Origin of the sequence: Actinomadura luteofluorescens (assembly GCF_013409365.1) — a bacterium.
GTDB lineage: Bacteria > Actinomycetota > Actinomycetes > Streptosporangiales > Streptosporangiaceae > Spirillospora > Spirillospora luteofluorescens.
The window spans coordinates 1,316,602-1,373,785 of record NZ_JACCBA010000001.1; the positions used below are offsets into that span (position 1 = coordinate 1,316,602).

Here is a 57,184-nt window from a genome sequence, read left to right on the forward strand (position 1 = left end):
CGTCGGCCGGGGTCCCCTGCTGGACGAGCCGGCCGCCCTCGACGACGACGAGGCGGTCGGCGAGCACCATGGCGTCCAGCGGGTCGTGCGTGACGAGCACGGCGGCGCCCTCGAACCCGGCGAGGTGGCGGCGCAGCGCGGCCCTGATCTCCATCCGGGTGTGCGCGTCCAGCGCCGCGAGCGGCTCGTCCAGCAGCAGCAGGCCCGGATCGACGGCCAGCGCGCGGGCCAGGGCCACCCGCTGCGCCTGCCCGCCCGACAGGGCCCGCGGGCGCGCGGACGCGTGCTCGGCGAGCCCCACCCGCTCCAGCCAGCCCGCGGCGATCCGCCGGGCGGCACGGCGCCCGGCGCCCCGGCAGCGCGGCCCGAACGCGACGTTGTCGAGCGCCGTGAGGTGCGGGAACAGCAGGTAGTCCTGGAACACCATGCCGATGCCGCGGCGGTCGGGCGGCAGCGCGCGCAGGTCGGCGCCGTCCACCCGCAGGTGCCCGCCCGCCATCGGCACGAGCCCGGCCAGGGCGCGCAGCGCGGTGCTCTTGCCCGCCCCGTTCGGGCCGAGCAGCGCCACGACCTCGCCCGGCCCGGCGGTGAGCGCGAGATCGAGGTCGAACGCGGCGCGGCGGACGACGAGCCGCGCGTCCAGCCCCCGGGGTCCGCTCATCGCGCGCCGCCCACCCAGCGGTCCCGGAGCACGGCGAGGACGGCGACCGAGACGGCGAGCAGGACGAGGCTGAGCACGATCGCCGCCTGCGGGTCGGTCTCCAGCGCCAGGTACACCGCGAGCGGCATCGTCTGCGTCCGGCCGGGGAAGTTGCCCGCGAAGGTGATCGTCGCCCCGAACTCGCCGAGCGCCCGCGCCCAGCACAGGATCGACCCGGCCGCGACGCCCGGCGCGACCAGCGGCAGCGTGACCCGCCGGAAGATCGTCCAGCGGCCGGCGCCGAGGGTGGCGGCGGCCTCCTCGTAGCGCAGGTCGGCGGCGCGCAGCGCGCCCTCCACGCTGATCACCAGGAACGGCATCGCGACGAACGCCTCGGCGAGCACGACGCCGGCGGTGGTGAACGGGAACGTGAGGCCGAAGGCGCGGTCCAGCCAGCCGCCGACCAGCCCGCGCCGTCCGAGCACCAGCAGCAGGGCGACGCCGCCGACCACCGGCGGCAGCACCAGCGGAACGGTCACCAGGGCCCGGACGAGCCGGGCGGCGGGGAACCGGACCCGGGCGAGCGTCCAGGCGAGGGGGACGCCGAGCAGCAGGCACAGGCCGGTGGCGAGGGTGGCGGTGAGCAGCGAGAGCCGGAGCGCCTCCAGGACCTGCGCCTGCAGGAGGCGGGTGCCGAGCGTCGACCACGGCGCCCTGACGAGCAGGCCGAGCAGCGGCAGCACCAGGAAGGCGAGCCCGAGCAGCGCGGGCGCGAGCAGCACCCACGGCGGCCGGCCCGGCAGCCGGTCCGCCTCCCGCGCCTCCCGGGACGCCCTCCGCGGTCGCGTCACGGCCCCTCGAAGCCCGCCCGGCTCAGCACCGCCCTGCCCTGCTCACCGACCACCAGGCGGATGAACTCCCCGGCGAGCGCGCCCTGCGGCGCCTTGGCGACCTCGACGATCGGGTAGTCGTTGATCGCCTTCGCGGCCTCCGGGAACTCGATGCCCGTGACCTCGCCGCCGGCCGCCTTCACGTCGGTGCGGTAGACGAGCCCCGCGTCGGCCTCCCCCAGGCCCACCTTCGTCAGGACGGCCTTGACGTCCTTCTCCCGCGACACCGGCTCGACCTCGACCCCGGCGACGGCCAGAGCGGTCTCGGCCGCGGCGCCGCACGGCACCTGCACCGCGCACAGCACGACCTTCAAACCCCGCCGGCCCAGGTCGCCCACCTTCGCGACCTTGCCCGGGTCCCCCTTCGGGACGGCGATGACCAGGCGGTTGCGGGTGAAGGTCTGCGGCCGCCCCGACGCGTCCCCGGCGTCGGTCACCGTCTTCATCGTGGCGGGGCTCGCGGCCGCGAACACGTCCGCCGGGGCGCCCTGCGTGATCTGCTGCGCCAGCGTCGAACTGCCGCCGAACTGGAACCTGACCTTCACGCCGGGATGCGCGCCCTCGAACGTCCTGCCGAGCTCGGTGAAGGCCTCGGTGAGCGAGGCCGCCGCGAACACCGTGAGGGTCTTGCCGCCGCCCGGCTCTCCCGAACCGGAGGAGTCGCCGGCGTCGCCGCAGCCCGCCAGGACGGCGAGCGACAGCGCCGCCACCGCCGCGGTTCGCTTGAACACGTTGCCTCCTCAGCCCTGGTCCGGCACTTCGACGACGACGTTCGTGGACTTGACGACGGCATCGGCGACCACGCCCGGCTCCAGGCCGAGGTCGTCGGCCGCCTCGCGGCTCATCAGCGACACGACGCGGAACGGCCCCGCCTGGATCTCGACCTGCGCCATCACCCCGTCCCGGAGGACCTCGGTGACGATCCCCCGCATCCGGTTGCGCGCCGAGGAGAAGCGTTCGGCCTGGTCGGACGAGCCGTTGCCGCGCGCCTGGTCCCGCACGAAGGCGGCCAGCTCCGCGCCCGGCACCCGCCGGTGGCCGTGCTCGTCCCGGGACGCCGGGAGCCTGCCGCCGTCCACCCACCGGCGGACGGTGTCGGCGCTGACGCCGAGAAGGGCGGCGGCCTCGCTGATCCTGAACGTCGTCACCCGGCAAAGCCTAGACAACCGCATATGCAAGGGGAAGAGCGACATCATCCTTGATACAGCGATATCCACCGCACCGATGCCCTCGCAACCGCGGAAGGGGAAGGCTCCCTTCCCCGTCGATCGCCGCGGATGTCACCATCTACTTACATCCCCCGACGCGAGGAGGACCCGTGACGGCGCAAGGCCCCGCGACCCTGGTGATAGAACGGCACGGGACGGCGAGCCTGCGCTCCCGCGCGGTCTCGGCGGGCGTCCGGCGGCTGGTCCGGCCCGGCCTCGCCCGGCTCGCGGGCCGGCCGTTCGACGACCGGGCGCTGCGCCGCGCCGCCCTCCTCGACCGGCTGGCGGCACGGGCCGGGACGCCGCGGCGCATCAGCGTGGAGAAGGTCCGCTTCGACGGCTTCGGCGCCGAGTGGGTGTCGGCGCCGGGCGCCGCCCCACCCCGCGACCGGGCGATCCTCTACCTGCACGGCGGCGGCTGGATCTCCTGCGGCCTCAACACGCACCGCCGGATGATCGCCTCGTTCGCCGCCGCGTCCGGCGCCACCGCGCTGTCGGTGGACTACCGGATGATCCCGGCGGTCCCGTTCGAGCGGGAGGTCGAGGACTGCGTCACCGCCTACCGGTGGCTGCTGGAGGAGCGGGGGATCGACCCCGGACGCGTCGTGATCATGGGGGACTCGGCGGGCGGGCACCTCACGTTCGCCACGGCGCTGCGCGCCCGCGAGGAGGGGCTGCCCATGCCGGCGGCGCTCGCGGCCCTGTCCCCCATGCTCGACATGGACCTGACGAGCAAGCTCGCGCACGCCAACATGGGCCTCGACCCCTCCGGCCCCGGCGCGCTGCTGGAACGCCTCGTCGAGGGGTTCCTCGGCCACCTCGACCTCGCCGACCCCGCGATCTCACCCGTCCGCGCCGACCTCGCGGGGCTGCCGCCCGTGCTGCTCACCGCCGGATCCACCGAACTGCTCTACTGCGACTCCGAGCTGATGGCGCGGCGGCTCGCCGAGGCCGGGGTGCCGGTCACGCTCCAGGTATGGGACCGCCAGTTGCACGTGTTCCAGATGTTCGGGCCGTACCTGCCCGAGTCGCGCGCGGCGGTCGCCGCGCTCGGCGCGTTCGTCCGCGACGCCCTGGACCGCTGAGTCAGCGCGTCTCCAGCAGCACCTCCGCGATCATCCCGAGGTTGGCGGCGTCCACGAGCCCCTCCCGCCTGATCCGCCCGAACGGGGCCACCACGACGTAGGTGCGCTCGCCGGCCGCCGCCACACCGTGCGGGCCCGACCCCCGGATCCGCTCGAGCTCTGCGGCAGTGACCTCGGCGGAGAACAGGTGCGCGCGGTGCGCCGACAGTGTCGCGTTCACCTGGCGGGAGCGGTGCCCGCGCAGCCGGGCGGGCTCCAGCACCAGCCCGGTCTCCTCGGCGACCTCCGCGAGCGCCACCTCGGCCGGGCCGCCCGGCCCGGAGCCTCCCGGCAGCTCGTGGACGTCCCCGTCCGCCCCTGCGCTCCGGAACTCCCGGACGAGCACGACCTGCGTCGCGTCCAGCGTCGCGCCGGGCCGGTACAGCACGACGGCCGAGATGTCCGGCCGCCCGATGACGATCTCGTTGTCCTTGACCCGGTCCTCCGCGGTCACGCGGACCCGGACGTGCAACCCCCAGCACACCCCGAAGCGGAACACCACCCGCGCCCCGAGCAGCACGTTGCCCGCGTCCCGCTGCCCCGCGTACCAGCGCTGGAACGCCGCGTCCCGCCACAGCAGCAGCGGGACCTCGCGCTCCCCGGAGGCCCGGGACGCGCCGGCGCCGATCCGGCGCAGCGCCGCCGCGACCGTCTCCGGCAGGCCGGCGGCCGTCGGCACCGCGGACTTGTCCGCGTAGTGCAGCAGGTAGCCGTTCTTCGGCGCCTCCGGAGGCGCGCCGAACACCACCCGGCCGCTGTCGTGCCACATCCCCCACTCCACGTTCGTGGTGAAGGCGGGCATGGTCGCGAGGTCGCGCGGGACCCAGAAGACGACCTCGTCGGCCAGATGCAGGCAGCGCTCCTCCCATTCGACCTGGCCGTCGTAGTCGTCGTAGCGGTCCTCCCGGTGCTCGGGATCGAACACCACGAGCCGCCCGCCGCCGCGCCAGCGGGCCCGCAGTTCGGCGTGGGCGTCCGGCCGCCACGAGGCGACCCCGGGCGTCCGGGGCGTCGGGCCGGCCAGGAACACGGCCGCGTCCCAGCGGTCCGGAGGCTCCTCCCTCGCGTGGACGAGGATCACGCCGTCGTCCATGCGGCGGCTCCCTTCTGGTCGTGTGGACCGCCTACTAACGGGTAAACGCTGCTGATAACAGAATCACACTCCCGGTCAGGAGGAATCGATCATGGCTGGGACCATGCGAGTTCCGCGCACCCGAGGCGTCCTCAGCGGAATCCTGTTGATCCTTCTGGGGCTCTGGGGCGCGCTGCTGCCCCTCGTCGGCCCCTACTTCCACTTCGGATTCGCGCCGGACGACACCTGGGTCTACACCACCGACCGCCTGCAGCTCAGCATCGCCCCCGGTGCCGCCGCCGCCCTGGGCGGCCTGATCCTGCTGTTCAGCGCCAACCGCGTCGTCGGGATGTTCGGCGGCTGGCTGGCCGCGCTCGCCGGCGCCTGGTTCGCCGTCGGGCCGATCCTCGCCACGCTGTGGAACGTGCAGGGCGTCGGCGCGCCGCTCGGCGCGGGCGACGGCCGGCACGTCGCCGAGCAGCTCGCCGGCTTCACCGGCCTCGGCGTCGTGATCGTCTTCCTCGCCGCGCTGGCGCTCGGCAGGTTCGCGGTGGTCGGCGTCCGCGAACAGCGGCTGAACGAGCCCGAACCCCCCGGGTCGAACACCACGCAACCCCTCGTCTACGGGCGCTACGCGCGGGAGAACCAGCGCGGCCAGGACCCGCCGCCGACCGGCGACCAGCACGTCGCGGGCGACACCCGCTGGGAACGCTAGCGGTCCCGGCGCCGCATGTCGCGGACCGACTTGGTGGTCTCGTAGCTGCCGCGCTCGTCGTCGAGGCGCACGTCGTCGCGGTCGGTGAACATGGCGACGAAGGCGACCAGCAGCCCGACACCGCCGATCCAGGGCTCCCGCCATGCGAAACTGAGCGCCACGCAGGCGACGGCGACGGCGATGAGCAGCAAGAGCTTCACGTCACACCCCTCGACCGCGTCCCGGCGCCGGGGGACCCGGCCGCCCGGACGTCGCGAACGCGTCCGTCGCGAGATCAGCGAGTAATGGAAGACTTACTCGTCTCGCAGATGCATCCTGCCACGGAGGCGGCCCGCCGGGGAAGATCTCCGGCGGGCCGCCGCGTGACATTTCCGCTACTTCTTGCCCTTGCCGCGCTTCTCGCGGATCTTCATCGTGATGTCGAGGGGCGTCCCGTCGAACCCGAACTCCTCCCGCAGCCGCCGCTCGATGAACCGTCGGTAGCCCTCCTCGAGGAAGCCCGACGTGAACAGCACGAACCGCGGCGGCCGCACCCCCGCCTGGGTCGCGAACAGCACGCGCGGCTGCTTGCCGCCCCGCACCGGGTGCGGATGCGAGTTCACCAGGTCGGCGAAGAACTGGTTCAGCTTGGACGTCGGGACGCGGGTGCCCCAGCCCTCCAGCGCCGTCTCGATGGCCGGCACCAGCTTCTCCATGTGCCGGCCCGTACGGGCGGAGATGTTCGCCCGCGGCGCCCACCGCGCGGTGTGCAGCTGCCGGTCGATCTCGCGTTCGAGGTAGTGGCGGCGCTCCTCGTCCAGCAGGTCCCACTTGTTGTAGGCGATGACCAGCGACCGGCCCGACTCGATCACCATGGAGATGATCCGCAGGTCCTGCTCGGCGAGCGGCTGGTCGGCGTCCACCAGCACGACCGCGACCTCGGCGCGCTCCAGCGCCGACCGCGTGCGCAGCGTCGCGTAGAAGTCGGCCCCCTGGTTCTCGCGGTGCCGGCGCCGGATGCCGGCGGTGTCGATGAACCGCCACGTCTTGCCGCCCAGCTCGATCAGCTCGTCGACCGGGTCGCGGGTGGTGCCCGCCACCGAGTCGACGACGGCGCGGGTCTCCCCCGCCAGCTTGTTCAGCAGGCTCGACTTGCCGACGTTCGGCCGCCCCAGCAGCGCGACCCGGCGCGGCCCGCCCGACTCGCCGAACGTCTCCGCCGGAGGCTCCTCGGGCAGCGCGTCGAGCACCGCGTCGAGCAGATCGCCGCTGCCGCGCCCGTGCAGGGCGCTGACCGGGTGCGGCTCGCCGATGCCGAGCGACCACAGCAGCGCCGCGTCGGACTCGGCGCTCACGCCGTCGACCTTGTTGGCGACCAGCACCACCGGCTTGCCGGACCGGCGCAGGATCTCCACCACGGCCTCGTCCACGTCCGTGGCGCCCACGGTCGCGTCCACCACGAACATCACCACGTCGGCCAGGTCGACCGCCAGCCGGGCCTGCTCGGCGATCGCCGCGGCCAGGCCGGAGGAGTCCGGCAGCCAGCCGCCGGTGTCGACGACGGTGAACCGGCGCCCGCTCCACGACGCGTCATAGGCGACCCGGTCGCGGGTCACGCCCGGGACGTCCTCCACGACGGCCTCGCGGCGGCCGAGGATCCGGTTGACCAGGGTGGACTTGCCGACGTTCGGCCGCCCCACCACGGCCACGACCGGCGCCGGGCCCGCGTCCTGGTCGACGTCCTCGACGACGTCCACCGTTTCGATCTCGAAATCGCTCACTGTCACATTCCCCGGCGGGGACCGTCAGGCCGCCCGCTCACTCATGCTCTTTGGCGAGGCGGACGACCGCCTCGATGACCTCGTCCAGGCTCAGCCCGGTCGAGTCGATCTCGTGCGCCCCGGCCGCCTTGGCCAGCGGCGACGCCGTGCGCGTCGAGTCCAGCCGGTCCCGGCGCTCCTGCTCGGCCCGCGTGACCGTCACCGAGGCGCCCGGGTCGGCGGCCAGGTCCTTCGCGCGGCGCGCCGCGCGGACCTCGGCGCTCGCCGTGAGGAACACCTTGACCGGCGCCTCCGGCGCGACGGCCGTCCCGATGTCGCGCCCCTCCACCACGATCCCGCCCGCCCCGATGATCTCGCGCTGGAGCTCCACGAGCCGGGCGCGCACCGCCGGGACGGAGCTGACGGCGCTGACCGCGTTCGTCACCGCGCGGGTGCGGATCGGGCCGGACACGTCCGTCCCGTCCACGGTGATCGTCGGCGCCGCCGGGTCGGTGCCGGACTCGATCACGGGGTCCTGCGCGCGGGCCGCGACGGCGGCGCCGTCCTCGACCGGAACGCCGTTCTCCAGCATCCACCACGTCATGGCGCGGTACATGGCGCCCGTGTCGAGGTAGCGCAGCCCGAGCGTCCGGGCGACGCCCTTGGACGCGCTGGACTTCCCCGACCCGGACGGACCGTCCATGGCGATGACGAGCGGCACGATCGCTCCCTCTCTGTTCGTCGTGAAGCGGGCGGCGCTCGTCGCCGCGCCGGTGCGCAGAAGTCCCCCGGAACACGTCTTCGGCGCCCCAGATTACCGGCCGCGCGGTACCACTGCGGCCTAGCCGGGCACCGACCAGCCGCGGGCGCGCAGCTCCTCCGCCAGCCGCTCGGCCGCCTCCGGGACGACCGACAGCTCCAGCACGCCGAGCGGGCGGCCCGGGGAGTGCTCGATGGTCACGTCCTCGATGTTCACCCGCGCGATCCCCGCCGCCTGGAAGATCATCGCCAGCTCGCCCGGCCGGTCGGGGATGACCACCTGGACCGTCGCGTAGGCGGGCTGGTCGCCGCCGTGCTTGCCGGGGATGCGGGACCGGCCCGCGTTCCCGCGCAGCAGCAGGTCGGCGACGTGCGTGGCGGCCTCCTCGCTGCCGTCGCGCAGCAGCGACGCCGCCACCGCGAGATCGGTGGCGACCGCCTCCAGCACGTCGGCGACGGGCGCGGAGTTGGCCGACAGGATCCCGATCCACAGCCGCGGGTCGCTCGCCGCGATCCGGGTGACGTCCCGCACGCCCTGCCCGGACAGGCCGAGCGCCACGTCGTCGGCGCCGGTCAGGCGGGCCGCGACCGCGGCCGACACCACGTGCGGGGCATGGGAGACCAGCGCGACGGCCCGGTCGTGCTCGGCGGCGTCCACCTGCACCGGCATCGCGCCGCACGCCTTCGCCAGGCCCGTCACGACCTCGACCGTCTCCGGCGTCGCCTCCGGCGTCGCGCACAGCGCCCACGGGCGGCCGAGGAACAGGTCGTGCCGCGCCGCGCTCGGCCCGGACCGCTCGCTCCCGGCGAGGGGGTGGCCCGCCACGAACGTCGTCAGGTCGCAGCCCAGCTCGGCCGCCTGCGCCAGCGGCAGCGCCTTCACGCTCGCCACGTCGGTGTAGGCGGTCGCCAGGCCGCGCTTCTGCGCGTCCAGCAGCGTCACCGCCACCGCCGCCGGGGGCACCGCCAGGACCGCCAGGTCGGCGGGCTCGGGCCGCGCCCCGTCCGGCATCGCCTCGCCCGCGCCGAGCTCCACGGCCAGCGCCAGGGCCGCCGAGTCCCGGTCGGCCAGCAGCACCTCGGCGCCGCGCTCCCGCATCGCCAGGGCGATCGACGTCCCGATCAGGCCCGTCCCGACCACGACGATCCGCCGCGGCACCACGTCCTCGCTCACGTCCGAAACCCTACTGTGCGATGTCGAGGCGGAGCGCCGTCGCGCCGCGCAGGTAGACGTGCTGGACGTCGGAGCGGGGACGGTCCGTCGCGATGTGCGCCATCAGCCGGATGACCCGCGGCAGCGCGCCGGGGACGCCGATCTCGGTGGCGCACAGCAGCGGCACCTCGTGGAACCCGAGCTTGCGGGCGGCGAGCGCCGGGAACTCGGCCGTCAGGTCCGGCGTCACCGTGAAGATGACGCTGATGACGTCGTCGGTGGTCAGCTCGTTGCGGGCCATCACCTCGGCGACGAGCTCGGTCGTCGCCTCCAGGATCTGCTCCCGTTCGTCGGCGTCCGTCTGCGTCGCGCCACGGACCGCGCGTACCGCCACAGTCGTACCTCCTCGTGGTGTCCGGTGTCCTCGTGGTGTCGGGTGCCTCTACAGTCCGACGGCCTTGTACAGCTCGCCGACCTCGTGGACGCTGAGCGCCCGCATGCCGCCCGGCTTCAGCTGGCCCAGCTTGATCGGCCCGAACTCGACGCGGGCGAGCTGCTGGACGGGGAAGCCGACCTCCTTCAGCAGCCGCCGGACGATGTGCTTGCGCCCCTCGTGCAGAGTGATCTCGACCAGCACGCGCCGTCCGACCTGGTCGAAGATGCGGAACTTGTCGGCCTTCGCGGGACCGTCGTCCAGGGTGACCCCTGCCCTGAGCCGCTTGCCGAGGTCGCGCGGGATCGGGCCGTGGATCTCCGCCAGGTAGGTCTTGAACACCCCGTAGGACGGGTGGGTCAGCCGGTGCGACAGCTCGCCGTCGTTGGTGAGCAGGATCAGGCCCTCGGTGTCGGTGTCCAGCCGCCCGACGTGGAACAGCCGCTCGGGCACCTCCACGTAGTCGGCCAGGGACTTGCGGCCCCGCTCGTCCGCCATCGTCGACACCACGCCGCGCGGCTTGTTGATGGCGTAGTAGCGCATCTCGGACCGGGTCTCGACCCGCTTGCCGTCCACGTGGATGACGGCGCTGCGCGGGTCGACGCGCTCACCGAAACGGAACACCTTGTGCCCGTTGACGGTGACGCGGCCCTCGCCGATCAGCTCCTCGCAGTGGCGGCGGCTGCCGATCCCGGCCTCGGCCAGGACCTTCTGCAGGCGTACGCCCTCGTTCTCGCTCACGCGTCCTCAACTATGTCGTCTGGAAGGTCATCGGGAAGGTAGGGGGCCAGCTCGGGCAGCTCGTCGAGGTCGCGCAGCCCCAGGCGCTCCAGGAAGTACCCGGTGGTCCGGTACAGGTGGGCCTGCGACTCCGGGTCCTGCCCGGCGTCCTCGATCAGGCCGCGCAGCGTCAGCGTCCGCATGACGCCGTCGCTGTTGACGCCGCGGATCGCCGACACGCGGGCCCGGCTCACCGGCTGCCGGTAGGCGACGACGGCGAGCGTCTCCAGCGCGGCCTGGGTCAGCCGCGCCTGCTGCCCGTCGGTGACGAACCGCTCCACCACCGGGGCGCACACGTCCCGGGTGTAGAACCGCCAGCCGCCGGCGACCTCCCTGAGATCGAACCCCCGGCCCTGCTCGGTGTATTCCGCGGCCAGCTCCCGCAGCGTCCCGGCGACCTCGCCGCGGGGCCGCTCCAGCAGCTGCGCCAGCGTCATCTCGGTGACCGGCTCGTCCACCACGAGCAGGATCGCCTCGATCGAGGCGCGCAGTCCCGGAAGCTCCGGCACGTCCGCGCCGGGTTCCTCACTCATCGTCTCCCTCGTCCTTCCGGGTCTTCGGGTCGGGTCCGGCGGCGTCCTGCGCGGGGTCCTTCTTCGGGGCGCCCTCGTAGTCGTCGCCGACCTCCACGTCGCCGTCGTCGGCGCCGGTCCAGGTGATGTGGAGCTCGCCGAGGGGCTCGTGCTGCTCGAACGTGACGGCCTGCTCCCGGTACAGCTCCAGCAGCGCCAGGAACCGGGCGACCACCTCGTAGGTGCCCTCCGCGTCGGCCGCCAGGACGCGGAAGGTGGTCTGGCGGAGCCGGCGGAGCAGCTCCACGACGATCGCGGCCTGCTCCTTGACGCTGGCCTTCGGCTGGTACATGTGCTCGACCGAGACCGACGGCGGCGCCTTCGGCGTGAGGGCCTTGGCGGCCAGCCGCGCGAACTCCTGCGGGCCGAGGCCGAGCAGCACCTCCGGCAGCAGGCCCGCGAACTTCGGCTCCATCGGGACCAGCCGCGGGAACCGGCGGCTCGCGTCGGCGACGCGAGCGGCGATCACCCGCGCGACCTCCTTGTACGCCCGGTACTGCAGCAGCCGCGCGAACAGCAGGTCGCGGGCCTCCAGCAGCGCCAGGTCCTCCTCGTCGTCGACCTCGCCGGACGGCAGCAGCCGGGCGGCCTTGAGGTCCAGCAGGGTCGCGGCGACCAGCAGGAAGTGGCTGGCCTGGTCGAGGTCCCACTCCGCGCCGTGCGAGCGGATGTGGGCGATGAAGTCGTCGGTGACCTTGTGCAGCGACACCTCGGTGATGTCGAGCTTGTGCTTGGAGATCAGCCCGAGCAGCAGGTCGAAGGGGCCCTCGAAGTTGTCCAGGCGGACGCGGAACCCCTGCTCCTCCTCGGTCTCCCGCCCCGGCTCGGGCGACGTCGCGTCCACGTCGCTCACGGTAGCGGAGAGCCGCTCGCGCGCTGTGCTCACCGGCCCCATCGTCCCATGCCCCGGCCCGCGCTCGCACCAGCCGAGATCACCGGCGGTGACGCCGCGCCGCGCCGCTACTTCCCGGTCATCCGGTGCACGAGGTCCTCGGTGTAGGCGCGGGTGAACCTGCCGGCGGGCCCGTTGATCTCCACCTGGCCGCCGGTGATGGCCTGCATCACCTGCGCGGGCTCCGACACCAGGGTCCCTCCGACGAGCATCGCCATCCTCCCGCCGGGCGCCTGGGCGGCGAAGGCGTCGGCGGCCTTGCGGGTCAGCGCGGCGAAGCCGGGCGCGTCCGCCGAGGTCAGCGTCAGCGCCACCGACCAGCCGGGACTGCCGCGCGCCGGGTCGGGCGGGACGGCCTTGACCTCCTCCAGCCGGCGCACCGTCAGGAGGTCCGCGCTCAGCGTGTAGCACTCGGAGGCGCCGGAGACGGTGACGGCGCCGCCCGCGCACGGCGGGGCGGACGCGCTCGCCAGGAGCCGGAACGTCAGCGGTACCCGCAGGTCGACCGGGCCCGACGAGGCGGCGGCCGAGTCATCGCCGTCGTCGCTGAGGACCAGATAGGCCCCGAGACCGGCGACCGCGAGCAGCACCGCGGCGGCCACGGCCACCAGCCCGATGAGCAGCGGGCCCGGCCCACGGGAGGGCGATGGCTGCGGCACGGCGCCGGGTGGCATGCCGTAAGGGGCGGGCGGGGGGTGGCCCATGGTGTGCTCCGTCGGGTCAGCGGCCGCCGGGCGGCCTCACTCGAACTCCGCCCACCTGACGAGGACCTCGCGGGCCAGGCTGCGGTAGGCGTTCGCGCCCATCGAACTGGGATCGAAGAAGGTGATCGGCTCCCCCGCGACGGTCGCGTCGGGGAACCGCACCGTACGGTTGATCACGGTGTGGAACACCTTGTCGCCGAACGCCTCGACGATGCGCCCGAGGACCTCGCGGGTGTGCAGCGTCCGCGAGTCGTACATGGTGCCGAGGACGCCGTCGATGACCAGGCCCGGGTTGATCCGGCCCTGCACCTTCTCGATCGTCTCCATCAGCAGCGCGACACCGCGCATCGCGAAGTACTCGCACTCCAGCGGGATCAGCACGCCCTCGCTGGCGGCCAACGCGTTCACGGTGAGCAGGCCGAGCGAGGGCTGGCAGTCGATGAGGATGTAGTCGTAGTGGTCGACGGCCGACTTCAGCGCGCCCTGCAGGATGTACTCGCGGCCGACCTCGTGGACGAGCTGGACCTCGGCGCCGGACAGGTCGATGTTGCTCGGCAGCAGGTCCATCCCGTCGACGCCGGTCTCGATGACGACGTCCTCCCACTCGGTGTCGCGTTCGAGCAGCAGGTTGTGGATCGTCACCTCGAGCTGGCGCGGGTCGCCCTTGCCGAGGCCCACCGACAGGGCGCCCTGCGGGTCGAAGTCGACGAGCAGGACGCGGCGGCCGTACTCGGCGAGCGCCGCGCCCAGGTTGATCGTCGTGGTGGTCTTGCCGACGCCGCCCTTCTGGTTGCAGACGGCCACGATCCGCGCGGGCCCGTGCTCGGCCAGCGGCTCCGGCTCCGGGAACACCGGGACGGGTCGCTGAGTGGGCCCGAGGGCACGGCTCGGATCGGTCTCTATGGTGGCGGAGGAGAGGACTCCATCCGCACTGTTAGTGCTGGTCACCAGATCCCTCCCCGGCGGCCTGGAAATGCCATCCAGAACGGGGACTCTAGGGCCGTCCACCCCGTCGCTCAAGCCGACGCGCAACGAAGGTCGCGATTTGTCGATGTGCCGGATGGCCCGATTCGTCCCTTCATGCGTGTCCGTTGCGCCCCGCGGAGCGGGCGGTTCCCCTCGGTTCCGCTCAGTTCCGCGCCCGCGGGTGCGATGTCGCGTAGACCTCGCGCAGTAACTGGACCGTGACGAGCGTGTAGACCTGCGTGGTGGTGACCGAGGCGTGCCCCAGCAACTCCTGCACGACACGGACGTCGGCTCCGCCGTCCAGCAGGTGCGTGGCGAACGAGTGCCGCAGCGTGTGCGGAGACACCTCCGACAGCTGCGCCCGGTCGGCGGCCGCGCGCAGCACCATCCACGCGCCCTGCCGCGACAGCCGCCCCCCGCGCGCGTTCAGGAACAGCGCCGGCCCGCCCCGCCCGGCCCCGGCCAGCTCGGGCCGCGCCCGCACCAGGTAGGCGTCCACGGCCTCGCGGGCATAGTCGCCGATCGGCACGACCCGGGCCTTGCCCCCCTTGCCGGCGACGCGGGCGAAACCGTCCCGCAGGTCGAGGTCGTCGACGTCCAGGCCGACGGCCTCGGAGATGCGCGCCCCCGATCCGTACAGCAGCTCCAGCAGCGCCCGATCGCGCAGGCCCCGCGCGGTGCCCTGGTCACCGGACGGCCCGGCCGCCGCCCCCAGCAGCCGTTCGACGTCCTCCAGCGAGATCGCCTTCGGCAGCCGCCGCGGCGGCGTGGGCGGCTTGACGTCATGGGCGGGATCGCCGGCGGCGAGCCCCTCCCGCAGCGCGAACCGGTGCAGCCCCCGGACCGCCACGAGCGCCCGCGCCGCCGAACCCGCCGACAGCGGCGGATGGTCCTCGTCGCCCTCGCGCAGCCCCACCAGGAACGCGCGGACGTCCTCCTCGGTGACCTCCCCGACCGCCTCCCGCCCCCGCCCCGCCTGCACCTGCGCGTAACGGCGCAGGTCGCGGCGGTAGGAGCTGAGCGTGTTGGCGGCCAGGCCGCGCTCCACGGCCAGATGCCCCAGATAGGTGCGCACGGCCGAGTCGAGCGCGGACCCCGCGCCGGCGTCGCCTGCGGGGCGCCGCGCGGTGCTCCGGGAGGACGGGCTCGGGGACAGGGCGGCACCTCTTCCGGCCGTGGGCTCCGGGGACCCGCCCATCATGCCCCCTCCGGCGACCGGAGGGGGACCTCATCCGGCTCAGTCCTCCGGCGCGTCGACGGGGCGCAGGTTCGCGAAGCCCGAGTCGCGGGCGGCGCGCACCGCGAGCACCCCCATGCACGCGATCATGTTGTGCAGCTCACCGGCGAACACCTTCCGGACCGCCTCCTCCAGCGGCACCCACACGACCGGCATGTCGGCCTCCTCGTGGACGCGCTCGAAGTCGATCTGGTCGGCCGGAACCTCGGTGAGGCCCCGCGCCAGGAAGATCCGGATGCGCTCGTCGGCCATGCCGGGCGACGGGAACACGTCCAGCAGGGTGTCCCAGCGCTCCGCGCGGTACCCCGACTCCTCCAGCAGCTCGCGCTCGGCGAGCTTGTGCAGGGGTTCGCCGTCCACGTCCCGCAGTCCCGCCGGCGCCTCCCACAGCTGCCGCCCCACCGGATGCCGGTACTGCCGCAGCAGCAGCACCCGGTCGCGGTCGTCGACGGCGATGACGCCGACCGACCCGGTGTGCTCGATCACGTCGCGCGGCACGGCCTCCGTGGCCTCACCGCGCGGCATCTCGACCCGGTCGCTGCGGACGTTGAAGACGCGCCCCCGGTACACCGTGGACGACTCCACGACCCTCCAGCGGTCGGGACGGTCGCGGACATCGTCCGGGCCCAGCTCCCCGCCGCTCACGAGGCGTCCGCCGAGCCCGCGCCGCCCTCGCCCGCGCGCGCCTCGGCATAGTCGAGAGCGGCGGACACCAGGCCGGTGAACAGCGGATGCGGGCGCGTCGGGCGGGACCGGAACTCCGGGTGCGCCTGCGTCCCGACGAAGAACGGATGCCGATCGCGCGGCAGCTCGACGTACTCGACCAGGCGCCCGTCGGGCGACAGGCCCGAGAACCGCAGCCCCGCCTGCTCCAGCCGGTCGCGGTAGGAGTTGTTGACCTCGTAGCGGTGCCGGTGCCGCTCCGACACCTTCGCCTCCCCGTACAGGTCCCGGACGAGCGACCCGTCGGCCAGATCCGCCGGGTAGAGCCCGAGCCGCATCGTGCCGCCCATGTCGCGCTCCCCGGCGACGACGTCGAGCTGGTCGGCCATCGTCGCGACCACAGGGTGGGCGGTCGTGGCGTCGAACTCGGAACTGCCGGCATCGGCGAGACCACCCAGGGTCCGCGCCGCCTCGATCACCATGCACTGCAGCCCGAGGCAGATGCCGAGCAGCGGGACACGGTTCTCGCGGGCGTGCCGGATCGCGCCGAGCTTGCCCTCGATGCCGCGGACACCGAACCCGCCGGGCACCAGCACGCCGTCGACACCGTCCAGCTCCCGCTTGGCGCCCTCGGGCGTCTCGCAGTCATCGCTCTTCACCCAGCGGATGTGCACCTTGGCGTCGTTGCCGAACCCGCCGTGCCGCAGCGCCTCAGTGATCGACAGGTAGGCGTCGGGCAGATCGATGTACTTGCCGACCAGCGCGATCGTCACCTCGCGGGCCGGCTTGTGGACCCGGCGCAGCAGCTCGTCCCAGGCGCCCCAGTCCACGTCGCGGAACGGCAGGTCCAGGCGGCGCACCACGTAGGCGTCCAAGCCCTCGGAATGCAGCACCTTCGGGATGTCGTAGATGCTGGCGGCGTCCACCGCGGACACCACGGCCTCGCGGTCCACGTCGCACATCAGGCTGATCTTGTGCTTGAGCCCGTCGGTGATCGGCCGGTCCGACCGGCACACGATCGCGTCCGGCTGGATGCCGATGGAGCGCAGCGCGGCGACCGAATGCTGCGTCGGCTTCGTCTTCAGCTCGCCGGACGGGCCGATGTAGGGCAGCAGCGACACGTGCAGGAAGAAGCAGTTCTCCCGGCCGATCTCGTGCCGGATCTGCCGGACCGACTCCAGGAACGGCAACGACTCGATGTCGCCGACCGTCCCGCCCACCTCCGTGATGACGATGTCGACGTCGCCGTCGTCGGCCATCCCCCGGATCCGGTCCTTGATCTCGTTGGTGATGTGCGGGATCACCTGCACCGTGTCGCCGAGGTACTCCCCGCGCCGCTCCTTGGCGATCACGTTCGAGTAGACCTGGCCCGTCGTGACGTTCGCCGACCCGTGCAACTCGGTGTCGAGGAACCGCTCGTAGTGCCCGATGTCCAGATCCGTCTCGGCGCCGTCGTCGGTGACGAAGACCTCGCCGTGCTGGAACGGATTCATCGTGCCGGGGTCGACATTGAGGTACGGGTCCAGCTTCTGCATGGTGACCCGAAGACCGCGGAGGGCGAGAAGCCGCCCGAGGCTGGACGCCGTCAGACCCTTGCCGAGGCTCGAGGCGACACCGCCGGTGACGAAGAGATGCTTGGTAGGACGTGACCTACCAGTGGTAGCCGAAGGCAAGAAGGCGCTCCCGTGGTCGTAACGAGGCGGACGGTACCGCACTGTCCACGGGGTTCTAGCTTATTGCATTTCTCTCCTCCTTCGGCCCGGGGGCCTCCATCGTCGAAAAACGCGGCGATCGCTGGCATCGCTCCGGCTCGCCTGGCGGCTCGCTGCGCGATCAGGTTCTCGCTTCGCTCGAACCTGCCTTCGGACGCGATCGCGGCCCCCAGGCCCTCGCATGGTTGCGGCGGTGGCTGAGGTCGCTGTGTTTATGGCAGTGCACTCCTCCTTCGGGCCTTGGCGGCCCTCCATCGTCGAGCACTGCGGGCGATCGCTGGCATCGCTCCGGCTCGCCTGGCGGCTCACTGCGCGATCAGGGACTTGCTTCGCTCGTCCCTGCCTTCGGACGCGATCGCGGCCCCAGGCCCTCGCATGGTTGCCGTGGTGGCTGGTGTCAGCGCTATTGACCCGTCGGTCGACGCGGTTGGGGCGGCCAGGGGCGCCGTCGCTCGCGTGGCGTCGCGGCCTCGCCTTCGCTGGCGCGCCCGTAGCCAGTAACGCCTCGTCGCATTGAAGGCGCGGCCTTTGCGGCGGCGCCCGCTACTGCGGCCGGCCCCCTCAGGTCGCGGGCGCGGCGTTGGCGGGGGTGCCCCGCCGCCGCCTACAGGCGGGGGGTGGCGGCCGTGGGCATGATGGTGCGTAGCTGGCGGGTCAGTTCGTCGATCAGGGAGCGGGCCTGGTCGGCGGCCTGGCGGGCGGCGTCGCGTTCCTGGGAGAGCTCGGCGATCTGGGCGCGCTGCTCGGTGACGGCCTGGGCCAGCTGGTCGACCCACTGGTCGCGCTCGGCCAGCTTCTCGGCCACGGCGTCGCGCTCGGCGGCCAGCTGCCGCATCGCCGCGACGGTCTGGTCGCGCTCGCGGCCGGCCTGGTCGGCGCGGCCCCGGGCCAGGGTGAGCTCGGACTCGGCGCGCGCCTGTGCCTGGACGGCGCCCTCCCGGGCCCGCTCGGACGCCTCGCGCGCCTTGGCGCTGCCGTCGCGCTCCCGCTCGGCCTTCTTCGCGGCCTCCAGCGACTGGGCGGCCGTGTCGAGCGCCTGCTGCCGCTCGCCCTCGGCGGCGTCGGCCCGTCCGGCCGCCTCCTGCGCGCGGCGCTCGGCGTCCTGCACGCGGCGCTCGGCCTCCTGCGCGCGGCGCTCGTTCTCCTGCGCGCGGCGCTCGGCGACCTCGGCGCGGCGCCGGGACTCGTCGGCCTCCTTGCCCGCCGCGACGACGGCGTGCTGCAGGTTCTGCGCGGTCATCTCGGCGTCGGTGACCTTGGCGCGCAGCCCCGCCAGCTCGGCGTGCGCGGTCTCCAGCGCGCGGGACAGCTCACCCGCCTGCTCGGCGACGCGGTCGCGCTCGGCCTCGGCGGAACGGCGGCCGCCGACCGCGTCCTCGACGGCGCGCAGGGCGTCGTCGCGGGCCTCGCTCATGGCGTCGCGCTGCTGGATCGCCTGCCGGACCGTCGCCTCGGCCTCGGCGACGCGCCGCTCGGCCTGCTCGACCTGGGCCTGGAACTGCTCCATCTGCCCGCGGGCCTGCTCGGCCTGCGCGCGCGCCTGGTCGGCCTGGACGCGGGCCTGCTCGGCCTGGCCCCGGGCCTGGTCGGCCTGGACGCGGCCCTGCTGGGCCTGGTTCCAGGCGGCGGCCGCGTCGCGCTGGGCGTTCTCCTTCTCGGTCTGGAGCGCCGCGATCTGGGTGACGGCCTCGTTCTGCACCTCGGCGGCGCGGCGCTCGGCGTCGGCGACCTGGCGCTCGGCCTCTACGGCGCGGCGGTCGGCCTGCTCGGCCTGGCCGCGGGCGCGCTGCACCTCGCCCCAGGCGGCGGCCGCGTCGCGCTGCGCCGACTCCTTCTCCGCCTGGACGGCCGCGATCTGCGCCGCGGTCTCGTTCTGGGCCTCGGTGACGCGGCGCTCGGCCTCTACGGCGCGGCGGTCGGCCTGCTCGGCCTGGCCGCGGGCGCGCTGCACCTCGCCCCAGGCGGCGGCCGCGTCGCGCTGCGCCGACTCCTTCTCCGCCTGGATGGCGGCGACCTGGGAGGCCGTCTCGGTCTGCGCCTCGCTGACCTTGCGCTCCCCTGCGGCGAGCGCGTCGCCGATGAGGTCGGCCATCTGGCGGAGCCGCTCGACGATGTCCCAGGGCTGGGCCCCGGCCTGCTCGACGTCGGGGCGCATGATCTCCCCCGTCTGCCCGTGCGCGGGCTGGCCGGGCTGCGCGGGCTGCCCGGGCTTGGCCATCTGAATGGGCTGCTGGGCGGACGGCAGCGCCTGCTGCGCGCCGCCCGGGTCGCGTCCCATGGCGGGCCAGGGAGTCGCCGCGTCGGGGACTCCTCGGGAACCGCCGGATCCGTTCAGCTCGCTCACCGGTCTCCTCGCCTCCCGGACGGGAGCGGGCCGGCCGGCGGCACGCCGCCCGCCCTGCTCGCGGCGTTCCCGGCCCGCCGGCTCGTCACATCGCTCACGTGTCTCCTCGCCCGGCGGCGCTCGGCCGCGTTCGCGGGGGTCGTTGTGCACATCTCGCTCGCTCCGCTGCCGGCCCTGCGGCTCCTCGCTTCGCTCACTAGGAGCACTCTAGTCCCGACCAGCGGAACGTTTGCCCAGTTTGGGGTTTGCCTTCTCGACACCCGTCCGGCGTTCGCGCACGCAGGACGCCTGATCGTCGCCTGCGCGACCCGTCCGCGGGGTGCCGTGGGTCACATCCGGCCGCGGCGGCGGCCGGATGGAACAATCGCGCCTCATGGAGCTTCGCACGCTGTACCCGCCGATCGAGCCCTACGACTCTGGGCTGCTCGACGTCGGCGACGGAAACCGTATCTACTGGGAGGTCTGCGGGAACCCGGACGGCAAGCCCGCGGTGATGCTGCACGGCGGGCCGGGCGGCGGGTGCAGCCCGGCGCACCGCCGGCAGTTCGACCCGGAGGCGTACCGGATCGTCCTGTTCGACCAGCGCAACTGCGGGCGCAGCCTGCCGCACGCGAAGGACCCGGAGGTGTCGCTGGAGAGCAACACCACCTGGAACCTGGTCGCCGACATGGAGCGGATCCGCGAGCACCTCGGCATCGAGCGTTGGCTGGTGTTCGGCGGAAGCTGGGGCAGCGCGCTGTCGCTGGCGTACGCGCAGACGCACCCCGACCGGGTGACCGAGCTGGTGCTGCGCGGCATCTTCACCCTGCGGCCGTTCGAGCTGTACTGGTTCTACCAGGAGGGGGCGTCGCTGCTGTTCCCCGACCTGTGGGAGAAGTACGTCGAGCCGATCCCCGAGGACGAGCGCGAGGACCTCATCTCGGCGTTCCGCGAGCGGCTCGAATCGCCCGACCCGCAGGTGCGGACCACGGCCGCGAAGGCGTGGGCGACGTGGGAGGGCTCGACGCTCACGCTGCGGCCGGACCCGGAGATGGCCGGCGGCTTCGGCGAGCCCGAGTACGCGGTGGCGTTCGCGCGCATCGAGAACCACTACTTCACCAACGAGGGGTTCTTCGAGGAGGACCAGCTGCTCCGGGACGTGGACAGGATCCGCCACATCCCGGCCGTGATCGTGCAGGGCCGCTACGACGTGTGCACGCCGGTCGCGACGGCGTGGGACCTGCACCGCGCGTGGCCCGAGGCGGACTTCCACATCGTCGACGACGCGGGGCACGCCTACAGCGAGCCGGGGATCCTGCATCACCTGATCGAGGCGACCGACCGTTTCGCCGAGAAGACGTGACTCATGGTGGTCGTTTGATAACGTCACGTTATCGGACGTTGAGGCGCCGAGCCTGAATCGGTCACACCGAGAATGGGCTTCAGCACGTCCGCAACCGGGTCGGGGTCCGGTTTCCTCGCCCGGCCCCGGCCACCCGGAAGCGGACCAAAATCCACATCTCCTGTCTCATTGGCAAGCCCGGCCTTACTCTCCGGATAGCGCCCCTGCCCCCAGGGGGCAGTACAGAGGGTCTCGCGGAGCGCCTCGGCCCACACCCGCCCCACCTCGCCCGCGCGCGGCCCGACCTCCCGCGATGGGAAGTGACGCCCGCCGCACCCGCCCCGTTGTCACCCGATCCATGTGACTTACCTCACATAACCGATACAAAAAGCGGCTCCCCGCCCCGCGGCGAAACGTTAAGGTTGCATTCAGGAAGCATGCCGGCAACATCTCCGGCGCACCCGGCAGTACCTCCTGCGTATCCCGGGGAAAAGCGGATCGCGGCCCGCCTGAAGACCGCCCAAATTGCACCCGAATCGGGAAAGCAATTAATTATACCCACTGGCGAGCGAGCTAAACATCTCGTCGATAACATCTATCTGCGATCATCGCGCGAGATTCGCTAAATTGCCTGGACATGGCAGCGCAACCCCTGGAATCACCGACCCGACGCCCCGGGAAGAACGAGACGAACGCGGAAGTGCAACTCCAGGAGCCGAGCCTCGCCGATGGACCCGCGCTTTGGCGGCTCGCCCGGGACTCACGGGTCCTGGACGTCAACTCGCCGTACAGCTACACGCTCTGGTGCCGCGACTTCGCGGACACTTCCGTCGTCGCGCGCGACGACGCGGGTCCGTGCGGCTTCATCACCGGCTACGTCCGCCCGTCCCGTCCGGACACGTTCTTCGTGTGGCAGGTCGCCGTCGACGGCGACCACCGCGGCCAGGGGCTCGCCCGCCGCATGCTCGACGCCCTGGCCGACCGCCTCGCGCCCCGGGGGCTCGAGTACATGGAGGCCACGGTCACACCGGACAACACCGCCTCCACCGCGATGTTCGAATCCTTCGCCAGAGCCCGCGGGTGCGAACTCGCCCGCAGCCCGCTGTTCGCCGCGGAGCACTTCCCCGAGGGGGGACACGAGCCCGAGGTGCTCTTCAGGATCGGCCCGATCGCCGCCGCGAACTGACCCACGCTCCACGCCCCCACCCGCTCCTCTCCGACCCTGCCTGGAGGCAGACATGGACGTGTTCGACCGCATGGAATCGGAAGTCCGCGGCTACTGCAGAAGCTGGCCCACGGTGTTCACCACGGCACAGGGCAGCCACATGACCGACGAGAACGGCAAAACCTACCTCGACTTCTTCGCCGGCGCCGGAACCCTCAACTACGGGCACAACAACCCGGGGCTGAAACGCCGGCTGCTGGACTTTCTCGCCGGCGACCCCGTCGTGCACGGCCTCGACATGTACACCTCGGCCAAGCGCGAGTTCCTGGAACGCTTCAACGAGTACGTCCTGGCGCCCCGCGACCTCGACTACAAGGTCCAGTTCCCCGGGCCCGCGGGCAACAACTCGGTCGAGGCGGCGCTGAAACTGGCGCGCAAGTACACCGGCCGGGAGACCGTCGTCAGCTTCACCAACGCCTTTCACGGGATGACGCTCGGCGCGCTCGCCGTCACCGGCAACTCGATGAAGCGCACCGGTGCGGGCGTGCCGCTCGGGCACGGCGTGGCGATGCCCTACGACAACTACCTCGACGGCAGGACGCCCGACTTCCTGCTCTTCGAGACGATGCTGGACGACAGCGGCAGCGGCCTCGACAAGCCCGCCGCCGTCATCGTGGAGACCGTGCAGGGCGAGGGCGGCATCAACGTCGCCACCGCCGAGTGGCTGCGCGGCCTGCAGGACCTGTGCCACCGACAGGACATCCTGCTCATCGTCGACGACGTGCAGATGGGCTGCGGCCGCACCGGGCCGTTCTTCAGCTTCGAGGAGGCCGGGATCACCCCGGACATCGTCTGCCTGTCCAAGTCCCTCAGCGGCTACGGGCTGCCCTTCGCGATCACGCTGATGAAGCGCGAGCTCGACGTGTGGGAGCCGGGCGAGCACAACGGCACCTTCCGCGGCTTCAACCCGGCGTTCATCACCGCCGTCGGCGCGCTGGAGGACTACTGGACCGGCGACGACTTCGAGAAGCAGACCCTCGCCAAGGGCCAGCAGGTCCAGGCGGCGCTGAACGAGATCGCGATCGCGCATGCCGGCGCCATCGACTGCGTCCGCGGCCGCGGCATGGCGTGGGGCCTGGTGATGAAGGACCCGGAGACGGCGCCGCAGGTGTGCGGCGAGGCGTTCGCCCGAGGGCTGCTGATGGAGACCTCCGGCCCCGAGGGCGAGGTCGTCAAGCTGCTGCCGCCGCTCACCACGACCGAGTCCGAGCTGGCCACCGGCCTGGAGATCATCGCGGACTCGGTGGAGGCCGTCCGCCAGAAGATCACCGCCTGAGCCCGCCGGGCACCGACACAGCAGAGGAGTTTCAATGATCGTTCGTTCCCTCGGAGAGATCATCGGCACGGAGCGCGACGTGCAGGCGCCGACCTGGTGCAGCCGCCGCCTCGTGCTGGCCAAAGAGGGCGTCGGGTTCTCGCTGCACGAGACGATCCTGTACGCGGGCACCGAGACGAAGATGTGGTACGCCAACCACATCGAGGCCGTGTACTGCGTCGAGGGCCAGGGCGAGCTGACCAACGACGAGACGGGCGAGAAGCACAAGATCGAGCCAGGCGTGATGTACCTCCTCGACGGCCACGAGCACCACACCCTGCGCGCCCACACCGACGTGCGGACCGTCTGCGTGTTCAACCCGCCCTGCACCGGCCGGGAGGTCCATGACGAGAACGGTGTCTACCCCCTGCTGACCGAGGAGGACGCATGAGCATCATCGAGTCCCATCCGACGATCGACGACGCCTACCCCACCCGGAAGGCCTCCGAGGCCGCACTGCTGTACCGCCAGGACCCGGTCGTGTACGGCGAGGCGAAGGACGGGCCCATCGACGGCGCGACCCTCGACTCCTTCGAGGCCAACGGGTTCCTGTCCGTCGACCAGCTGATCGCGCCGGAGGAGGTCGAGGACTACCGGGCCGAGCTGCGCCGGCTGTCGTCGGACCCGCGGATCCTGGCCGACGAGCGGACGGTGACCGAGCGCGGCTCGGACGAGGTCCGCTCCATCTTCGAGGTGCACAAGATCAGCGAGGTGTTCGCCGAGCTCGTCCGCGACCCCCGCGTGGTGGGCCGGGCCAGGCAGATCCTCGGCTCGGAGGTTTACGTCCACCAGAGCCGGGTCAACTACAAGCCAGGTTTCACCGGCAAGGACTTCTACTGGCACTCGGACTTCGAGACCTGGCACGCGGAGGACGGCATGCCCCGGATGCGCGCGGTGAGCATATCCATCGCGCTCACCGAGAATTTCGTGCACAATGGCGGGCTAATGATCATGCCTGGCTCGCACAAGACCTTCGTGGCCTGCGTCGGGGAGACCCCGGACGACCACTACAAGGAGTCCCTGCGCGGACAGGAGATCGGTACGCCCGACCCCAACAGCCTGTCGATCCTGGCCGACAAGCACGGGATCGAGCTGTTCACCGGTCCCGCGGGCTCGGCCACCATGTTCGACTGCAACTGCATGCACGGCTCGAACGGGAACATCACCCCGTTCCCGCGCTCCAACGTGTTCATCGTGTTCAACAGCGTTGAGAACACGTGCGTCGAGCCGTTCTCCGCACCCGCGCCCCGTCCCTCCTTCATCGGCGCCCGTGACTTCACTCCCGTCGGAGTCGAGACCTCTCCGGAAGGCGGGGCGGGCCGTCCCGCCGCGGAGGGGACCGCCGGCGCCTGAGCCTAACAATTCGATAACCCGACCCACCCGCTCCGCGCCCGCAAGGGGGCCGTCCGGCCTCCCTGCGGGCGCGGAGCGCACCCATCATCAGGAGATCGACGATGACTTCCTCGAGACGCGACTTCCTCCGCACCGCCGTGCTGCTGTCCGCCGCGGCGCCGCTGGCCGCGGCGGGCTGCTCCACGACGGATCCGGAGAAGGAGAAGGCCGGCGGCGGCACGCTGCAGAAGGCCAAGGACTCCGGGACCATCACGGTCGGGTTCGCCAACGAGGCGCCCTACGGCTACACCGACAAATCCGGGAAGCTGACCGGCGAGGCCCCCGAGCTCGCTCGGGTCATCTTCAAGAACCTCGGCATCGACGAGATCAAGGGCGTCCAGGTCGACTTCGGCGGGCTCATCGGCGGGCTCAACGCCAAGCGCTTCGACGCGATCGCCGCCGGCATGTTCATCACGCCCGAGCGGTGCGCCTCCGCGGCGTTCGGCAACCCCGAGTACGTCGCCAAGAGCGCCTTCATGGTGCCCGAGGGCAACCCGAAGGGCCTCAAGGCCGCCGAGGACCCGGGCAAGAAGGGCGTCAAGGTCGGCGTGCTCACCGGCGCGGTCGAGGCCGGGTACGCCGAGAAGACCGGCGTCAAGAAGGGCGACGTCAAGACCTTCGCCGACCAGGCGAGCGCCTACGAGGGCCTGAAGGCCGGGCGCATCGACTGCATCTGGCTGACCCGCATCTCGCTGGCCGACCTGCTGACCAAGCACAAGGGCGAGGGCTTCGAGGTCACCGACGCGTTCACCCCCGTCATCGACGGCAAGGAGCAGCTCGGCGCGGGCGCGTTCGCGTTCCGCAAGGCCGACTCGGACCTGCTGAACGCCTGGAACGCCGAGCTCGCCAAGCTCCAGCAGGGCAACAAGCTGCTGCCGGTCCTGCAGCCGTTCGGCTTCACCCAGGCGGAGATGCCCGGCCCGGACGACACCGCCGCCAAGTTCTGCCAGGGCTGACCCGTGTCCGAGGTCCTCGACAGCTATCCCCAGTGGCTGGACGGGGCGTGGGTCACGATCCGGCTCACCCTCCTCGGCGGAGCGCTGGCGCTCGTGCTCGCGCTGGTCTTCGGGCTGGCGGGCACGTCACGCAGCGCGGGGGTGCGCGGGCTGAACCGCGTGTACGTGGAGTTCTTCCGCGGCAACGCCACGCTGGTGCTGCTGTACTGGTTCTTCTACGCCCTCCCGCTGATCGGCCTCCGGTTCACCACGATGTTCGCGGCCGTGCTGGCCCTCGGCCTGAACGTCGGCGCGTACGGCGCCGAGGTGGTGCGCGGATCGATCAACGCCGTCCCGAAGGCGCAGTACGAGGCGACGATCGCGCTGAACTTCACGCCGTTCCAGCGCATGCGGCGCGTGCTGCTGCCGCAGGCGTTCGCGCTCATGCTGCCGCCGTTCGGCAACCTGATCATCGAGCTGATGAAGGGCACCGCCATCGTGTCCCTGGTGGGCCTGGTCGACCTGACCCGCGTCTCCAAGAACATCCAGGGCAGCACCGGCCAGACCGTCGCCTCGTTCACGGTCGTGCTCGTCCTGTACTTCGTGATCGCTCAGGTCCTGCAGCTGTTCGTCCGCTACGCCGAGCGGCGCGTGGACCGGATGCTGGGCCGCAGGCTGCCCCCTGAGCCGTCCCTCGGGACGATCGCGGCGGGCGCGCCCGGGGCGGGGGTGAGCGGCTGATGAGCTGGGACTGGCACTATTCCGGCGAGATCCTGCCCGACCTGCTGAACGGGCTGCGCTACACGCTGACCGCGACGCTGCTGGGCTATGTGATCGCCCTGGTCCTCGGGCTGGTGTGGACGCTGCTGCGCCGCTCCCCGAGCCGGGTGTTCAACCAGGTGGTCCGGTGGGTCACCGAGTTCATCAGGTCCACGCCGCTGATCCCGCAGCTGTACTTCGTGTTCTTCGTGCTGCCGGCCTGGGGCGTCACCATCGGGTCCCTCACCGCGGGCACGATCACGCTCGGGATCCACTACTCGACCTACACGGCCGAGGTGTACCGGGCCGGGATCGCCGACGTCCCCAAGGGGCAGTGGGAGGCGTGCACCGCGCTGAACCTGCCGCGTTCGCGGGTGTGGCTGGACGTGGTCCTGCCGCAGGCGATCCGGCGGGTCATCCCGACGCTCGGCAACTACCTGATCGCGATGTTCAAGGATTCGCCGATGCTGCTGGCGATCAACGTCGCGGAGCTGCTGTTCTCCGCGTACCAGGTCGGGTCCAAGTCCCTGCAGTTCCTGGAGCCGATCACCATGGTCGGCCTGTTGTTCGTCGTGGTCAGCGTCATATCCTCGATACTCGTCCGCCGCTTGGAGAGGCGTTATGCCACCAATTGACACCGACTCAGTCGACCCCGGGGGCACCGCGGACCGCCCAGCCCCCGAAGGCGCCGCCGAGGCGCCGGCCCCTGTCCCCGGCGAGGCGGCCGCCGGCGCGGGCGTCTCCACGCAGAAGGGCACCGCCACGAAGGCCGAGCCGGCCGCGGGGCTGCCGCGCGGCGAGGCGCCGGGCATCCGCTTCGAGAAGGTGGTGAAGCGGTTCGGCTCCAACGTCGTGCTCCGCGAGCTGGACTTCACCGTGGCGCCCGGCGAGCGGGTCACGCTCATCGGGCCGAGCGGGTCGGGCAAGACCACGATCCTGCGGCTGCTGATGACGCTGGAGACGCTCGACGAGGGCCTGATCTGGATCGGCGACGACACGCTGTGGCACATGGACCGCGGCGGCAAGCGCGTCCCGGCGAACCAGAAGCACCTGCACGAGATGCGCAAGCAGGTCGGCATGGTGTTCCAGCAGTTCAACCTGTTCCCGAACATGAACGTGCTGCGCAACCTCACCGAGGGGCCGGTGCGCGTGCTCGGGGTGTCCAAGGACGAGGCGGTCGAGCGGGCCCGCGGCCTGCTCGACATGGTCGGCCTGTCGGACAAGGAGAGCGCGCACCCGACCCAGCTGTCGGGCGGCCAGCAGCAGCGGGTGGCGATCGCGCGGGCGCTCGCCATGCAGCCGAGGGTGCTGCTGCTGGACGAGGTGACCTCGGCGCTCGACCCCGAACTCGTGGTCGGCGTCCAGGACCTGCTGCGCGACATCGCCCGGCAGAGCGACCTGACCATGCTCTGCGTCACCCACGAGATGACCTTCGCCAAGGACATCTCCGACCGGGTCCTGATGTTCGACCAGGGCCAGATCGTCGAGGAGGGTCCCCCGGACCAGATCTTCGGCGAGCCGTCCGAGCAGCGGACCCGCGACTTCCTGCAGGCCGTGCTCGCGTCCTGACCGGTCCGGGCCCGCCGGCCGGAACCGCGTCCCGTGCGTCGCCCGCGTCCCCGTCGCCCCGGGGACGCGGGCGACTCCCGTTTCCGGGGCCGCCGCGACGGCGCCCGGGCTCCCGATCACCCCGCCCGCCCCCGCACCGAACGCGATTCGGTACCGTGGCGGCGACGGACGAGGAGAGCGAGGCGATGGGCACTTCGATCGTGGGGCTCGGCATGACCGAGCTCGGCAGGGTGTACGGGCGCAGCCCCCGGCGGCTCGCCGCCGACGCGGTACGGCTGGCGGCCGCCGACGCGGGCCTGGCGCTCGGCGACCTGGACGGCCTGCTGGTCAGTCACGGCATGGGCGGTTCGCCCGGGATCGAGCTGGCCGACACGCTCGGCCTGCGCGACCTGCGGCTGCTGGCCCTGGTCAACTCCTACGGGGCGACGGCCGGGGCGATGGTGTCGTACGCGGCGATGTCGGTGCTGAACGGTTCGGCGACCACGGTCGCGTGCGTGTTCGCGGACGCGCCGCTGAAGCCGGAGCAGTCCGCGGGCTCGGCCTACAACCGCAGTTCACGCGAATGGTACGGGTTCGGCGGGATGACGGCGGCGCTCGGCCTGCGCAGCGTGAACTCGCACTACGCCCTCGCCGCCCAGCGGCACATGGCCCGCTACGGGACGACGAGCGAGCAGCTCGGCGCGATCGCCGTGGCGACCCGCGCCTGGGCGTCCGGCAACCCCCTGGCGCAGATGCGGGAGCCGATCACGATCGAGGACCACCAGGCCTCCCGCTGGGTGTCGGAACCCCTGCACCTGCTGGACTGCTGCCTGGTGTCCAACGGTGCGATCGCCGTCATCGTGACGAGCGCCGGCCGGGCCCGCGACCTGGCCCGCCCGCCCGTCCACCTGTGGGGCTGGGGGCAGGGCCACCCGGGGCACCGCAAGGAGCGCGGCAGCGACTTCGGCCTGGCGACGGGCGCCGCGGCGTCCGGCGCGGCGGCGATGAAGATGGCCGGGATCACCACGGCCGACGTGGACGTGTGCGAGCTGTACGACTGCTACACCTACACCGTCCTGGTGACGCTGGAGGACTACGGGTTCTGCGCGAAGGGCGAGGGCGGCGCGTTCGCCGCGTCCGGCGCCCTCGGGCCCGGCGGGTCGCTGCCGACCAACACCGGCGGCGGGCAGCTGTCGGCGTACTACATGTGGGGCATGACGCCGCTGTCGGAGGCCGTGATCCAGGCGCGGGGGGACGGCGGGCAGCGGCAGGCCCCCTCCACCGACGTGATCCTCGTCAGCGGGAACGGCGGGATCCTCGACCACCACTCCACGCTGGTCGTCAGCCCGCACGAGAAGGGGGCCTAGCCATGGACATCGGCGTTCTGCGGCGGGACGGGCGCACCGACCCGTTCTTCGACGGCACGGCCGCCGGCCGGCTCGTCGTCCGGCGCTGCGAGGCGTGCGACCGGTGGTTCGCGCCGGACGCGAGCGGCTGCCCCGGCTGCGGCGAGGAGGAGCTCGGCTGGGCCGAGGCGAGCGGCGCGGCGACCCTGGTGACCTGGACGATCCTGCCCAAGGAGCCGCCCGCGTTCCTGGCGCTCGTCGAGCTGGCCGAGGGGCCCTGGCTGCACGCCCGCCTGGACGGGGTGGAGCGCGCGGACCTGCGCGAGGGGCTCGCGCTGCGCGCGGCGTTCGAGCATCCGGACGAAGGCGAGTCGTACGTGCTGTTCCGCCCCTGGACCGAACGCGGTTCGGTCCGTTAGCGTCGGGCCATGAACACCGAGGTCTGCGCACGGTTCGGCATCGAGTTCCCGCTGTTCGCCTTCAGCCACTGCCGCGACGTGGTCGCCGCCGTCACGGGCGCCGGCGGGTTCGGTGTCCTCGGTGCCGTCGCGTACACGCCGGACCGGCTCGAAGAGGAGCTCTGCTGGATCGACGACCACGTGGGCGGCCGCCCCTACGGCGTCGACGTGCTCGTCCCCGGCAAGATCGACAAGGCGGCGGAGGGCGGCGGCGGCCTGGACGCCCTGCTCGCCGCCGTTCCCGACGAGCACTGGCGCTTCCTCGTCGGCCTGTTCGCCAAGTACGACGTCCCGCCGCCCGACTTCGACAAGGCCCGGCGGTCCAACGCGCGCGGCGGCGCGCAGGTCACCAAGGAGGGCGCGACCGAGCTGATCGACGTGTCGCTCGCCCACCCCATCGGCCTCATCGCCAGCGCCCTCGGCACCCCGCCGCCGCTGATGGTGGAGAAGGCCAAGGCCGCCGGGATCCCCGTCGCCGCACTGGTCGGGACGTCCGAGCACGCCCGCCGCCAGGTCGCCGCCGGCGTCGACCTCGTCGTCGCGCAGGGCGGCGAGGCGGGCGGGCACACTGGCGAGATCTCCACGATGGTGCTCGTCCCCGAGGTGGTCGACACGGTCGCGCCGGTGCCCGTCCTCGCCGCGGGCGGGATCGCCACCGGACGCCAGATGGCCGCGGCCCTCGCGCTCGGCGCGTCCGGCGTGTGGTGCGGCTCGGTGTGGCTCACCACCGAGGAGGCCGAGACGTCCCCGCCGGTGAAGGAGAAGCTGCTCGCCGCCACGTCGCGCGACACGATCCGGTCGCGGTCGCGGACCGGCAAGCCCGCCCGGCAGCTGCGCTCGGCGTGGACGCAGGAGTGGGAGGGGCCGGACAGCCCCGGCCCGCTCGGCATGCCGCTCCAGATGATCGTGGCCGAGGGCGCCATGCGGCAGATCACCAAGGTGGCCGAGTCCGGCAACCCGGGCGCCCGCGCCCTCGCGAACTACTTCGTCGGCCAGTGCGTCGGCCTGATGAACACCGTCAAGCCCGCACGCCAGGTCGTCTACGACATGGTCGAGGACTTCGCCGACGCGGTGGAGCGGCTCAACGCCGTCACCGGCACGGACTGAACGGCCGAAACCGGACATCGTTCCGGCAGGTGGCGCGGCGCTAGCGGCGTGACGCCGCCGCGGCCCCGGCTTACGCTTCCCTGCGACAGGCATGATCCGCCCCCGCCGTCAGGGAAGGCCGCCGTGGGCAACCCCCGACCCGACGACTCCGGGCGCGGGCTCTTCGCGCTCTTCGACTGGATGACCGGACGCCTGCCCTGGCGGCTGGACTCGCGCCCGTACCCGGTCACCGTCCTGGAACCGGCCGGCGACCGGGACGACCCGGACGAGCACCTGGAGGAGCTGAAACGCCTCGCGGGCGAGATGGGGCTCTCGGCGATCGCTCCGGAGCTCGCGGACGCCGGGGGCGAGGCCGCCGCGATCGCGCTCGTCGACACCATGTCCCAGCCGCTGACCTGGCGGCACACGCGGTCGCAGTTCGGCCTGCTGCGCTTCCCCCGCTCCGAGCTCATCCGGACGATCCAGGCCGCCGCCGCCGAACCGGGGACCGACGGCGCCCTCGCCCCGCCCCCGTACCGCCGCTCCCCCGTCGCGACCGTCGACCGCTGGAACGAGCGCGCCGGGCTGTTCCGCTGGCAGGGCGCCCCGCTGCGCGCCCCCGCCTGGTGGCCCGGCATCGGCGCGTCCATCGTCGCCCTCATCGCGGTGCTCGCCGGCGGCATCGCCGAGCAGACCCCGAGCCGCATCCTGGCCACCGCCGCCGCCGTCCTCGCCGTCGTGCTGGTCGCCGTCGCCGCGCTGTCCACCCGCCGGATCTGGCTGCCCGTGCTGTCGCGCGCCGGGTTCGGCGGCCGCTACCGCTGGTTCGCCCGCACGTCGTTCTTCGCCGTCCTGGACGAGAGCGGCGACGACCTCGGCTTCGAGGGCCGCCTGCACCGGGTGTCGGAGCGGCTCACCAAGCCGGACGCGGCCCGGTTCCTCCTGCAGATCAAGACGTTCGCCCTGCTGGAGGACATCCGCGACCAGTACCGGCGGCTCGCGCCCAGCCTGCGCGGCTTCAAGCGGCCCGCGCCGCCCGTGGTGTTCCTGTCGCGTCCGGGACGCCGCAACGGCGGCCTCGCCGTGCTGTCGGCGATCAGCGACATCCGGGCGCGCCGCAGCGAGTTCCACCCGCTACTGGTCATCGCCTCGATCGACGCCGGCACCCGGGACGAGCTCGGCGGCGCCGCGCCCGCGAGCGGCGACGCCATGGACCGCTACGAGCACTGGCGGTCCTCGCTCGGCACCGCGCAGGGGCCGAGCGAGTCCGTGCGGCTGCCCTACCTGCTGCGCGTCCCGGTCTCCGGCGACCCCGCCGCGCAGCGCCCCGCCGACGACTTCGCCGTCCGGCGCCGCCCCCGCTGGACGTGGCTGTGGTCGTGGCGCGCCCTCATCGCCGCCGTCCTGGTCTGCGTGTTCGCGGTGACCTACGTCCAGCTGGACCTGCGCTCCACCTACTGCAGCGTCGGGCTGCCCATGAGCTGGAACGGCGACACCAGGCTGCACACCAACACCGACGGGAGCCGCGAATGCGTCGGCGTGTCGACGCACGGCGTCCGGTTCGAGCGCGGCGCCGACAGCATCGGCATGGACGGAGACCGGCATCCGCCCTCGGCCGGCAACACCGGGCCGCGGCTCACCCTCGCCGACCTCCAGCGCCGCATCGAGCGGGAGAACACCGCCGTCGCGGCCTCGGGCGACCCGTACGTGACGCTCGTCTACGTGGGGATCTTCACCGCGAGCCCCGGGCAGAGCGAGGTCACCGTCAGCAGCGTCCACGAACTCGCGGGCGCCTACCTCGCGCAGCGGCGCAACAACGGCTCCGGCGGCCCCGGCGAGGTCGGCAACCCCCTCAAGATCCGGCTGCTGCCCGCGAACACGGGGCAGAACATGGCCTTCTCCGGCGAGACCGCCGACCGGATCCTCGATCTCGCGCGCCGCGACCCGACCCTCGCCGGCGTCGTCGGCTTCGGCCGCAACACCGAGCCGTCCAGGGCCGCGATCGAACGGCTCGTCGCCGCCGGCCTCCCTGTCGTCGACACCGTCAACTCCTCCGACGAGCTGCCCCGGCTGAAGCACTACCACGGCCTGGCCGCCACCGACTACGACGAGGCCGCCGCGACCCGCGCCGCCGTCCACGCGGAGTTCCGGGACCGCCCGATCGGCCGCGTGATGATCGTCCACCGCACCCCGGGCCCGTCCAGGGACGCCTACAGCCGCGAGATCGCCGACGACGTCACCCGCGTCCTGCGCCCGCGCGCGGCCGACCGCGTGGAGTACACCGGCATCGAGGACGTCGCCCGAACGGTGAAGGCCGCGTGCAAGACCGCCTCCTACCGCCTGATCTACTTCGCCGGGCGCTCCGAGGACCTGCGCGGCCTGCGCGACGGCCTCATCCAGGGCGGCTGCACCCGCCGCCGCCTCGTCCTGCTCGCGGGCGACGACGTGACCAAGTCCCGCTTCGGCACCGGCCCCCACGACGTCCCGCTTCCGGAGAACACCGTCGTCTACCACACCGCGTTCGTCCACCTGCCGTTCCTCATCGCCGGTGACCGCGACCAGACCAACGGCTTCTTCCTGCTGGCCCGCAACATCCTGCACATCGGCGCCCCGCGCGTCCGCCCGGACGAGCCGCTCCTCGTGAACGGCCAGATGGCCCTCTCCTACGACGCCGCCCTCGCCCTCGGGGAGGCGGCCCAGAACGCCTACGACGCCCTCTCCCCCACCCGGGATCCGGCGGACACGGTGGCCGGCAGCCGCACCGTCACCTCCGGCTCGGTACTGCAGGAACTGCCCCACCTGTCCGGCCTGGAGGGCGCCACGGGGACCATCGCCTTCGAGGGGGAGGGCCACGAGCGGGGCGGCCCCGGCACCCGCGGCGTCACCCTGATCCGGGTGACGCTGAAGAACGGCGAGCCGGTCTCCACGCCGATCTGCGGCCGTCTCAACGGCATGAGGCGCGTGCCGCGCCTGGATCCCTGCCCGCGCTGACGCCGATCGCGCCGGGCCGTTACATCACGCGCGGGCTGCGGCGTTCGAGGAGGACGACGTCGCGCCAGCGCCCGTGGAGGCGGCCGAGACGTTCACGGACGCCCACGGTGCGGAACCCGGCCCTGGCGTGCAGCCGCAGGCTGGAGGCGTTCTCGGGGAAGACGCCGGACTGGATCGTCCAGATGCCGTCCGCCTCGGTGGAGGCGATGAGCGCGGTCAGCAGCGCGGACCCGACGCCACGCCCCCGGGCGCCAGGGCAGACGTACACGCTGTGCTCGACCACACCGCTGTAGCAGCAGCGGTCGGACACGGCGCTCGCGGCGATCCAGCCGAGCACGTCGCCCGGCGGGGCCCCGGCCGCGTCGACGGCCACGTACCGGTGGCGGTCCAGCTTGGCTGCGTCGAACGTCTCCCAGGTGGGGGCGCTGGTCTCGAAGCTCGCCTGCCCGGTGTCCAGGCCGTCCTGGTAGATCGCCAGTACTCGCCCGGCGTCGGCCGCGCGCATGGCCCTGACGGTGACACCGGGGCCCGCCTCGGGATCGGTCACGGCCGTCCCTCCGGGGATCCGGCGGGCAGGGCGGGGACGGGCCTGCCCATGACGACGTCGGCGGCGGACGGGAAGCAGCCGACGCAGGCGGCGTTGACGCGGTAGTAGGAGGCGGTGCCCCGCCGTTCCGCCAGCACGAACCGCACCCGGGCCAGCACCCTCAGATGGGCCGAGACGGTCGACTGGCCGACCTCCACCGCCCTCACGATCTCGCCGACGCTCATGGGGCGGTCCCGGCGGGCCAGCAGCGAGACGATCTGGATCCGGGTGGGGTCGGCCAGGGCCCTGAACCAGGAGGCGTACTCGGCGGCGGTGGGCCGGTCCAGCGGGCCCGTCTCAGCATCCATCGTTCATCGACGATAGACGATAAAAACCCGAAGATCCAGACCACCTTCACCGCCGCGATGTCAGTCCCCTGGGCCACACTCCTCCCTATGAGCCTGCCAGAGGACTTGGACGCGTTGGCGCGCACGGTGATCGACGGAAACCGGTACATGACCCTGGGGACGAGCGAAGCCGATCACCGGCCCCGCCTGTCGCCGGTGTACTTCACGCACGCCGGCTACCGCACGTTCTACTGGGTGTCCTCCCCGGACGCGCGGCACTCGGGCAACATCGCCGCGCGTCCGGAGGTCGCCATCGTCATCTACGACTCGACCGTGGAGATCGGGCAGGGCCGCGCCGTGTACATCGACGCCGTGGCCTCCCTCGTCGCCGACGAGGATCTGCCGCGGCGCTGCGCCGACGCGTTCCCCGGGGTCGACCCGGGCGCTGTGGCCTTCCGGCCCGACGAGCTCAGCGGCGCCGCCCCACTGCGTCTCTACCACGCCGACGCGACCAGATTCGAGGTTCACCTGCCGGGCCGCGACCCGCGCAACGCCGCCGGGATCGACGTCCGGCGCGGCGTGGACCCGGTCGAGGGATCCTGACCGGGCCCGGTCGCCTCACGCCGGGCCAGCGGCCTTCGACGCCGTGACGACCACGGTCGCGTAGGGCATGGTGAAGCTTCCGCCGAGGGCGTCGATGGCCTCGCCGACGCCTTCCAGCACCTGCGCCCGGTCGGCCTCCGGGAGCCCCGTGAGCGTGCCCTGGGTGGGCATCTGGTCCAGCCACTCGTCGCGGGTGTAGACGTGCTCCCAGTCGAACCGCCACTGCTCCGGCTCGCCGAAGCCGCCGGCGGCCGCGATCCCGTCGGCGGCCTTGGCGAACATCACCTGGTAGCCCTCCATGGCCGACTTGTCCGTGCGAACGCTGAACGGGGAGTCGGGCACGACCCGCCGGTAGACCGCCACGAAGGCGGCCATCACGGTGGGCGGGAGCTCGAACACGTGCCAGAACGCCGCCAGCCGGCCGCCCGGCCGCAGCACCCGCGCCGCCTTGGCCGCTCCGGCGACGGGGTCCACCCAGTGCCAGGCCGTCCCGGCGATCACGGCGTCGAAGTCCCGGCCCGCCGGGTCCCAGGACTCGAACGTCGCCTCCTCGACCTCCAGCCCGCCGCGCCGCGCGAAGCCGGCCATCCGCGCGTCCGGCTCGACGCCGAGCACCGTGCAGCCGGCGGCCTGGAACTGGCGGGCCTCGATGCCGGTGCCGCAACCGACGTCCAGGACGTCCGGCCCGGGACAGGCGGCGGCGATCCGCTCCACGAGAGCGTCGGGATAGCGGGGCCGGGCGCGGTCGTAGCGTTCGGCGTCCGAGCCGAAGGACTCCGCCACCTCGCGGGCGCGGTGCGGTTCGGGGGGAGGGCCGGTCGATATAATGGGCATGCGCCCACTATGAATGGGCGCTTGCCCACTCGTCAAGGAGGAACCGCCGTGCCGACAGGGGTCGCCATGCGCGACGTGCGCGAGCAGCTGTTCGACGCCGCCGAGCGCGTCCTGCTGCGGGACGGGCCGAGCGCCCTGACCAGCCGGGCGGTCACCGCCGAGGCGGGCTGCGCCAAGGGCGTCCTGCACCGGCACTTCGCCGACTTCGACGCCTTCCTCGCCGAGTTCGTCCTGGACCGCGTGCACCGGATGGACGCCGAGACGGCCGCCCTACGTGAAGCCGCCGGGACCGGCACCGTCGTCGGCAACCTCTCCGAGGCCCTGAGAGCCGTCTACGCGTCGGTCGCCGTCGCGATCGTCCCCCTCATCACCTTCCGGGACGAGCTGCGCGCCCGGCTGCGGCGGACCTGGCCGGCCGGGGTGCCGGTGCTGACCGAGGCCGTGGAGATGATCGCCTCCTACCTCTCCGCCGAGCGCGACCTCGGCCGGATCGCGGCGGACGCCGAGGTCGACCTGCTCGCCCCCACCCTGGTCGGCGCCGGCCACCTGCTGTTCGCCGACCGGACCGCCCCGCCTCCGGACGACGAAGCCGTGCGCAGGACGGTGACCGGCGTCGTCGCGGCCGTGCTGCGCTGACCCCCTAGAGCCGTTCGATGACGAGGCGCTCGTCCCGGACCGTCACCGGCGTGTCGAACGCCGCGCAGGCCTTGGCGAACCGGTCGATGATCCAGGCGCGGTCGGCGCCGGCCGCCAGGCGGGTGCGGCAGAAGTCCAGCCGGATCGGAACCGCCTCGATCCGGGACGGCCCCGCGTCGTCCAGCGTCACCAGGAACAGCAGGCCGAGATCGTTGCGCAGCAGGGCGTCGACCGCGTAGTCGTCGATGAAGTCGCCCATGTCGAACATCACCGGCCACGCCACGGCGTGGAAGACGTGCGCGGAACTCCCGGCGACGAGCGTCGCGCCGGCGTCCACCAGCCTCCCCGCCGCGCGCCGCACGTAGGGCAGCGGCGCCGGGATCATGTTCGGGCCCCAGTGCGGCATGACCAGGACGGCGTCGTGCCCGCCGCGCAGGCGCCGGACCTCCTCCAGCAGGTAGCCGGGGACGCCGTCCTCCAGATCGGCGTAGGCGACGCCCGGACGGTCCGCCCCCGCCGCGAAGTCGGCCGGATGATCCGTGACGCCGAGGACCGCGACCCGCACTCCCCCGGCCTCCAGGACGGCGGGCTCCCGCGCCCGCTCCAGGTCCTCGCCAGCGCCCACGGTCCGGATGCCCGCGCGCCAGAGGAGGTCGAGCGTGTCCGCGAGCGCGTCCGGTCCGTAGTCCAGGGCGTGGTTGTTGGCGAGCGTCACGCAGTCCACGCCGAGGTCGGCGAGGGTCTCGGCCGCGGCCGGCGGCGCACGGAAGTGGAAGGGCTTGCCCGGCGCGTCCCACCGCCGCCCGCGCCCGGACACGCAGCACTCCAGGTTCACCACGGCGAGATCGGCCTCGCCGAACACCTCGCGCACCCCGTCGGAGAACAGGCCGTGCGGGCCGAACGCGGCGATCTCCTCCGCGACGCCGCGTCCCAGCATCGTGTCTCCGGCGAGCGCGATCGTGATGGCCATGCGCAGAACCCCCTAGGACAGTCGTGCCCTGGTCGGGGACGGCTCTCACCGGCCCGGCGAGATCGGGCTCTGCGAGATCGGGCTCTGCGAGATCGGGCTCTGCGAGATCGGGCGGCGGGTCAGGAGAGCGCGCGGCCCGGGCCCTTCTTGACCTGGTCGACGAAGAGCCGGGCGAGCGCCTGCTGCCCGGCGACCGTCGGGTGGTAGCTGCGCGGCTCCGCTTCGAGCGCCGCGAGGTTCAGCGTCAGCCCGTTCATGTAGGCGTCGCGGCTGCCCACCTCGTGGCCGGCGAACGCGCTGAAGGCGTCCACGAACTCCACGCTGCCGTGCCGGTGCCCGGCCACCTTGCGCGCGTCCGCCTCCATCACCGACTGCCGGATCACCCCGCCCAGCTCGTAGGCCCGCGCGTTCAGCCAGCGCTGGTCCGGCACGGTGATGTTGTCCCCGTCCACGCCGCTGACCTCGGAGAACGCCTTGGGGTAGGACATCACGATCACCCGCGCCTCCGGCGCCCGCGCGGTGATCTCGGCCAGCAGCGCGGGCAGGCTCTCCCGGAGCCCGGCCATCCGCCGGGCGATCTCCTCGCCCTGCCCGGAGCAGCCCCTCCCCCACGGCAGCTTCACCACGCAGCCGGCGAGCACCCGCGAGAACCCGACGTCGTTGCCGCCGATGCTGATCGTGACCAGGCTGGTGTCCCGCCCGACACGGCCGATCTGCGGGGGTTCGCCGCCCCGTCCGTCCAGCACGTCGTCGGTGGTCGCGCCCGAGCACGCCCAGAACGCGCTGCCCTTCGCGAAGCGGAACGCCTGCGAGACCTCGTGGTAGTACGCCTTGGACGTCCGGTGGCACCGGTCGAGCGGGTTCTGGTCGCCCACCGTCGCCTCCGCCCCGACGCCCGCCGAGTAGGAGTCCCCCAGCGCGACATAGGCGCCCCGGGTCGCCACCTCGACCGGGGTGATCGCCGGGGTGGCCGCGGCGACCGGGTCCGCGCGCCGCTCGGGGTCCGTAGCGCGGCAGCCGCTCCCGAACACCTCGCACCGCGCCGCCGGCATCGCCACCAGCGGGACGACCGCCAGCGCCAGCAGCAGCGCCAGGAGCGCGAGCGCGGCGCCCCGCTCGCCGAGACGGCCCCGCACCCATGCGACCGGGCTGATCATCGTTCTCCTTCGTCCACGCGCCGGACGTCCATGGGCCAGACGTCCGCCGAGCGCCCCGGGTTCCCGCCTTTACATTGTAGATCTTTAACTGGGGCGCCGGAGCGGCGCCCACATGACGATCCGCGGCCCCAGTTCGTGCAGGCCGGCCTCGATCTCGGCGTCCCAGTAGGACCTGATCCCCGGCCCCCACCGCTCCCGCGGCAGCTCCGCGAACCCGTGCCGGGCGTACCAGGGGCCGTTCCACGGGACGTCCCGGAACGTCAGCAGGCTGACCCCGGGCCGCCCGGCCGCGGCGGCCCGCGCCTTGACCTCGTCCAGCAGCAGGACGCCGATCCCCCGCCCCACCAGGTCGCCGCGCACCGAGATCTGCTCCAGGTGCGCGGCCCCGTCGACCTCCTCGACGGCGGCGAACCCGACCGGCGGGTCACCGGCCACCACGATCTCCGCGCCCCTGCCGATCATCTGCTCGGCCACGGTCGGGCCGGGCGGGAACACGATCCCGATCTCGCCGAACATCGCGTCGCCCGAGTTCTCGATCTCCGCCAGCCCCGCCAGGTCACCGCCCCGCGCCGTCCGGACCTCATGCTCCATGCCGCGATGGTAGGCGCTCTCCCGAGCGCCGTCCCCCGATTAAACGGCGCCCTGGTCAGGCGTAGAAGCGCGAGTGCCAGTCCATGGGCGGCTCGCCGTAGGAGTCGGCGGGCGGGCTCGGGCCGAACTCGACCGCGCTGCCCTCGGCGAGGACGGCGATGACCCCGGCGGCCTCGACGCCCGCGCGCCAGTGCTCGGGGACCGCCCGGGAGCCGTACCGGGCGCCGAGCAGGTTTCCGCAGATGGCGCCGGTGGAGTCACTGTCGCCGGAGTGGTTGACCGCCAGCAGCGTCCCGCGCGGGACGATCTCCAGCGGGTGGCCGCCCGCGGCCTCCGCGGCCAGCGCGGCGTGCACGGCGATGGCGAGGGCCTCCGGTCCGGTGAATCCGCCGCCGAGGCTCTCCAGCCGCTCGGGCACCTGGGACGCCGGGCCGCCGCGCGGCAGCGCCAGCGCCTTCTCCAGCGCCGCCGTCGTCTCCTCGTGCCCTTCGTGCTCGCGCAGTCGCGCCATGGCGTGCCCCAGCGCGTCGGCGAGAGTGGCGCCGTGAACGAGCGCCGACACCGCTACAGCGAGCGTGCCCGCGGGGAGGCGGCCGGACGGGTGGCCGTGGGTGAGCGCCGCCGTCCCCTGCCCCCAGGTGAAGACGACCCCGGGATCGGGATACCCGAAGCCGCACGGCGCGGCCCGGACCGTTCCGGCGCAGCCCTTGGAATCGTTGACGGGTTCGTCCACCCTGCCTAGAGGCCACCCCGGCTTGCCGCGCTCCGCCGCCATGCGCAGCGCGGCGAGGGTGGTGCGACCCGCGCCGCGCCGCGCCGTCACCGCCGGATCGCGAAGCGCCGGACCGCTCACCAGCAGATCCTGCTCGGGCATCCGCTCTCCCCGCGCGCGCAGCCACGCGAGGTAGTTCGCCTGCACCAGCCCGAGGTACGCGCCGCCGATCCCTTTCGCCCGGGCCCGGATGGACGCCTGGACGCCCGCCTGCGCGGTGAGCAGGCTCAGCTGCGTCGCCTCCCCGATCTCCGCCCGTGCCGGCAGGCCCGTCACGCCCGCGGGCCCGTACGCCGCGCGGATCTCGGCGACGGACATCCCCTCCACGGGACGTCCGAGCGCCTCCCCGACCGCCCCGCCGAACAGGCACCCCAGCATCCGATCGCCCGCCATGTCCGCCATGCCCGACACGCTACCGACCCGCCGGCCGCGCGTCCCGGCGAAGATCACCGGGCGGCCCGGCGCCATGCATCGGAGGAAGCCCGCGCCAGGCCCTTCCCCGACGACGCTCGGACACCCGCTGAGCGCAAGGGAGCCACCACGGTCCAGGTGACCGCTCCCTCCCGGAGGGGAGCCGGATCACGCGCGGGAGGGAGGTGCCCCATCGGGCGGAAGCCGTTCACTGGCCGTGCAGACAGGCCGCACGACCAGAAGGGCGAACATGCTGAGGAACCCGACGGCGATGATCCGCCGGATGCACGGAGACACCGTCGAGGACGCCCCGCGGTGGGCGGTCGTCTCCGCCTACGCCGCCAGCCTGGTGGTCCTGCCCTCCTGCCTGTGGCGGATCGCCCTCGGCTTCGGCGCTCCGATCGGCCCGCTGCGGGGGGACATGGGCGACGCGCGCGGCGACCTGCCCGGCTGGGTCCCGATGTGGGGGTACACGATCTTCCTCAGCGTCCTCAGCGAGGCGCTGGCCTTCCTCGCCGTCGGCCTGGTGGCCCGGTGGGGCGAGGTGGTCCCGCGCTGGATCCCCGGCCTCGCCGGGCGCAGGGTGCCGGTCCTGGCCGCCGCCGTCCCGGCGGGCACGGGCGCCGCCGTCCTCACCATCGTGACGATCACGAGCCTGCCGGGCTTCAACGAGTTCACCGAGCCGGACGGGACCGCGGTCGCGCTCGAAGGCTGGAGGCTGGCCCTCTTCGTCGCGTCCTACGGCCCCCTCGTCCTCTGGGGCCCGCTCCTGGCCGCCGCGACCGCCGCCTACTGCCTCCGCCGGACCCGCCGCCCCTCCCCCACCGCACTGAGCACCCCCTAGACGCCTGCCCCGCACACCACCTCCGGCACCCACCCCAACCCACCCCTCAACACACCAAGCCAGGCCACCACTGCCCACCACCTCCCACGGACGCACCACCCACCCCTCAGCACTCCAACAGGCTGGCTGCATCCACCAGCAGGCACCGCCGTCCACCGCCTGCAGCAGAAGTGCCCAGGCCGCAGTCCCAGGCCGCATGCCGCGGTCGCAGGTCGCGGTCGCAGGTCGCGGGTTGGGCGCATCGTAAAAGGGCTGCGTCGGGGACGTGGCCGCGGGCATGCTGAGGCATGGTCTGGAAGCTGACCGACGATGTCGAAGAGTTCCTGGCGCGGGCGGAGGGGTTTCTGCGCGCCGATCCCGTCGCGAACACCGTGCCGCTGACCGTGACCAAGGCGATTCGGACACAGGGCCCTGCTCTCTATCCGACGGCGCTGTTCGGCTGGTGGACGGCGGTCGGCGGCGTCGCGGGCACCTGCGTGTGGACGGGGGCGTATCCGGTCATGCTCAGCGCCATGCCGGGGTCCGCGGCGCCGGAGCTGGCCGAGGCCCTGGCCAGGCGGGAGGCGCGGGTCCCGGGCGTCAACGGGACGCCGCAGGTCGCCGAGGGCTTCGCGGAGGCGTGGACCCGCCGGACCGGGAGCCCGGTCCGCGTCGCGCGGAGGGAGCGGCTCCACCGGCTGGCGGGGCTCGACATGCCGGACCCGCCGCCGGACGGCGCGGCGCGGGTCGCGGACGCCAGGGACCGGGAGCTGGTCCACGACTGGTACGCGGCGTTCCGCCGGGACGCCGGCGGCCACGGGGATCCGAACCCGGCGGTGGTCGACGGCCGGCTCGCGGAGGACGGCATCGTGCTCTGGGAGTCGGCCGGCGGCCCGGTGGCGATGGCGGGACGGACGCCGGCGGTCGCGGGAACGGCACGGGTGGCGCCCGTGTACACCCCAGCCGAGCATCGCCGCCGCGGCTACGGGGCCGCGGTGACCGCCGCAGTCACCCGCGCCGCCCAGGACGCCGGCGCCACGGAGGTCGTACTGTTCACCGACCTCGCCAACCCGACCAGCAACGGCGTCTACCACCGCCTCGGCTACCGCCCGGTCGAAGACCGGATCGCCCTCACCTTCACCTGACAAAAGCCCCCAGGCCAGCCCCGACGGACTCGATGCCTGGCAACCAGCGGCCGTCCTCGGGCCGGAGCCGTGCCCTCACCGCTGATCAAAGGTCTTGATCGGTGATGGGAGGTCGTGCTCGCGCGGGTCGTGGTGTGAGCACTGGTCCACTACCCCGTCCCCTGCGGGTTGCTGATCGTGATGGTCGCGAGGGAGAGGACGGGGCCGTTCGCCCGATGGGGCCTTCGGTCAGGGGGTGGGGGTTACTTGACGCCCGCCTCCTTCATGTCGCGTAGTTCGCGCTTGAGTTCCTTGATCTCGTCGCGGAGGCGGGCGGCGAGTTCGAACTGCAGGTCGGTGGCGGCCTGGTGCATCTGGTCGGTCATCTGCTCGATGAGGCCCTCCAGCTCCTCACGGGGGCGCTCCCCGACCAGGTCGGCGGCGTGCCGGCCGGCCTCCCTGGTGCGGGAGGCGAGACCGGGGACGGGCGCCTTGCCGCGGCTCTGCTGGCGGCCGCCGCCGCCGATCAGGGTCTCGGTGTCGGCGTCCTCGCGGGCGAGGGAGTCGAGGATGTCGGCGATCCGCTTGCGCAGCGCCTGCGGCTCGATGCCGTGCTCCTCGTTGTAGGCGCGCTGCTTGGCGCGGCGCCGGGTGGTCTCGTCGATCGCCCGCTCCATGGACGGGGTGACGGTGTCGGCGTACATGTGGACCTGGCCCGACACGTTGCGGGCCGCGCGGCCGATCGTCTGGATGAGGGACGTCTCGGAGCGCAGGAAGCCCTCCTTGTCGGCGTCCAGGATCGCCACGAGGGAGACCTCGGGCAGGTCGAGGCCCTCGCGGAGCAGGTTGATGCCGACGAGGACGTCGTAGTCGCCGGCGCGCAGCTCGCGCAGCAGCTCGATGCGGCGCAGGGTGTCGACCTCGCTGTGCAGGTAGCGGACCTGGATGCCGAGTTCGAGCAGGTAGTCGGTGAGGTCCTCGGCCATCTTCTTGGTGAGGGTGGTGACCAGGACGCGCTCGTCGCGCTCGGTGCGCTCGCGGATCTCGTGGATGAGGTCGTCGATCTGGCCCTTGGTCGGCTTGACGACGATCTCGGGGTCGATCAGGCCGGTGGGGCGGATGACCTGCTCGACGACGTCGCCCTTGACGCGGTTCATCTCGTAGGGGCCGGGCGTCGCCGACAGGTAGACGGTCTGGCCGATCCGTTCGAGGAACTCCTCCCACTTCAGCGGGCGGTTGTCCATGGCGGACGGCAGCCGGAACCCGTGCTCGACCAGCATCCGCTTGCGGGACGCGTCGCCCTCGTACATGGCGCCGATCTGCGGGACCGTCTGGTGGGACTCGTCGACGACGAGGAGGAAGTCTTCGGGGAAGTAGTCCAGGAGGGTGTTGGGGGCGGTGCCGGGGCCGCGGCCGTCGATGTGCCGGGAGTAGTTCTCGATGCCGGAGCAGGTGCCGACCTGCCGCATCATCTCGATGTCGTAGGTGGTGCGCATGCGCAGGCGCTGCGCCTCCAGCATCTTGCCCTGCCGCTCCATGACGGCGAGGGTCTCCTCCAGCTCGGCCTCGATCTGGCCGATGGCGCGCTCCATGCGCTCGGGCCCGGCGACGTAGTGGGAGGCGGGGAAGACGTACAGCTCCTCGTCCTCGGTGATCAGCTCGCCGGTGAGCGGGTGCAGGGTCGCCAGCTTCTCGATCTCGTCGCCGAACATCTCGATCCGGACGGCGAGCTCCTCGTACTGCGGGATGATCTCGACGGTGTCGCCGCGGACGCGGAACGTGCCGCGGGTGAAGGCGAGATCGTTGCGGGTGTACTGCATGCCGACGAGCTGCCGGAGCAGGTCGTCGCGGTCGATCTCCTGGCCGACGTGCAGCCGGACCATCCGGTCGACGTACTCCTGCGGGGTGCCGAGGCCGTAGATGCAGGACACGGACGCCACCACGACGGTGTCGCGGCGGGTGAGCAGCGAGTTGGTCGCCGAGTGCCGCAGCCGGTCGACCTCGTCGTTGATCGAGGAGTCCTTCTCGATGTAGGTGTCGGTCTGCGGGATGTACGCCTCGGGCTGGTAGTAGTCGTAGTACGACACGAAGTACTCGACGGCGTTGTTGGGCAGCATCTCGCGCAGCTCGTTGGCGAACTGGGCGGCGAGGGTCTTGTTCGGCTGCATGACGAGGACGGGCCGCTGGAGCTTCTCCACCAGCCACGCGATCGTGGCGGTCTTGCCGGTGCCGGTCGCGCCGAGGAGCACCGCGTCCTTCTCACCCGCCGAGACGCGGGCGGCGAGCTCGGCGATCGCCTGCGGCTGGTCGCCCGACGGCGTCATCTCGGTGACGACCTCGAACGGCGCCACGCGGCGCCGCAGGTCCGTGACTGGGCGCATCGACACTCCCCTGGATCCGGCGTTCTCCCTGCTCTCCCAACTGTATGCAGGGGCTCGGACATTCCGCGGCCGCGCGGGCGGCGTCGCGCGGGCTCAGGAGGCGGGCAGCGGGAGCCGGGCCCGGACGGCGTAACCGCCGCCGCGCGGGCCGGCGTCGAAGCTGCCGCCGAGGGCGGTGACGCGCTCGCGCAGCCCGACCAGGCCGTTCCCGCCGGAGGGCAGCCGGTGCTGGGGCCCGGCGGTGGGCGGCTCGTTGGCGATCTCCACTTCGACCGCCTCCGGGAGGAGGCCGAGGTGCACGCGGGTGTCGGCGGCGCCGGCGTGCTTGTGGACGTTGGTGAGGGCCTCCTGCACGAGCCGGTAGACCGTCCGGCCGACGGCGGCGGGCATGGGGCGCTCCTCGCCGCGGATCGTCAGGTCCACGCGCAGGCCCGCGGCGCCGGACTGGCCGACCAGCTCGCGGAGATGGGCCAGCGTCACCTCCTGCTGGGGGAGGGCCTCCTCCCCCTGCCTGAGCACCCCGACGACGTGCCGGAGCTCCTCCAGCGCCTGCCGCCCCATGTCGCCGATGACCGAGGCGGTCTCGGCGGCCCGCGCCGGGTCGCGGACGGCGATCGCCTTCAGCGCGCCCGCGTGGACGACCATCACGCTGATGCGGTTGGCGACGACGTCGTGCATCTCCCGCGCGATGCGGGTGCGTTCCTCCCCGCGCGCGCGTTCCGCGAGCAGGTGCTGCTCGCGTTCGAGTCTCGCGGCGCGTTCCTGGAGCGAGACCAGGAGCTGCTTGCGCGCGCCCATGTAGAGGCCCAGCAGGACGGGGACCCCCACGAACGCGATCCCGAAGATCGACTGTGCGAGGAAGGACTCCGTCGCCGCCGTGGGGGCCGGGAAGACCAGGTTGGCGACGTAGCCGCCGAGCGCGATGACCACCACCGTGCGGCGGGACGCGGTGTAGGCGGCGAGCGAGTACAGGACGATGAGGGTGCTGAACGCCCCGGCGCCCGTGACGGTGCCGTACACCACCGCGAACACCGCCAGGCCCACCGGGTGGGAGCGCCGCACGATCAGGGCCAGGCCGAGCACGACGCTGCAGGCCGACACGACCGGGGGCGGCAGCCAGAAGCTCTGTTCGGCGAACCACAGGAAGAGGCCGTCGCCCACCGCGAATGTCAGGGCGATCGCGATGTCGAAGGCACGGGAACGCCGGGTGGGCCATGCCCCCGACCACCATCCCCGTACGCGCATGGCGACGAGCCTATAGCGACTTAAAGGGCGCCTGTCGCACATGTGAGCACAGCCCTTACCTGCAGGGCTTTTCCAGCGAATGGACGCTGTGGTTACGATGACCGCGCCGGTCGGGCCGTTCGAGGGGGCCGCCCCTCGGCGCCCCGAGCGCCCCGGCGCCGACAAGGACGGGGAAACCGCACAATGGCCCGATTCGCCAACTGGTTCGGGAAGAACGCCGACGCCGTGATCGCGCTGGTGCTGGCGGTCGTCGTGGCGGTGCTCGGGCTCGGGGTGAACCTGCCGAACGAGACCGAGATCACCAACAGCGGGATCCTCGCGGTGATCGGCCTGCTGGCGACGTCGGTGCTGCGCGACCGCGGGCGGCGCGTCCCGGTCGAGGCGGAGGTGCGCGACACGCTGCGCGCCTCGGCGGCCACGCTCGGTGAGCTCGACGCCAAGCTGACCCACATCGAGGCGTTCGAGGGCGTCCTGTCCGACACCAAGCGCGCCCTGGACGAGACCACGGTCGTGCGGGTCATCAGCGGGGCGCAGGTCGCGCAGGTCCTGGCGGAGGCCCGCCGCGCCACCGACCGGTGGTTCTTCAAGGGCGGGACGGGCACCTACATCCGCGCGCGCACGCTGCCCGAGTGCGTGGCGGCCGCGCGGCGGGAGCGGCGGACGCTGCTGTTCCGCATGGAGATCCTCGACCCCACGAACGTGGAGGTGTGCGAGGCGTACGCGCGTCACCGCCGGTCGGTGTCGGACGGGCCGGACGCCACGGGCGAGCCGTGGACGCTGGAACGCACCCGCAAGGAGGCGTACGCCACGATCCTGGCGGCGTGCTGGCACAAGCAGCGGTTCGCGATGCTCGACATCGACATCGGCCTCGCGCAGACGATGACGACGCTGCGCTACGACCTCGCCTCCTCGGGCGTGGTGGTCACCCGCGACGATCCGCGCGGCGAGGCCCTGGTCGTCGACAGCGCCAAGTTCTACTACAGCTGGGTGAGCGCGGAGCTGCAGACGAGCCTCGACCAGGCGCGGCGCGTCCCGGTCGAGCAGGCCAGGCTGGCGCCCCTGGACGACGAGCCGACCGTGGAGGAAGTGCGCAAGCTCTTCGAGGTCATCGGAATCGACCTCGCGCAGGGCTATACCGACCGCGACGTCATCGAGATCATACGTAAGGCCCTGCGGGCCAAGGACCCCTACGAGTGACGCGCGGATGACGGTGCGGGGCGCGGGAGACGGGCCGGGGGGGCGACGGTGACGGTGAAGGGTGAGGCCGCCGGAGTGAGGTACGAGGAGATCCGCGAGGAGATCCACGCCGGTACCGCGGCCCGGACGCTGCCGGAGCGGGTCGGGCGGATCCTCGGCGGGGTCCTGGACGACGCCGCGGCGGGCCGCTCCCGTGTTCCGGCGGTGCGGCACCCGCTGGGCTTCCTGTGCCTTCCCCTGGAGCGCAGCGGTGACCTCGGGGTGTGCCTGCACATCTGGACTCCGGAGGTGCGTCCGGCACCGTCCACCACGTCGACGGTCCACTGCCACAGCTGGGATCTGCTCAGCTTCGTCCTGTACGGGACGGTCCGGAACGTGCGGATGGACGTCAGTGAGGCGTCCGCCACCGGGACGCAGCAGGTCTTCGAGGTCGTGAGCCAGGGCGACCTGGACGAGCTGAGGGCGACCGGGCGCGCCGTCCACTGCGCTCCCGCCAGGTCCAGCACGCACCGGACCGGGGAGTCGTACACCCTGCCCGCCGGTGTCTTCCACAGCACGCTGATCGAGGACGGCCTGGACGCGGCCACGGTCGCTCTAGGCCGGCAGACGCCGGGCGGGGGCGATCTGTCGCTCGGCCCTCTGGACGTTCCCAGCCACAGGGTGCGCCGCTCGCGTTCCGACCACGCCGACACGCTGCGGGCCTTGCGCCGCTCCGCCCGCAGGATCGCCGCCGCCCACTGCTCGCCGCGCCGGTAGCCGGACGCCGGATCCCACTGGAGAGGCCCGATGAGACCCACGCCCCCGTCAGCGGCCCTTCCGGTCGATCTTTCCAGGGCCCGCCGCGTGGCGGTGCAGGCGGCTGAGGCGGCGGGCGCGCTGCTGAGCGCCCGCGTGGACGGCCCCCTCGGGGTGCGTCCGAAGGGCGCGGGCGGGGACGTGGTGACCGAGCTGGACACCGCCGCCGAAGACCTGATCGTGGAGCGGCTGCGGGCCTCGTATCCGGGGCACCGGATCATCGCCGAGGAGTCCGGGATCCTCGACGGCGCGCCCGGCGAGGACATGGTCTGGCTCGTTGACCCGCTGGACGGCACCAACAACGTGGCGATCGGCATGCCGGTGTACGCGGTCGGGCTGGCGTTGTGCGCGCGCGCCGAGCCGGTCCTGGGCGTCGTGCACGACCCGGTGAGCGGCCGGACGTGGTCGGCGGTGCGCGGGCGGGGCGCCCTGGGCCCGGACGGGAGGCCCCTGACGCTGGCCGACCGCCCCAGGCCGGGACGGGAGAAGAACCCGCTCCTGGCATGGACGCAGGGCCACCAGGTAGGTGCGGGCGATCCGGTGGCGTTCGCCATGCGCTCGGCCCTGGAACTGCGTTGCGCGCGGATGCTGCAACTGTGGGCGCCGCTGGTGGCGTGGACGATGCTGGCGCGGGGCGACATCGATGGCATCGTCGGCTATCTGCCCGAGATCGTGGACCTGCCCGCCGGGATGCTGGTGGCCGCCGAGGCCGGCGCGGAGCTGCGCCGCCTGGACGGGGCGCCGTACGAGCTGGGCATCGACCGCCCGCCGTCCGAGCTGGGCTTCGTCGCGGCGCGTCCGGAACTGCTCGACCGGCTCCTGGAGACCACGGCGAAGATCGACCCGCGGGACGGGCGCGCCCCCCTCGCCCGGTGAGCCCGTTCCCGGCCGGAGGCGGACTCAGCCGGTCAGCAGGAGGGCTCCGACGGCGGCGGCCGAGCCCGCCACGGCCAGAGCCGAGCCCGCCAGGACGAACGTGCGCATCGGCACGCGCACGTCCCAGCGCCGGCACCACTCGAACCACAGCAGCGTGGCCAGCGACCCCCAGGGCGTGATGACGGGCCCCACGTTCGTCCCGATGAGCAGGGAGAGCAACTGGTCCTTGTTCGAGGCGGGCACGGCCGACTCCCCGGCCACGTAGGCGGGGAGGTTGTTGAGGACGTTCGACAGCCCCGCCCCCGAGAACGCCGCCCGCACCGCGCCTGCCGTACCGCCGTCGTCGCCGATCAGGGCGCGCATGGCGTCGTCCAGCCCGAACCGCTCCAGGGTGGGGACGACGAGGAACAGCCCGGTGACGAACACCATGAGCTGCCAGGGGATGAGCGCGGGGCGCAGCACAGACCGGTCGCGCACGGCGAAGGCGACCACGGCCACGACCGCGGCGGCCGTCGCTGCGACGCCCAGCTGGATCCCGGTGTGCACTCCCGCGAGGATCGCCGCGATGAACAGCAGGCACGCGGCACCCGTGGCGGAGAACAGCACCCGGTCCTGGACGGGGACTGGGGCGGGCGGGTCGTAGGTCTCCTCGCCGCGCATCCGACGCCGCCAGTAGAACACCCAGAGCAGCACCATGGTCACGGCCAGGACCGCCAGTTGCGGCACCCACATCCGCGCCGCGAACGCGCGGGTCTCCAGAGCCACACGGTCGGCGGCGAGCAGATTGGTCAGGTTGGAAACCGGGAGCAGAAGGCTCGCCGTGTTGGCCAGCCACACCGTCGTCATGGCCAGCGGGAGGGTCGCGATCCGCGCGCGCGCCGCCAACACCAGCATGACCGGGGTCAGCAGTACCGCGGTCGTGTCCAGATTGAGGAACACGGTGGTGAGCGACGCGAACGCCACGCACAGCAGGAACAGCGCGGCGTAGTTGCCGCGCCCGGCCTTGGCCATCCGCTGGGCGATCGCGTCGAAGACGCCCGCCTCCTTGGTCAGCTCCGCCAGGATGATGACGCTGAACAGGAAGAGCAGCAGAGGCGCGATCCGTCCGACGCTGGAGCGGGCCGTGTCGGCGGGCAGCAGGCCGGTGGCGACGAACACCAGACCGAGCACCAGGACGGCGATGCGGATCCAGTCGAGGGCGCCCAGGGAGGCGGCGGCACGGCGCAGGGCCTCGGTCGGAGGGGGCGGCACGCGCGTCATGATTCCACAGGCGGTCATGTCGCGGCGTCCGGCCGTACGCCGCGCGATACTGGCGCCATGACAACCCCCGGCCACCCCCAGGAGCGTCCCACCGACTTCTTCATCAGCTACTCGCCGGCCGACGAGCGGTGGGCGTCCTGGATCGCCTGGCAGCTGGAGGCCGCCGGGCACCGCACGATGATGCAGGCGTGGGACTTCGTGCCCGGGACCAACTTCATCGACTACATGGACCGGGGCCTGTCGGAGGCCAAGGCCGTCGTGGCTGTGCTGTCGCGCAACTACCTGCGCTCGCGGTACGGGCGGCTGGAGTGGATGGCGGCGCTGCGGGCCGACCCGGACGACCCGGCGCGCAAGCTGGTCACGGTCCGCATCGAGGACTGCCCCATCGACGGCCTGCTCTCCACGATCACCTACGTGGACCTGGTGGGGGTGGACGACCCGGACGAGGCGCGGCGGCTGCTGATGCGGCGCATCCAGGAGGCCCTCGCCGGCCACGCGCGCCCCCTCGAAGGTCCTGGCTTCCCCGGAGCGGGGCGCGACCGCCCCGGGCCGCTTCCTGGTGGCCGGGAACCGCTGATGGGGCGTCTGGAGGAGGCTGACGGGCCCGGAGGCGGGCGGCCCGGGCCGACCGGGGAGCGGCCCGCCCGGCGCGCGCCCGTCGCCGCGCCCGCGTTCCCGGCCTCGGACGCCGGGCAGGAGCCGCGCGATCACCTGACCGTCCTGCACGTCTCCGGCCCCCGGTTCGGCCGGACGCTGGCCGAGCCCGGCGAGCCGACGACCGCGACCGAGCTGCAGGACCGGATCTGGAGCGATGTGACCCGGCTGGCCGACTCCGGCGTGCCGCGGCCCGACCTCCTCGTCGTCACCGGCGACATCACCCACTCGGGCAGCCGCAAGGAGTTCGCCGAGGCGCTGTCGTTCCTGACGAGCCTGCGCGCGCTGCTGGGCCTGGAGGCGCAGCGCGTCGTGCTGGTGCCGGGCACCCACGACGTCACCCGCGCGGCCTGCCAGGCGTACTTCTCCAGCTGCGAGGCCGACGACATCGAGCCCCAGCCGCCGTACTGGCCCAAGTGGCGGCACTACGCGGGGCTGTTCAAGGAGTTCTACCAGGGCATCGACGCGCTCATCTTCGACAGCGCCCAGCCGTGGACGCTGTTCCCCGTCCCCGACCTGAAGGTCGTGGTGGCCGGGCTCAACTCGACGCTGCCGCAGACCCACCGCGAGGAGGACCGCTACGGGCGCGTCGGCCAGGCGCAGGCCGCCTGGTTCAACCAGCGGCTGCGGCACTTCGAGGACGAGGGCTGGCTGCGGCTCGGCGCCATCGGGCACACGCCCATCGCGGGCGAGCCCGGCGCGCTGCGCGACCCCGAGACGGTGGAGGCGCTCCTCGCCGCCCACATCAACCTGTTCTTCCAGGGGACGGAGTCGGAGTACGGCGCCGTCCCCGTGCTGGCCAGTGGCGACGTCCCGTCCGTCCCGGCGCTGGGGCCCGGCCGGCACCAGCTCGTCGTCGTGCGCGCGGACGGGCTGGAGCGCTGGATCCCCGAGGACGCCGCGCGGCGCGGCCCGGAACGCCTCGAACGGTCCTGGACGGCCGTGGGCGGAACGTTCCCGCCGCCCCTGGCGCAGACCCCTCCGGCCCCTCCCGCCCCGGAACTCGGCCCCGGCGGGGACGGCACCGCCGACCCCGTCCCCGACCCCACGGGGCGCCTGCTCGACCGCCTGACGGAGGCGTGCGAGACGCGGTTCGAGCGCGCCACCATCCGGCGCGTCGTCCCGCCCGCGCGCGAGGACGGCCGCTCCGACCCGCCGCACCTGCTTCTCACCCACCTGGAGGACGGCTTCGTCCGCCAGTACCGCATCGGCGCCCACGTGGGGCAGGTGACCGCGGCGGACGTGGACGCGTTCGTGCGGCACGTCCACGCCGACGGCACCGACCACGGCTCGGAACTGGTGTACCTGGGTCCGGCCCCGGCACGGTCCCTGCGCGAAGACGCGCTGCGCCGGGGCATCCGGGTACGCAGCCTCACCGAGTTCCAGGGCCTGGTCGACCTGTCGGAGTACGTGGTCGCCCAGACGGGGCGGCTCTCCGCTGGCGGGCTCTACCCGCCGTCCCTGTACGTCCCGCAGCGCTACCGGGAGCTCGACCGGTTCCTCCCGGAGGGCGGCCCGGACGACGAGCGCCGGGCGGGGGCGGACGTCCACGACGACGTGGTCGGCGAGATGCTGCGGCTGTTGGCCGCCGACCACGGGCGGTTCCTGCTGCTGCTCGGCGACTTCGGGCGCGGCAAGACCTTCGCCCTGCGGGAACTGGCCCGCCGCATCCCGCAGGAGCTGCCGCACGTCGTCCCGATCCTCATCGAGCTGCGGGCGCTCGACAAGGCGCACTCGGTGGACGGCCTCGTCGCCGCGCACCTCGCCAACCACGGCGAGGAGCTCATCGACCTCAAGGCGTTCCACTACATGCTCCGCCAGGGCCGCATCGTCCTGCTCTTCGACGGCTTCGACGAGCTGGTGACGCGGATGACCTACGACCGGGCCGCCGACCACCTCGACACCCTGCTCCAGGCCGCCCAGGACAAGGCGAAGATCGTCGTGGCGAGCCGGACGCAGCACTTCAAGTCGCAGGCCCAGGTGCTGACCGCCCTCGGCGAGAAGGTCGGCGTGCTGCCGCACCGCCGCGTCCTCTCCCTGGAGGAGTTCACTCCCCCGCAGGTCCGCTCCTACCTGGTGAACCGGTACGGCGACGAGGGCGCGGCCGAGGACCGGCTGAGCCTGCTGGCGGGCATCGAGGAGCTGCTGGCGCTGACGTCCAACCCGCGGATGCTGTCGTTCATCGCCGACCTCCCCGAGGACCGGCTGCGCGCGGTCGCGCAGGCGCGCCGCGCCGTCAGCCCCGCCGACCTCTACCAGGAGATCCTGTCGTCCTGGCTCGCGTACGAGGCCGAGCGCGTCGGCGGCGCGGGCGGCCCGTCCGGCCTGGGCACCGACGACATGTGGCAGGCCGTGGGCACCCTCGCGCTACGCCTGTGGGAGGGCAACGAGCAGTTCCTGCGGCTCGCCGAGCTCGCCGACGTCTCCGACGCCCTCACCGGGCTCGCCGGGGGGCGGATGTCGCCGCACCAGGTGACCCACGCCGTCGGCGCCGGGAGCCTGCTCGTGCGCACGCCCGAGGGCCTGTTCGGCTTCATCCACACGTCCGTCATGGAATGGCTCGTCGCCCGGCACATCGCCGACGAGTTCGCCAAGGGCGAGGCACCGGCCGCCCTCGGCCGCCGTGCCCTGACCCAGCTCGCCGTCGACTTCCTGTGCGACCTCGCCGACACGCGCGCCTGCCAGGAGTGGACGGCCGGGGTGCTCGCCGACCCCGAGGCCGACGACATCGCCCGCGCCAACGCGATCCGCATCACGACGCGGCTGCGCACCCCCGCGCACACCGATCTGCGCGGCGCCCGCCTGCAGGGCGAGGACCTCTCCTACCGCGACCTCCAGGAGGTCGACCTCACCGGCGCCGACCTCACCGACGCCCAGCTCGTCGGCGCGAACCTCTCGCGCGCCGTCCTGCGGGACGCCTCGCTCGCCGGGGCCCGACTGGACGAGGCCACCCTGACCGGCGCCGACCTGCGCGGCGCCGACCTGTCCCGGGCCCGCCTCGCCCGCGCCGACCTGCGGGACGTCGCCGTGGAGGGCAGCCGCTGGACCCGCGCCGCCCTCGTCGACGCCGCCCTCCCCGACCACCTCGCGGCCGCCCCCGAACTGCGCGAGGCCGCCATCGCGCCGGGCCGCCCGATCGACATCCAGGTCGCGCCGGCCGCGGTGGGCGTCCCCTACGGCTTCCACTTCCAGACCAGCCGCCTCCCCCAGCCGCTCGCCTACAGCCCCGGAGGCTCCGTCCTGGCCGTCGGCAGCGAGGACGGCGGCGTCCTCATCTGCGACGCCGTGACGGGCACACCGCTGCGCAACCTCCAGGGCCACACCGACCGCGCCTACGCGGTCGCCTTCGACCGCGCCGGCGGCCTCCTGGCGAGCGGATCCGCCGACGGCTCCGTCCGGCTGTGGGACCTCGCCACCGGCCACACCACGCACACCTTCGCCGTCCACCCCGACGGCGTGTGGCCCCTGGTCGTCGGGGGACGCTCCCCGGCGGGCGACGACCTCGTCGCCGCCGGCGCCGCCGACGGGACCATCCGCGTGTGGGACACCGTGTCCGGCCTGCTCCTGCACGAGCTGCCCGGGCACACCGCCCCCGTCTACACCGCCGTGTTCGACCCCGCCGGCTCGCTCATGGTCACCGGCGACGCGGGCGGCACCCTGCGCGTCTGGGACCTCGCCACCGGCGCGCTGCGCCGCGAGCTGGCCGGCCACCACGGCGCGGTGTTCCGCGCCGTGTTCCACCCGGACGGCTCCCTGCTCGCCGCCGGGGACGAGGCGGGCGTCGTCCGGCTCTGGGACATCCGCACCGGCGAGATCCGCCAGGAGCTCCTCGGCCACACCGGCCGCGTCTACGCCATCGCGTTCCACCCCGACGGCGACCTCCTGGTCACCGGCGACACCGACGGGACCGTCCGCATCTGGGAGGACGGCCGGCAGCGCGGCGTCCTCACCGGCCACGGCGGCGGCATCTACCAGGCGGGCTTCAGCCCGGACGGGGGCCGGCTCGCCACCGCCGACAGCGCCGGGTCCGTCCGCCTGTGGGACCCGCGCACCGGCCGGCAGCGCCTCGAACTGGCCGGGCACCGCGGCGCCGTGTGGCCGTTCGCGTTCCGCCCGGACGGCGCCCAGCTCGCCACCAGCAGCAACGACGGCACGGCCCGGCTCTGGGACGCCGAGACCGGGCAGTGCCGCGTCGTGCTGCGCGGCCACGGCCGCCGCGTCACCGGCGTGGCGTTCAGCCCGGACGGCGGCCTGCTCGCCTCCAGCGGCAACGACGGCCTCGTCCGGCTCTGGGACCCGCGCTCCGGACGGATGATCCGCGAGCTGCGCGGTGTCGCCGACAACCTGACCTCCGCCGCGTTCAACACCCGCGACTCCCAGCTCGCCACCGCCACCAACGACGGCGGCGTCCACCTGTGGCAGGCCGGGACGGGCACGTTCGAACGCGAGCTGAACGTCGAGACCGACCACGTCTGGGCGCAGGCGTTCGCGCCGTCCGGGGACGTCCTCGCCACCGCCAACGACGACGACTCCGTCCGGCTCTGGTACTGGACGACCGGCCGCGAGACCGTCAACCTCGCCGACCACAGGGGCCGCGTCCGCTCCATCGACTTCCAGCCCGGCGGCGCCCTGGTCGCCACCGGCTGCGACGACGGCGTCGTCCGCCTCTGGAGCCCCCGCACGGGCGAACTCACCGCAGCCCTGCGCGGTCACGGCGACCGCGTCTACCAGGTGTCCTTCTCGCCGTCAGGGGAGAAGCTCGCCAGCGCCAGCAACGACGGGACCGTCCGCCTCTGGGACCCGTCCACCGGCGACCTCCTGCACACCCTCACCGAGCACGGCGGGCGCTTGTGGACGACCGCGTTCCACCCGTCCGGAGCGATGCTCGCCAGCGCGGGCGACGACATGGTCGTGCGCCTCTGGAACCCGTCCAACGGGCGGCTCCTGCACACCCTCACCGGCCACACCCGCCGCGTCTGGTCCGCGGCGTTCAGCCCGGACGGCTCCCTGCTCGCCACCGCGGGCGACGACGGCGCCATCATCCTGTGGGACGTCACCAACCGCGCCGCCCCCGCGCGCCGCGCCACCCTCCTCGGCCTCGCCGAGGGCTGGGCCGCCCTGGCCCCCGACGGCCGCTACAAGTGGGAGGGCAACGCCACCGCCGAGTTCTGGTACGCCGTGGGCATGTGCCGCTTCGAGCCGGGAGAACTGGACGCCTACCTCCCCGAAGTCCACCGCCTCCCCCTCGACGCCCCGTTCTAGCGTGCGGTGCGCTGGGCGAGGGTGGTCCAGAGGGTGTCGATCTGGGTCTTGAGGTCGGCGAGGGTGCCGGAGTTGTCGATGACGTGGGTGGCGACGGCGCGGCGGTCGGCGCGGGACGCCTGGTTGGACATGCGGGCGCGGGCGTCCTCCTCGGTCATGCCGCGGCGGGCGACGAGGCGGTCCAGCTGCACCTCCTCGGGCGCGTCCACGACGACGACCTCGTCGTACATGCCGGCCAGGCCGTTCTCCGCCAGGAGGGGGACGTCGTAGACGACGACCGCGTCCGCGGGGGCGGCGTCCATCAGCTCCTGCATCCGCTCCCCCACCAGCGGGTGGACGATCGCGTTCAGGGCGGCGAGCCGGTCCGGGTCGGTGAACACGATGCGGCCGACCTTCTCCCGGTCGAGGGCGCCGGACGGCAGCAGGACGTCCTCGCCGAACTCCGCCACTACGGCGGCCAGGCCCGGGGTGCCCGGCTCGACCACCTCGCGGGCGATCCTGTCGGCGTCGATGACGACCGCGCCGTGCTCGCGCAGCCGCTTCGACACCTCGCTCTTGCCGGAGCCGATCCCGCCGGTGAGTCCCACTTTCAGCACGGGACACACCCTAGCGGCGCGGCCGCTGAGGGCTTCGGGCGGCTAGGGGGTCCCGGCGGGGACGACGGCCTTGCGCATGTGCACGAGGGTGAGGTGCGCGGCGACGCGCTCCCGGTGCGTCTCGGAGTAGCCGAGCCCCCGGTAC

At 73.1% G+C, this 57,184-nt stretch carries 54 protein-coding genes (2 of these 54 running past the window's edge); 23 read left to right on the forward strand and 31 right to left on the reverse strand.

What is annotated here, in order from left to right:
• The 4 genes in view from BJY14_RS05820 to BJY14_RS05835 are tightly spaced (at most 9 nt apart) and all read right to left on the reverse strand, a layout consistent with a single transcriptional unit that may run on beyond the window.
• Window positions 1–661: the 5' portion of an ABC transporter ATP-binding protein gene (locus tag BJY14_RS05820; RefSeq protein WP_179842665.1), read on the reverse strand. 392 nt of this gene lie to the left of the window's left edge; the window shows 661 of its 1,053 coding nt (coding positions 1–661); it begins with the start codon at window positions 659–661; its stop codon lies off the left edge, out of view.
• The gene (modB, locus tag BJY14_RS05825) at window positions 658–1,491 is read right to left on the reverse strand and encodes a molybdate ABC transporter permease subunit (protein WP_179842666.1); all 834 of its coding nucleotides are present in this window, start codon (window positions 1,489–1,491) and stop codon (window positions 658–660) included. Before modB ends, BJY14_RS05820 begins: the two co-directional genes overlap by 4 nt.
• A complete protein-coding gene (gene modA / locus BJY14_RS05830) occupies window positions 1,488–2,261 on the reverse strand; it encodes a molybdate ABC transporter substrate-binding protein (protein WP_179842667.1) in 774 nt (257 codons plus the stop codon). Before modA ends, modB begins: the two co-directional genes overlap by 4 nt.
• Window positions 2,262–2,270: 9 nt before the next feature.
• Entirely contained in the window at window positions 2,271–2,678 is a 408-nt protein-coding gene (locus BJY14_RS05835) for a TOBE domain-containing protein (RefSeq protein WP_179842668.1), read from the reverse strand.
• Window positions 2,679–2,848: 170 nt separating this feature from the next.
• Here BJY14_RS05835 and BJY14_RS05840 point away from each other — a divergent pair, with 170 nt between their 5' ends.
• A complete protein-coding gene (locus BJY14_RS05840) occupies window positions 2,849–3,823 on the forward strand; it encodes an alpha/beta hydrolase (protein WP_179842669.1) in 975 nt (324 codons plus the stop codon).
• A 1-nt stretch (window position 3,824) separates the two neighbouring features.
• Here the strand turns inward: BJY14_RS05840 and BJY14_RS05845 are convergent, their stop codons facing one another.
• Window positions 3,825–4,955, reverse strand: a complete 1,131-nt coding sequence (locus BJY14_RS05845) for a nucleoside 2-deoxyribosyltransferase domain-containing protein (RefSeq protein WP_179842670.1) — start codon at window positions 4,953–4,955, stop codon at window positions 3,825–3,827.
• 91 nt (window positions 4,956–5,046) lie between these two features.
• Between BJY14_RS05845 and BJY14_RS05850 the strand changes: the two genes are divergently transcribed.
• The gene (locus BJY14_RS05850; protein WP_179842671.1) at window positions 5,047–5,649 is read left to right on the forward strand and encodes a hypothetical protein; all 603 of its coding nucleotides are present in this window, start codon (window positions 5,047–5,049) and stop codon (window positions 5,647–5,649) included.
• Here the strand turns inward: BJY14_RS05850 and BJY14_RS05855 are convergent.
• The 14 genes from BJY14_RS05855 to BJY14_RS05920 form a co-directional block, all read right to left on the reverse strand.
• Entirely contained in the window at window positions 5,646–5,849 is a 204-nt protein-coding gene (locus BJY14_RS05855) for a hypothetical protein (RefSeq protein ID WP_179842672.1), read from the reverse strand. The two genes, BJY14_RS05850 and BJY14_RS05855, sit on opposite strands and share 4 nt — an antisense overlap.
• Window positions 5,850–6,023: 174 nt before the next feature.
• Window positions 6,024–7,409 carry a ribosome biogenesis GTPase Der gene (der, locus tag BJY14_RS05860; RefSeq protein WP_179842673.1) on the reverse strand — a complete coding sequence of 462 codons (1,386 nt, stop codon included), beginning with the start codon at window positions 7,407–7,409 and terminating at the stop codon, window positions 6,024–6,026.
• Between the two features lie 37 nt (window positions 7,410–7,446).
• Window positions 7,447–8,109 (reverse strand): (d)CMP kinase, encoded by a 663-nt coding sequence (cmk, locus tag BJY14_RS05865; RefSeq protein ID WP_258939100.1) that lies wholly within the window; start codon window positions 8,107–8,109, stop codon window positions 7,447–7,449.
• A 120-nt stretch (window positions 8,110–8,229) separates the two neighbouring features.
• Entirely contained in the window at window positions 8,230–9,321 is a 1,092-nt protein-coding gene (locus tag BJY14_RS05870; protein ID WP_258939099.1) for a prephenate dehydrogenase, read from the reverse strand.
• Window positions 9,322–9,331: 10 nt separating this feature from the next.
• A complete protein-coding gene (gene aroH, locus BJY14_RS05875) occupies window positions 9,332–9,694 on the reverse strand; it encodes a chorismate mutase (RefSeq protein ID WP_179842674.1) in 363 nt (120 codons plus the stop codon).
• 48 nt (window positions 9,695–9,742) lie between these two features.
• The gene (locus BJY14_RS05880) at window positions 9,743–10,474 is read right to left on the reverse strand and encodes a pseudouridine synthase (RefSeq protein WP_179842675.1); all 732 of its coding nucleotides are present in this window, start codon (window positions 10,472–10,474) and stop codon (window positions 9,743–9,745) included.
• The gene (scpB, locus tag BJY14_RS05885) at window positions 10,471–11,046 is read right to left on the reverse strand and encodes an SMC-Scp complex subunit ScpB (RefSeq protein WP_179842676.1); all 576 of its coding nucleotides are present in this window, start codon (window positions 11,044–11,046) and stop codon (window positions 10,471–10,473) included. The genes BJY14_RS05880 and scpB overlap by 4 nt, the downstream gene beginning before the upstream one ends.
• A complete protein-coding gene (locus BJY14_RS05890) occupies window positions 11,039–11,929 on the reverse strand; it encodes a segregation and condensation protein A (RefSeq protein WP_258939164.1) in 891 nt (296 codons plus the stop codon). Before BJY14_RS05890 ends, scpB begins: the two co-directional genes overlap by 8 nt.
• Window positions 11,930–12,045: 116 nt before the next feature.
• On the reverse strand, window positions 12,046–12,681 hold the full coding sequence (locus tag BJY14_RS05895) for a SecDF P1 head subdomain-containing protein (RefSeq protein ID WP_179842678.1): 636 nt from the start codon (window positions 12,679–12,681) through the stop codon (window positions 12,046–12,048).
• Between the two features lie 36 nt (window positions 12,682–12,717).
• A complete protein-coding gene (locus tag BJY14_RS05900; RefSeq protein WP_312879779.1) occupies window positions 12,718–13,584 on the reverse strand; it encodes a ParA family protein in 867 nt (288 codons plus the stop codon).
• 226 nt (window positions 13,585–13,810) lie between these two features.
• Window positions 13,811–14,848, reverse strand: a complete 1,038-nt coding sequence (locus BJY14_RS05905) for a site-specific tyrosine recombinase XerD (protein WP_246395814.1) — start codon at window positions 14,846–14,848, stop codon at window positions 13,811–13,813.
• Window positions 14,849–14,884: 36 nt separating this feature from the next.
• Window positions 14,885–15,529, reverse strand: coding sequence for an NUDIX domain-containing protein (locus BJY14_RS05910; protein ID WP_258939096.1), 645 nt, complete (start codon window positions 15,527–15,529; stop codon window positions 14,885–14,887).
• A complete protein-coding gene (pyrG, locus tag BJY14_RS05915; RefSeq protein WP_179842679.1) occupies window positions 15,526–17,220 on the reverse strand; it encodes a CTP synthase in 1,695 nt (564 codons plus the stop codon). The genes BJY14_RS05910 and pyrG overlap by 4 nt, the downstream gene beginning before the upstream one ends.
• Before the next feature lie 643 nt (window positions 17,221–17,863).
• Entirely contained in the window at window positions 17,864–19,603 is a 1,740-nt protein-coding gene (locus BJY14_RS05920) for a coiled-coil domain-containing protein (RefSeq protein ID WP_179842680.1), read from the reverse strand.
• Window positions 19,604–19,976: 373 nt separating this feature from the next.
• Between BJY14_RS05920 and pip the strand changes: the two genes are divergently transcribed.
• The 13 genes from pip to BJY14_RS05985 all read left to right on the forward strand — a co-directional run bounded on the left by pip (window position 19,977) and on the right by BJY14_RS05985 (window position 33,979).
• Complete coding sequence (gene pip, locus BJY14_RS05925) at window positions 19,977–20,945, forward strand: prolyl aminopeptidase (protein ID WP_179842681.1); 969 nt, start codon at window positions 19,977–19,979, stop codon at window positions 20,943–20,945.
• Window positions 20,946–21,561: 616 nt separating this feature from the next.
• Complete coding sequence (gene ectA / locus BJY14_RS05930) at window positions 21,562–22,110, forward strand: diaminobutyrate acetyltransferase (RefSeq protein ID WP_179842682.1); 549 nt, start codon at window positions 21,562–21,564, stop codon at window positions 22,108–22,110.
• 52 nt (window positions 22,111–22,162) lie between these two features.
• A complete protein-coding gene (gene ectB, locus BJY14_RS05935) occupies window positions 22,163–23,425 on the forward strand; it encodes a diaminobutyrate--2-oxoglutarate transaminase (RefSeq protein WP_179842683.1) in 1,263 nt (420 codons plus the stop codon).
• Window positions 23,426–23,459: 34 nt separating this feature from the next.
• On the forward strand, window positions 23,460–23,855 hold the full coding sequence (locus BJY14_RS05940) for an ectoine synthase (protein ID WP_179842684.1): 396 nt from the start codon (window positions 23,460–23,462) through the stop codon (window positions 23,853–23,855).
• Window positions 23,852–24,817 carry an ectoine hydroxylase gene (gene thpD / locus BJY14_RS05945; protein WP_179842685.1) on the forward strand — a complete coding sequence of 322 codons (966 nt, stop codon included), beginning with the start codon at window positions 23,852–23,854 and terminating at the stop codon, window positions 24,815–24,817. The genes BJY14_RS05940 and thpD overlap by 4 nt, the downstream gene beginning before the upstream one ends.
• A 101-nt stretch (window positions 24,818–24,918) precedes the next feature.
• On the forward strand, window positions 24,919–25,812 hold the full coding sequence (gene ehuB, locus BJY14_RS05950) for an ectoine/hydroxyectoine ABC transporter substrate-binding protein EhuB (protein WP_179842686.1): 894 nt from the start codon (window positions 24,919–24,921) through the stop codon (window positions 25,810–25,812).
• A 3-nt stretch (window positions 25,813–25,815) separates the two neighbouring features.
• A complete protein-coding gene (gene ehuC, locus BJY14_RS05955) occupies window positions 25,816–26,532 on the forward strand; it encodes an ectoine/hydroxyectoine ABC transporter permease subunit EhuC (protein ID WP_179842687.1) in 717 nt (238 codons plus the stop codon).
• Window positions 26,532–27,185: an ectoine/hydroxyectoine ABC transporter permease subunit EhuD gene (gene ehuD / locus BJY14_RS05960; protein WP_179842688.1), complete on the forward strand. Its 654-nt coding sequence runs from the start codon at window positions 26,532–26,534 to the stop codon at window positions 27,183–27,185. Before ehuC ends, ehuD begins: the two co-directional genes overlap by 1 nt.
• The gene (gene ehuA / locus BJY14_RS05965) at window positions 27,172–28,119 is read left to right on the forward strand and encodes an ectoine/hydroxyectoine ABC transporter ATP-binding protein EhuA (protein ID WP_246395816.1); all 948 of its coding nucleotides are present in this window, start codon (window positions 27,172–27,174) and stop codon (window positions 28,117–28,119) included. The genes ehuD and ehuA overlap by 14 nt, the downstream gene beginning before the upstream one ends.
• 185 nt (window positions 28,120–28,304) lie before the next feature.
• Window positions 28,305–29,465: a thiolase family protein gene (locus tag BJY14_RS05970; RefSeq protein WP_179842689.1), complete on the forward strand. Its 1,161-nt coding sequence runs from the start codon at window positions 28,305–28,307 to the stop codon at window positions 29,463–29,465.
• A 2-nt stretch (window positions 29,466–29,467) separates the two neighbouring features.
• Window positions 29,468–29,863, forward strand: a complete 396-nt coding sequence (locus BJY14_RS05975; RefSeq protein WP_179842690.1) for a Zn-ribbon domain-containing OB-fold protein — start codon at window positions 29,468–29,470, stop codon at window positions 29,861–29,863.
• A 9-nt stretch (window positions 29,864–29,872) separates the two neighbouring features.
• Entirely contained in the window at window positions 29,873–31,009 is a 1,137-nt protein-coding gene (locus tag BJY14_RS05980) for an NAD(P)H-dependent flavin oxidoreductase (RefSeq protein WP_179842691.1), read from the forward strand.
• A 123-nt stretch (window positions 31,010–31,132) separates the two neighbouring features.
• Complete coding sequence (locus BJY14_RS05985) at window positions 31,133–33,979, forward strand: type 1 periplasmic-binding domain-containing protein (protein WP_179842692.1); 2,847 nt, start codon at window positions 31,133–31,135, stop codon at window positions 33,977–33,979.
• A 19-nt stretch (window positions 33,980–33,998) separates the two neighbouring features.
• On the opposite strand, the gene BJY14_RS44930 is transcribed toward BJY14_RS05985, so the two are convergent.
• Together BJY14_RS44930 and BJY14_RS44935 are read right to left on the reverse strand one after the other, a co-directional pair.
• On the reverse strand, window positions 33,999–34,526 hold the full coding sequence (locus BJY14_RS44930) for a GNAT family N-acetyltransferase (RefSeq protein WP_312879007.1): 528 nt from the start codon (window positions 34,524–34,526) through the stop codon (window positions 33,999–34,001).
• The gene (locus BJY14_RS44935) at window positions 34,523–34,873 is read right to left on the reverse strand and encodes an ArsR/SmtB family transcription factor (protein ID WP_179842693.1); all 351 of its coding nucleotides are present in this window, start codon (window positions 34,871–34,873) and stop codon (window positions 34,523–34,525) included. The genes BJY14_RS44930 and BJY14_RS44935 overlap by 4 nt, the downstream gene beginning before the upstream one ends.
• Before the next feature lie 87 nt (window positions 34,874–34,960).
• On the opposite strand from BJY14_RS44935, the gene BJY14_RS06000 reads away from it, so the two are divergent.
• Complete coding sequence (locus tag BJY14_RS06000; protein ID WP_179842694.1) at window positions 34,961–35,455, forward strand: pyridoxamine 5'-phosphate oxidase family protein; 495 nt, start codon at window positions 34,961–34,963, stop codon at window positions 35,453–35,455.
• A gap of 15 nt (window positions 35,456–35,470) precedes the next feature.
• Here BJY14_RS06000 and BJY14_RS06005 read toward each other — a convergent pair whose 3' ends face one another.
• Window positions 35,471–36,289, reverse strand: a complete 819-nt coding sequence (locus BJY14_RS06005) for a class I SAM-dependent methyltransferase (protein WP_179842695.1) — start codon at window positions 36,287–36,289, stop codon at window positions 35,471–35,473.
• A gap of 48 nt (window positions 36,290–36,337) precedes the next feature.
• On the opposite strand from BJY14_RS06005, the gene BJY14_RS06010 reads away from it, so the two are divergent.
• Window positions 36,338–36,925 carry a TetR/AcrR family transcriptional regulator gene (locus BJY14_RS06010; protein ID WP_179842696.1) on the forward strand — a complete coding sequence of 196 codons (588 nt, stop codon included), beginning with the start codon at window positions 36,338–36,340 and terminating at the stop codon, window positions 36,923–36,925.
• A 4-nt stretch (window positions 36,926–36,929) separates the two neighbouring features.
• Here BJY14_RS06010 and BJY14_RS06015 read toward each other — a convergent pair whose 3' ends face one another.
• The 4 genes from BJY14_RS06015 to BJY14_RS06030 all read right to left on the reverse strand — a co-directional run bounded on the left by BJY14_RS06015 (window position 36,930) and on the right by BJY14_RS06030 (window position 40,817).
• Window positions 36,930–37,895, reverse strand: a complete 966-nt coding sequence (locus BJY14_RS06015; protein WP_179842697.1) for a CapA family protein — start codon at window positions 37,893–37,895, stop codon at window positions 36,930–36,932.
• Between the two features lie 119 nt (window positions 37,896–38,014).
• The gene (locus BJY14_RS06020; RefSeq protein ID WP_179842698.1) at window positions 38,015–39,052 is read right to left on the reverse strand and encodes an SGNH/GDSL hydrolase family protein; all 1,038 of its coding nucleotides are present in this window, start codon (window positions 39,050–39,052) and stop codon (window positions 38,015–38,017) included.
• 84 nt (window positions 39,053–39,136) lie between these two features.
• Window positions 39,137–39,643 carry a GNAT family N-acetyltransferase gene (locus tag BJY14_RS06025; protein WP_179842699.1) on the reverse strand — a complete coding sequence of 169 codons (507 nt, stop codon included), beginning with the start codon at window positions 39,641–39,643 and terminating at the stop codon, window positions 39,137–39,139.
• Between the two features lie 55 nt (window positions 39,644–39,698).
• Window positions 39,699–40,817: an ADP-ribosylglycohydrolase family protein gene (locus BJY14_RS06030; RefSeq protein ID WP_179842700.1), complete on the reverse strand. Its 1,119-nt coding sequence runs from the start codon at window positions 40,815–40,817 to the stop codon at window positions 39,699–39,701.
• Window positions 40,818–41,076: 259 nt separating this feature from the next.
• Here BJY14_RS06030 and BJY14_RS06035 point away from each other — a divergent pair, with 259 nt between their 5' ends.
• Together BJY14_RS06035 and BJY14_RS44940 are read left to right on the forward strand one after the other, a co-directional pair.
• On the forward strand, window positions 41,077–41,670 hold the full coding sequence (locus tag BJY14_RS06035) for a hypothetical protein (protein WP_179842701.1): 594 nt from the start codon (window positions 41,077–41,079) through the stop codon (window positions 41,668–41,670).
• Window positions 41,671–41,957: 287 nt separating this feature from the next.
• Window positions 41,958–42,794, forward strand: a complete 837-nt coding sequence (locus tag BJY14_RS44940; protein ID WP_179842702.1) for a GNAT family N-acetyltransferase — start codon at window positions 41,958–41,960, stop codon at window positions 42,792–42,794.
• A gap of 242 nt (window positions 42,795–43,036) precedes the next feature.
• Here BJY14_RS44940 and uvrB read toward each other — a convergent pair whose 3' ends face one another.
• Window positions 43,037–45,154, reverse strand: coding sequence for an excinuclease ABC subunit UvrB (uvrB, locus tag BJY14_RS06045; protein ID WP_179842703.1), 2,118 nt, complete (start codon window positions 45,152–45,154; stop codon window positions 43,037–43,039).
• Window positions 45,155–45,247: 93 nt separating this feature from the next.
• Window positions 45,248–46,399, reverse strand: a complete 1,152-nt coding sequence (locus BJY14_RS06050; RefSeq protein WP_179842704.1) for a sensor histidine kinase — start codon at window positions 46,397–46,399, stop codon at window positions 45,248–45,250.
• A gap of 183 nt (window positions 46,400–46,582) precedes the next feature.
• Between BJY14_RS06050 and BJY14_RS06055 the strand changes: the two genes are divergently transcribed.
• Genes BJY14_RS06055 through BJY14_RS06065 form a run of 3 tightly spaced genes read left to right on the forward strand, consistent with a single transcriptional unit; the run spans window position 46,583 to window position 49,267 of the window.
• Window positions 46,583–47,596 (forward strand): hypothetical protein, encoded by a 1,014-nt coding sequence (locus BJY14_RS06055; protein WP_179842705.1) that lies wholly within the window; start codon window positions 46,583–46,585, stop codon window positions 47,594–47,596.
• 48 nt (window positions 47,597–47,644) lie between these two features.
• Window positions 47,645–48,352, forward strand: a complete 708-nt coding sequence (locus BJY14_RS06060) for a hypothetical protein (RefSeq protein WP_312879009.1) — start codon at window positions 47,645–47,647, stop codon at window positions 48,350–48,352.
• A gap of 30 nt (window positions 48,353–48,382) precedes the next feature.
• Complete coding sequence (locus BJY14_RS06065; RefSeq protein ID WP_179842706.1) at window positions 48,383–49,267, forward strand: inositol monophosphatase family protein; 885 nt, start codon at window positions 48,383–48,385, stop codon at window positions 49,265–49,267.
• 24 nt (window positions 49,268–49,291) lie between these two features.
• Here BJY14_RS06065 and BJY14_RS06070 read toward each other — a convergent pair whose 3' ends face one another.
• Window positions 49,292–50,518: an ArsB/NhaD family transporter gene (locus BJY14_RS06070; RefSeq protein WP_312879010.1), complete on the reverse strand. Its 1,227-nt coding sequence runs from the start codon at window positions 50,516–50,518 to the stop codon at window positions 49,292–49,294.
• A 66-nt stretch (window positions 50,519–50,584) separates the two neighbouring features.
• Between BJY14_RS06070 and BJY14_RS06075 the strand changes: the two genes are divergently transcribed.
• Window positions 50,585–56,443, forward strand: a complete 5,859-nt coding sequence (locus BJY14_RS06075) for a TIR domain-containing protein (RefSeq protein WP_179842708.1) — start codon at window positions 50,585–50,587, stop codon at window positions 56,441–56,443.
• Here BJY14_RS06075 and coaE read toward each other — a convergent pair.
• Together coaE and BJY14_RS06085 are read right to left on the reverse strand one after the other, a co-directional pair.
• On the reverse strand, window positions 56,440–57,039 hold the full coding sequence (coaE, locus tag BJY14_RS06080; protein WP_179842709.1) for a dephospho-CoA kinase: 600 nt from the start codon (window positions 57,037–57,039) through the stop codon (window positions 56,440–56,442). The genes BJY14_RS06075 and coaE overlap by 4 nt on opposite strands.
• Window positions 57,040–57,081: 42 nt before the next feature.
• Window positions 57,082–57,184, reverse strand: the end of a protein-coding gene (locus BJY14_RS06085) for a GNAT family N-acetyltransferase (RefSeq protein ID WP_179842710.1). It continues 389 nt past the right edge of the window; the window shows 103 of its 492 coding nt (coding positions 390–492); the start codon falls outside the window, past its right edge; its stop codon occupies window positions 57,082–57,084.

Coding starts and splice junctions, on each gene's coding strand:
- BJY14_RS05845 (WP_179842670.1), bottom strand. CDS start 4,955: ATGGACGACGGCGTGATCCTCGTCCACGCGAGGGAGGAGCCTCCGGAC.
- BJY14_RS05850 (WP_179842671.1), top strand. CDS start 5,047: ATGGCTGGGACCATGCGAGTTCCGCGCACCCGAGGCGTCCTCAGCGGA.
- scpB (WP_179842676.1), bottom strand. CDS start 11,046: ATGAGTGAGGAACCCGGCGCGGACGTGCCGGAGCTTCCGGGACTGCGC.
- BJY14_RS05895 (WP_179842678.1), bottom strand. CDS start 12,681: ATGGGCCACCCCCCGCCCGCCCCTTACGGCATGCCACCCGGCGCCGTG.
- BJY14_RS05905 (WP_246395814.1), bottom strand. CDS start 14,848: ATGATGGGCGGGTCCCCGGAGCCCACGGCCGGAAGAGGTGCCGCCCTG.
- pip (WP_179842681.1), top strand. CDS start 19,977: ATGGAGCTTCGCACGCTGTACCCGCCGATCGAGCCCTACGACTCTGGG.
- ectA (WP_179842682.1), top strand. CDS start 21,562: ATGGCAGCGCAACCCCTGGAATCACCGACCCGACGCCCCGGGAAGAAC.
- ectB (WP_179842683.1), top strand. CDS start 22,163: ATGGACGTGTTCGACCGCATGGAATCGGAAGTCCGCGGCTACTGCAGA.
- BJY14_RS05940 (WP_179842684.1), top strand. CDS start 23,460: ATGATCGTTCGTTCCCTCGGAGAGATCATCGGCACGGAGCGCGACGTG.
- thpD (WP_179842685.1), top strand. CDS start 23,852: ATGAGCATCATCGAGTCCCATCCGACGATCGACGACGCCTACCCCACC.
- ehuB (WP_179842686.1), top strand. CDS start 24,919: ATGACTTCCTCGAGACGCGACTTCCTCCGCACCGCCGTGCTGCTGTCC.
- ehuD (WP_179842688.1), top strand. CDS start 26,532: ATGAGCTGGGACTGGCACTATTCCGGCGAGATCCTGCCCGACCTGCTG.
- ehuA (WP_246395816.1), top strand. CDS start 27,172: ATGCCACCAATTGACACCGACTCAGTCGACCCCGGGGGCACCGCGGAC.
- BJY14_RS05970 (WP_179842689.1), top strand. CDS start 28,305: ATGGGCACTTCGATCGTGGGGCTCGGCATGACCGAGCTCGGCAGGGTG.
- BJY14_RS05975 (WP_179842690.1), top strand. CDS start 29,468: ATGGACATCGGCGTTCTGCGGCGGGACGGGCGCACCGACCCGTTCTTC.
- BJY14_RS05980 (WP_179842691.1), top strand. CDS start 29,873: ATGAACACCGAGGTCTGCGCACGGTTCGGCATCGAGTTCCCGCTGTTC.
- BJY14_RS44935 (WP_179842693.1), bottom strand. CDS start 34,873: ATGGATGCTGAGACGGGCCCGCTGGACCGGCCCACCGCCGCCGAGTAC.
- BJY14_RS06000 (WP_179842694.1), top strand. CDS start 34,961: ATGAGCCTGCCAGAGGACTTGGACGCGTTGGCGCGCACGGTGATCGAC.
- BJY14_RS06005 (WP_179842695.1), bottom strand. CDS start 36,289: ATGCCCATTATATCGACCGGCCCTCCCCCCGAACCGCACCGCGCCCGC.
- BJY14_RS06015 (WP_179842697.1), bottom strand. CDS start 37,895: ATGGCCATCACGATCGCGCTCGCCGGAGACACGATGCTGGGACGCGGC.
- BJY14_RS06020 (WP_179842698.1), bottom strand. CDS start 39,052: ATGATCAGCCCGGTCGCATGGGTGCGGGGCCGTCTCGGCGAGCGGGGC.
- BJY14_RS06025 (WP_179842699.1), bottom strand. CDS start 39,643: ATGGAGCATGAGGTCCGGACGGCGCGGGGCGGTGACCTGGCGGGGCTG.
- BJY14_RS06030 (WP_179842700.1), bottom strand. CDS start 40,817: ATGGCGGACATGGCGGGCGATCGGATGCTGGGGTGCCTGTTCGGCGGG.
- BJY14_RS06035 (WP_179842701.1), top strand. CDS start 41,077: ATGCTGAGGAACCCGACGGCGATGATCCGCCGGATGCACGGAGACACC.
- BJY14_RS44940 (WP_179842702.1), top strand. CDS start 41,958: ATGGTCTGGAAGCTGACCGACGATGTCGAAGAGTTCCTGGCGCGGGCG.
- uvrB (WP_179842703.1), bottom strand. CDS start 45,154: ATGCGCCCAGTCACGGACCTGCGGCGCCGCGTGGCGCCGTTCGAGGTC.
- BJY14_RS06050 (WP_179842704.1), bottom strand. CDS start 46,399: ATGCGCGTACGGGGATGGTGGTCGGGGGCATGGCCCACCCGGCGTTCC.
- BJY14_RS06055 (WP_179842705.1), top strand. CDS start 46,583: ATGGCCCGATTCGCCAACTGGTTCGGGAAGAACGCCGACGCCGTGATC.
- BJY14_RS06065 (WP_179842706.1), top strand. CDS start 48,383: ATGAGACCCACGCCCCCGTCAGCGGCCCTTCCGGTCGATCTTTCCAGG.
- BJY14_RS06075 (WP_179842708.1), top strand. CDS start 50,585: ATGACAACCCCCGGCCACCCCCAGGAGCGTCCCACCGACTTCTTCATC.